The sequence below is a fragment of the Rothia uropygioeca genome, from assembly GCF_004136585.1.
Lineage (GTDB): Bacteria > Actinomycetota > Actinomycetes > Actinomycetales > Micrococcaceae > Rothia.
In genome coordinates this window covers 576,716-634,386 of sequence record NZ_NOIR01000001.1, presented here as the reverse complement: position 1 = coordinate 634,386, position 57,671 = coordinate 576,716, and the positions used below count along the sequence as shown (strand labels likewise).

Below are 57,671 nucleotides of genomic sequence, written 5' to 3'. Positions count from 1 at the left end.
TACGCTGTTAAGGCTGTTCGACGGCGATATTCGTTTAACACGAATGAAGCCGTGTTCACCTGGAGACGTGCCAGAGCGGCCGAATGGACTTCACTGCTAATGAAGGGTCGGGGTTAAACTCGACCGGGGGTTCAAATCCCCCCGTCTCCGCCACGCACCCCCGGGGGTCCTTGGAACACCAAGGACCCCGGGGGTTTTCTTTGTCCCCAGGGCCTTTGACTCGACAACGAAAGGTCCCAAGTCTCTGGCGCTCTTTTTGGCCCGTTTCCCGAGCAACTGACATGCACTCGAGGGATGAGGCGAGGCTCATGGGCCACCAGAAGGTGTATCGATACCTCCAGGACAACCGTGAGGCCCGAAAACCAAGGCCGGTACTCGGATCATCTCGATACGCCGCACCCACGGAAACGCCACGGGAGGCCGTCCGGCTATGGACCGGACACACCATAATGATTCGGTGAAAGCCGTCGCGACAGAATCCCATTTTCGTCAATGATTACCGCTGCTGAAGCGATTCCCAGAGCGCCAATACGGTAACGACGACCAAGGGCAAGCAGGCAATACAATTGAGCCACCGATGCTGTTCAACAATTGCAACGAACTCGCGGATAAAAGCGCTCGGAATAAAATAACGAGCTGTCGGAGAGCCAACCACGGCGGCTTTAATTCCGGCCCGACGAGTCAAACTCGCGGCTCGCAAGACATGATAGTTATTGGTCACCACCACACAATCCTGCATCCGCCCCGCATTGGAAATGATCGATGTCGAAAACCGGATGTTCTCCCACGTGTTGCGCGACTTCTCCTCGGGGTACACATCAGCCGGATCAGCGCCGTGCTCAACCAGGTACTCAGCCATCGCTTGCCCCTCCGGCCGCGACTCGTCGCCGCCCTGCCCACCAGACGGCACTAAAATCGGGCGTGCATCTCGGTCTGCACCCAGACGATAGATCTCAAGCGCCCGATCCAGGCGGCTACGCAGCAACGGAGGAACGGCCCCATTGATCAGCCCTGAACCGAGCACAATGATTGCAGAAGGATACAGCTTTCGAGACATTCGACCATACACAACCGAGTAGACCGCAAAAGAGACAAAAGCAACACTGAAGTATGTAGCCAAAAGAGCGATTAAGACGCCCAGAGCAACGGCATAAATACTCAGAGGATAAGGGATCCGGCTCCACCCGAATAATACCCAGAGGAGTATGGGAAGACCCAGCAGGAGCAAACCTGCAAACAGCGAAAGCAGGTTGCCCAGTCGCCTTCCCTCGTATCTCAGCATAACGACGCCGTTTGCAATCAAGGCAATCGACAGAATCACTAAAGCAATCGGCGTCACGACAAACATCGCGACGACGACCGGCCACGCAACCGACTCGTTTCTCGCCAACAAGGTCAGCCCAAGCAGGAGGCAGACGCCAACCCCAATGGTCAGGAAAACCCCATTGCGTATCATCCGAGGGTCTCGACGCCGCCCCCATGCATAGAGGAGGAAGAAAAAACACGCCAGGGCAGAATGAGTCACTTCAATTTCCATGCACCAATTCTCACATGGTTCTCATTAGTGTATCGACCGCCGCCCCCAGGCCGTTACACAAATTGCATAAAACTATCGGCCGAGTCACCAGGAAACCGCCACGAGGAAATGAAGGGTTCACATTTGGGGGAGCAGCTTCTCCACGAAGTGATAGCCCCCTCGAAGCATAAGCCTCATCCCGAGCGTGATGCCCGCAGATTCCTGGGATGCCATGATTCAGGGGACGAGTGTTTCTTGATGCTCATTGCTTCGACGCGGCAACGACATGGCGACGCCGAATTCCGGTCCCGCTCTGGGTCGGAAGAATGAAAGCCCTTGGGCCGCGAAGAACGGCGACTCAAGGGCTTTCATCGCCGCTCGGACGTCATGCAACGAACTCAGCCGGAGACGTGGCTAATCGTCTCGTTGCTACCGGCGGATTGGTCCTTCGCCGGTCGGGACGGCATAAGCTTCAGGCCAACCGTGGCCCCGACGATCCCGACAATGCAGAGGATTTTGAGAGCAGAAACCGATTCGGCCCCGGTCAGCATGCCGTAGACCACGGTAAGGGCGGCACCGATTCCGGTCCAAATGGCGTACGCGGTGCTGATAGGGATGCTCTTGACGGCCCAGCCAAGACCGCCCATGCTTCCGATGAGGGCGATCACGAAGAGGATTGTTGCTGGGTAAGAGGTAAATCCGTGTGATTCTCCCAGGGCTGTTGCCCACACGGCTTCGAGCACCGCGCTGACAAGTAATATGATCCAGGCCATGTTTAGCTCGCCACCTTCAGCCCGACGAGGGAAATAATGAGCAGGCCGAGCAATGAGAGACGACCAAAAGTCGCTCGTTCCTGCCGGGTCACGAAACCCCAGATCAGGGTCAAGGTAGCGCCAATGCCGACCCAAACGGCGTAGGCCGTGCCCACGGGAATGGATTTCATGGCGAATGCGAGGCCTGCGAGGCTCACAACCATGGCGACAACAAAGAGAAGGGCCGGCTTCCAACGTCGCAACCCGTGCGATGCGGACAGCGCCGCAGCCCAAACCATCTCCAGCGCGCCGGAGACGATCAAAACGAACCATGCCACGACAGTTCTCCTCCTTCGAGTCAGTCTTGTCGTGGTGCGGGTACTGCTCCCTCGTCCGCAGGCCTGGGTGGAGACCTCACGTGGAAGATATCAACGTTCGATGAATGTGCGCAATATGGCGTCCGCCCCATCGAGCGCGGCCCACGGTTTCTGCGAGCTCAGCACAGCGAGGCCAGCGGGCGGAAAATTCGACGAGACGCCCATCATGGCTTCGTAGTCCGAGTCCCGGGAGGCCAAGGACAGTACCGCATCCTGCACAGCCGGATAATGAGCAATGACCAAGAGAGAGCGCACCGTATCCGGGGTCCGGCCGATGGCCGCGAGCAGCTCCTGAGTCGGCGCGTTGTATAAGCGATCCTCAAGGCTCGCCGTCGGTGCCTTGTCCCCCAGCTCGTCGCATATCCACGTGCACGTCTGACGCGTTCGCAACGCGGACGAAGTGATGATCATCTCGGGCACGACGCCGTTCTCGACCATCCACCGACCGACCCGCGGAGCATCGGCATGCCCGTTCGCTGTGAGCGGGCGATCGAAGTCGCTCGTTCCCCAGGGCATATCCGCCTCGGCATGACGCATGATCATCAGGGTCTTGGCTTGGGAATGGGGATCGATCAGCGAACTCATGGGGCAAGTCTACAAACTGGTGCACAGGATCGACGTCGACCTCGCTCGTGCACATGCCTGGGCGCAAAAAACCGGGCGGGGCCCAAAGGCCTCGCGCGGAATCACAATAACTGGATGGTCAGATGGAGTACTCCGGTGCGGCCCACACGACGACCTCGGGATGCTCGTAGAAGCGATAGCCCTGCCCACGAACCGTGCGGACCGTATTGGAGAGCCGCCCCAGCTTTGAACGCAGTCGCCTGATGTGAACGTCGATCGTGCGTTCGTTCGGAGTCTCGTCCGCATCACGCCACAAGGATTCGAGAAGCTCCTCGCGACCAGCTGTGCGGCTCGAGTTCTCGACCAAGTAGTTCAAGAGCTCGAATTCCTTGTACGTCAGGTTCAGCACCTCGCCGTCCAGGAAAACCTCCCGGCGGGACAAGTCAATGAGCACACCGGCGGGCTGACTCGGCTTGGTCTCCGCCGCGGGCACATGACCATTCTGCACCCCTTCAGCCTGGCTCTTGGGAGCGGTGGGGTCGCCCAACGCATCCCGAACCACATCGAGGTCGGAACCCTCAGCGCCCGCGGGGGCGATCGCGACGGCGGCATATGACTCGGCCTGCGGGACCAAGGTCTGCGCGTAAGCGCGGATATCCTGGACCATGCGGACCAGGGAGGTGCCGTTCTGGGCCGCTACGTCTTCATTGAGTCCGACGTACAGCACGAACCCACGAGCCTCGTTGTCGGCCGTCACGGGTCGGATGGATGTGCCGTTTTCGGCCTCGTGGCTCGGCACGGAGGGGTTCATCGCACGCAAGGACCGGTAGTCAGTAGGTTCGCCGATGGCTCCGCGGCCGGTCATACCTCCGGGCCGCATCGGAGTAGCGCCGTTCGCACGATTGCGCTGGGAAATGTGCACGTATCCGGGTGCGCCTGACATTAGATCGCCGTCCTTCTACAATTCGGACCTCGCACGGCATGAGCCGTTGGAATGATTGATGACGGTCGCGGTGATGCCCACGACCTACGGACCGACACCGACCGAAGAGACCCGAGCGGATTTCCCCAATGGAGTGATCAGACCTTTGACTCCATGCTCCACCCGTTCTCAACTTCCCGCAAGTAACAATCGGTTGAACCGTCCGAACTGTGAGACAATATGTCTCAAATATGCATTGCAACGTTCGAGTTATGCATACTGCATTTTGCTTCCCATCACGATGTGACCCCCTTGGTCGTCGCAGGATAACCCGCAAACCTGGGCAGACATGAGTCCCCAGAAGCTGGAATTCACGAAAAATATGAATTGTCAAGGGCTCGGTTGCGCATATTTTTCTCGCCCCGCATCTTCCCCAGGTTTTGCCCAGGAACAAGCGGATTTGTCTTGACAAAACTGGCGAGTACGCAACTCGCCTCTTCGGTATGTCGCCCACTCGCCGCGCGAGACGGTTTCATGATGCGAACCTCCGCACGTGCATCCACACACAGCCAGCTCCTCCGGAGCCAACACCACGGACCGCACTTGAGGGAGGTGAACTTTACCGGGAAAGTTATGGCGCGTGGTATTTGTCACAGGGGCCGATTCGGCCCTCAGTCAACGACGCCATACAGCCGGTCCCCGGCATCACCCAACCCCGGCACGATGTACGACTTCTCGTTCAGTCGCTCATCCTGCGCGGCCAGGAACAGATCGATATTGTCCAACTCCCCAACGCCCTCGCCCAAGGCTTCAATACCCTCGGGCGCAGCCAGGATACAGAGACACGTAATGTGATCGGCTCCCCGCTCGCGCAAGAATTTGATGGACTCGATCAAAGTTCCACCGGTCGCGAGCATCGGGTCGAGAACATAAACCTGGCGTCCCGTGAGGTCATCCGGCAGGCGCTCGGCGTAGGTCACAATATCTAGAGTCTCCTCGTGGCGAGCCATACCGAGAAAGCCGACTTCCGCCGTCGGGATCAATCGCGTCATTCCGTCCAGCATTCCCAAGCCGGCGCGGAGAATGGGGACGACGAGGGGTCGCGGTCGTGAAATAACGACACCCTGCGCTTCGGAGACTGGAGTCTGAACCGTTTTGGGCTCCACGCGAATATTGCGCGTGGCCTCGTACGCCAGAAGAGTGACGAGTTCATCGACCAGCTGACGGAACTGCGGGGACGAGGTTTCTCGGTCCCTCAATACGGTGATCTTATGGCTGACCAAGGGGTGGTCCAGAATCTTGACTCGCATGGGTCCAAACTACAGCAGACAATGGATGCATGAAGCACTTTTCGAATCTCCACAACGCGTGGATGGGGCTCGCACTGGCCGAAGCGAGGGCGACTCGCACCAGCGGCGATGTACCCATAGGTGCCGTGGTCATGGATTCCGCAGGAAACGTCGTGGGCAGGGGCCGAAATCGACGTGAGGCCGACGCCGACCCCGTCGCTCATGCGGAAGTGCTCGCCATCCGCGAGGCAGCGGCCCAGGCGGGACGATGGCGCCTGGACGACTGCACGCTCGTCGTCACGTTGGAACCATGTCCGATGTGCGCAGGCGCGATTCTCCTCTCCCGGATCCCCCGGCTGGTCATGGGCGCTTGGGACGACAAAGCCGGGGCCGTCGGGTCCGTCTTCGACATTCTCCGCGAGCGCCGACTCAACCACTGGGTCGAGGTCTTTCCAGACGTCAGGGCCGAGGAATGTGCCCAGGTCCTGCAAGATTTCTTCTCGGAAAAGCGCCTCCCCTAAGACCTCTGGCAACGCCTCGGCAACCGGAGCACCCCAAGTGCATAGGGTCACTTTATTTTAAGGCGTTTTCACTAGAACTGACCGGTCAGTACAACTAGCATGGGAAACGTCAACACGTAGCCCTCCACCCGCCGACCGACGACCAAGTGCGACGACCAAGTGTCCAAGCCCTGTGAGGCTGGCTTCTCATGGGGCTATCCGCATCACCATCGCACCACACGAGGAGTTACACCCGTGCTCGAAGTCGAGGCCATTCAGGCAAAGGGTCGCCACGCTCCATTGGTGGAACCGACCTCATTCACCGTGGAAATCGGAGAATTGATCCTGGTTCAGGCGAACAGCCAGTTGCAGCGCTCCGCATTGTCCCTGGCGCTCACAGGGCGAATGCGCCCAGATGCGGGGAGTGTCTCTTGGGACGGAAGCGACTCCCGAAAAACGCTCCGCCGCAGTTCCTCGTTGATCGACTCCCCGGCCATCAACGAGATGGAAAATCATATGCGCGTGCGCGACTATGTGGCCGAAATGCTTTCCTACATGCCCCATAAGTTGCTCCATCGCCCAAACGCGGCACGTTGGCTCCACGAGAATGACCTCGAGGACCTGGACAACCTATGGGAGGAGCAGCTGACCGGCGATCAGAGAATCAGGCTCATGGTCGCCTTGGCGCGTCATGACCAACAGGCCGATCTTCTCGTGTTCGACACCCCGTCTCGCCACGCCAACCATTCGTACACGTGGCTTCCCAGTCTTCACCGGTTGGCCCGGGACGAGAACCACCGGCGGGCCGTCGTCGCGGTAGTGCCGCACATCAGCGACTCATGGCACGGACTTCGTGCAACGCTCGGCGAGACCACGAGCGAACCGTACATCCCGTCGGGACTGAGCCTTGATGAACTCTTCACCCCACAGATCTCCCAGGAGGAGCACGCGTGACTTCCCTTCGCCTCGCACTCACTGAGCTCAAGCGCATGACCGGAGGGGTCTTCCCCAAGTTGGTCATGGTTGCGCTCGCATGCATCCCGCTGCTCTATGGCGGCATTTACCTGTACTCCAACTGGGACCCGTACGGAAAGGTTGACCACGTCAGCGGCGCCATCGCCATGGAAGACTCCGGAGCCCAGGGGCCGGACGGCGCGTCGGTCAACACCGGCCAGTCCGTCGCGGACAAGCTCCATGACTCCAAGGACTTCGACTGGCACGACGTTTCCTCTCGAGACGAAGCCGTCAAGCAGGTCGAGAAAGGCGACACCGACTTCGCGATCGTGATCCCGAAGGACTTCTCGCAACGCCTCCTGTCGACCTCCGAGTTCAAGCCCAGCGCGGACGGAACCCCGGGGAAAGTGGACCCTGAGAAAGCCGGCCTCGAGTTCGTCACCAATGACGCAAACAACTATCTGCTGACCAATATTGTGACCAAGGCCGGCACCACGATTCGCGACCAGGTAGCTCAGGAAGTCGGCGACGAGACCGCCCAACAGATGCTGGCGAGCTTCACTGATATCCATGGTCAGCTTTCCGACGCGACCGACGGTTCGAAGAAACTTTCCGACGGAGCGGTGAATCTTTCTTCGGCGGTCGATCAGCTCAAGGAGGGCACCTCGTCGCTTGCCAATGGCGCAGTGCAGCTCAATGACGGCTCGCATTCCCTGCTCGACGGCGAGAACCAACTGGTCGACGGCAATGCTCAGGCCGTCGACGGAGCCAAGCAGCTCGACAGCGGCGCCCAACAGCTCAACGGGGGCGCAACGACTCTGGCGGACGGCACGTCCCAGTTGGCCGATGGTTCCTCGCAGCTCAAGGACGGAACGTCGTCGCTTTCTTCCGGCTCATCCCAGCTTGCCGAGGGCACGTCCAAGCTCTCGGACGGCGCCGGCCAACTCTCACAAGGTGTCACGACACTCAACCAGAAGGTTCAGCAGTCCGGAGTCAACGACATCGGGAACGACCTGACCGCGATGTGCAAGGACCTCTCCGAAGTCAACACCTCCGATCCTTCCGGCCGCCTTGGTGAGGACGTATCCAATTCCGTGGTCTCAGAGGTCGGCGCGGCCACCTCGGAACAGGTCCAGCAACTCGTTGACCAGGGTGTGCTGGATCAGGATCAGGCGAAAAAGGTCGTGGATTCGGTCTCCGGTGAGCAGACCAAGTCGCGTGTTTCCAAGGCGACGACCGACCAGCTCAACTCGGTGGAGAACACCGACGCAGGTGCCTCACTGCAGAAACTGCGCGATTCAAGTTGCGCCTCGGACGGATCTTCATTGGTGGCCGGGAAGATTTCCGAGCTCACCACAGGAATCTCGCAGTTGAATGACGGGGCTTCCGGAGTCGCGAACGGTGCGAAGAGCGCCAATGATGCCGCGCAGAAATTGGCTGGTGGCGCGTCGACCCTGGACCAGAAGACCGGTGAACTCGCTTCAGGGGCTTCCCAAGTCAACGACGGGGCACAACAGCTCAAGGACGGAACGGGCACGCTCGCCGGCTCGACCGGAACTTTGGTCGGCGGCTCGCAACAGCTGTACGACAACCAGGTCAAAGCCCGTGACGGAGCCCAGCAGCTTGCCGACGGCACCAGTGAGGCAGTGAATGGATCAACCCAGCTCGACGACGGTGCCGGGCAACTCCAGAACGGCTCGTCAGAGTTGTCCAAAGGTTCCCAAGATCTGACGAATGGCCTCAAAAACGGTACCGATCAGGTCCCCAACCTGAACAAGGACGAACAGTCCTCCCTGGCTTCGGTCATGTCCGATCCGGTCTCCGATGATCACAGCTCCTTGGCCAGCGCCCGCAACTACGGTGAAGGTATGGGACCGTTCTTCATCGTGCTGGCCCTGTGGATCGGCATCCTGATGGCCGGTCAGTTCCTCCGAGCCAATAACGACCGGGCTTTGGCCTCCAATACCTCGAGTTTCAGGGTCGCCCTCGGTTCCTGGGTTCCGTTCGCGGTGGTTGGCCTGGCCCAAACGGTGGTTCTGTTCGCCGTCGTGAAGTTCGGTCTCGGCTTCCAGATGGAACACCCTTGGCTCGTATTCTGGTTCCTGTTGCTCACCTCGACTGCCTTCAGCGCGTTGGGACAGGGGCTGATCTCACTGCTCGGCGCTCCGGGCAAGCTTTTGGTTCTGATTCTCTTGATCGTGCAACTGGTCACTTCCGGAGGCATGATGCCGTACGAGACCCTGCCCGAGTCCTTGAAATGGTTGCACCACGGATTGCCGATGGGTTACGCGATCACTGGGGTCCGCCGCCTCGCCTACGGGGTCAATGAAGGCTCTGTTCCCTCCTTGGTGTTGATCCTCGTGGTCTATTTGGTGGTCGGCTTGCTCATCGGACTCCTCGGATCGGTCAAGGACCGCACATGGACCCTCAAGAAGCTGAACCCGGAGGTAGAACTGTGACGAACGTTGAGAGCCAGAACCTCGGAGAGAATCCGGGGCCGATCAGACGTCGCCCGGGCCGTACCAACCGAACCCAGCTCAAGCTCTTCGAAGCAGCGATGGTGATCATGAGCGAAAAGGGTCCCACCGCGACGACGGTCGAGGAGGTCGCCGCAAAGGCCGGGGTATCGAAAGGGACCGTGTACTACAACTTCGGTTCCAAGAAGTCGATGGTCGACGGTTTGTTGCGGTACGGCGTCAAGTTGGTCCTGGAGACCATCGAGGACGCAGGCGAAGGAATCGCCGATCCCCGGGACCGGATCGCTCGAGGAGTCATCGCTTCGCTGCGCTTCTTGGAGGGACAACCCGGCTTCGCGCGCCTCGCCGTCGCGGAGATGTGGCGGCCTCATGGGGGAACATCGGAAGTCCTGGCGGAACAGCGCTCTGTGATCATCGACCGGGTCACGGATCTGGTGGACGACCTGGACGAGAGCTACGAGACCGCGGAACATCCAGATAGTCGGTCGATTGCCGTAGCCCTCTTCGGTTCAACCTTCATGCTGGCCATGGACCGGGAGATGAATCTGTCGGTGCGGACCACCCAGGACGCAGCCCGTGCGGCGCTGAAGATCGTCGACGGATATATCGTCGGGCGAAGGTCGGACGTGACGAAGACGATACCGTGATGCCCGATGGCACGGCCCCTCAAGTTGAGTCGGCATCGATGAGCCGGTAAAGTGACCGAAGTTGGTGACGTGTCCGAGCGGCCGAAGGTGCGACACTCGAAATGTCGTGTACGGTAACCCCGTACCGAGGGTTCAAATCCCTCCGTCACCGCTCAGTAAGAAGCCCTCACATCCTTGTGTTTACCGCAGGATGTGAGGGCTTCTTGAGTTCTCCGGCAGGTCGCCTGCTTCGGGCCGAAACGTGCATCGGGCTGGTCCTGCTATCCAGAAATGCACGTTTCAGCATGATTCGCGATCGGCTGGCCAGCGTTTCAGACACTCACGGCCGCGCCGCGGGCTCGGCCACGAAGGCCCGCGAGCGCCCAGCAGACGAAGAATCCGGCAACCATCGTAAGAACTATGGTTCCACCGGCGGGAAGATTGATCGACCAGGACATGTACAGCCCGGTCGTGGCGCAGACCGTCCCGAACACGGGGGCGAGGACGAGCATGGAACCGAGTCGCTGGCATAGTAGGCGCGTCGCCGCCGCAGGGATCACGATGAGTGCCAGAACCAGCACGTTGCCGATAGTCTGCAACGAGATGACAACGCTCACGGTCACCACCACGGACAAGAGGATATCCAGCCCCAGAACCGGAAGCCCCGACGCCCGGGCAGTTTCCTTGTCCACGCTGACCGTCACGATCTCCTTGTGAAAGAGCGCCAGGACCAGCAGTAGTCCGGCACCGGCCAGTGTCCCCATCATGACGTCATGGTCGGAGACCCCGACGATAGAGCCGAACAGGAAGTCTTCGACTGAGCCGGAGTAGCCCGGTGCCCGCGAGATGACCACAATGCCCAGGGCAAAGGCACCGGCGAAAAGAATGCCGATGACCGAATCTTCCTTCAGCCGTCGGTTCTGGCTGAAGACGGCGACGAGCACCGCGGTCAGCACACCGGCGACCAGCCCTCCGAGTGCCATGTTCCCGCCGACGACGAAAGCTACCGCGAGTCCGGGAAACACTGAATGGGCCACGGCGTCACCAATGAAGACCATCCCTCGCATCACGACATGGCACCCGACGACGCCGCACACGATCGAGGAGATCACAACGGCCGCCAAAGCCCTCGACAAGAACGTCAGATTCGGGTTGAAGAGGTCACTCGCGAACTCCCACGGGGTAATCATGAGTGTTCCTCCTGAACGTCGGAACGAGTGATTCCACACGACGCCAGGGGACGACCGCGCAACCATGTATTGAGGGAGGCGGCGTCGAGCTCCGACGCCGGAGCATCCACGTCGATGTGCCCCCTCAGCCCGCAGATCCGTGAGCAATCGGTCAGGGCCCCCAGAACATCGTGGGTGCTCATGACGATACCGAGCCCGTCCCTGGCGAGCGCGGTGTACAGCTGGCTGAGCTTGTCCTGGGTCGGGGCGTCGACTCCGGTGAAGGGCTCGTCGAGCAGCAGGAACCGGGGATCGGTCGCGAGCGTCCGTGCGAGGAGCACCCGCTGCCTCTGTCCTCCTGAGAGCTCGCCGATGGAACGACGACGCAGATCGACCAGACCCGTCCGATCCAGGGCTTCATGGACCGCAGCCCAGTCCGCGATTTTCGGTCGACGGAACCACCCGATCCTGCGGGTTCTTCCGATCATCACGGCGTCTTCTACCGTCAGCGGGTAGTCCCACGCGAAGTGGTGCTTCTGCGGCACATAGCCCAATGCGGCACGGGCACGGGCTGGCGCATGGCCCGCGACGGTGATCTTCCCGGCCACCGGTGATACCAACCCCAGTATTGTTCGAAGCAGGGTGGTCTTTCCGGTTCCGTTGGGGCCGATCAGCGCAACGAATTCCCCGGCTCCGACCTCCCAGTCCAGTGAATCGATGACCACACGCCCGCCCAGTGAGACGGTGAGACCGGAGATTTCCAGACGGTTAACGGTCATGGACGCTCCCCGCGTGCCGTCGCCGGTTCAGCGATGCCTTCTTGGCCCGCCGCCCCCTGCCGACCCACAACAGCAGCACGCCTGCCCCGACGAGGATGACGAGGACCAAGACAATCACAGGTGCCGAGAGGGCCTGCGCCTCGTTCTTCGCATCCTCATCGTGGCGGTCCACGTTCTCCGGCGGGCTCGGATCGCCCAGCAGGCCGGCCTTGTCGAACACCTGATTCGGGTCGGTCGAATCGCCGATCGCGAACTGCAGCCGCTGAGTATCGGATACCTCCGTCCCGTCGGAGAGCTTGCCGTGGACCCTGACCGTTACGAAGTACGTTCCGGGTTCGGTGAAAACCCAATTGGCATGGGTGTGTGTGTTGGACGGCACCCAGATGTCCTGAGGTTCCTCCTTGTCGGAATCCCACAGAACCTGGGGGCCTGAAAAATTGCCGTTCTCGAGGTAAAGGTTGAACCGGCCCGGACCTTCCACGCCCTCGAAAGTCAGGGTGGCCCCCGTCCCCAGACGATTCTGTACCTCCGGGTCCTGAGTGTTCCAACCTGGCCAGACGACGCCCTGGGCCTCGGTCTGGGGCACCACGTAAACGTCCTGCCCCGCTGGCACCCCCACGAAGTCGTAGTGGGGGTCGTCCGGGGTAGGCAGCCGAGCCGCGTCCCCGGCGCGGAGCACGACGTCGCTCGGCCGCCGCCATACGGGCTCACGATTGTGGTCGTCGTGGATCATAAGCGCCCACGCGCCGTCCACGAACTTCGGCCCCATATCAACGTGTCCGTGATCGATGACGATCCGCTCGTGTCCGACCTTTTCCTCGGTGGACAGTTTCTGTTCGAGTGCCTTGTCTTCGACGGACTGATTGGCTCTCGCGGAAGGGGTGTCCGACGGATCAGGCAAGGCCAGAGCCTGGCCCAACCCGACCGGGCCGAACGAAAGTGCCAAGGCAAGCACCTGTATCGCGATCTTGTGGTGTTTTCTCATATTCTCTGTGTTCAACGGTTCAGTAGGGAGACTCCCCCGGGTCTCTCAGGGTTCGAGGCACCGGGAAATCGTGGTGGCGTTGGCCCGCATCATGTCTTCGTAGTGAGGCGCCTGCTTGTCCAAAGTGTCCGAATAGAGCTCGCAGACCTCGACGTCGTGCTCACGGGAAACCTGTTGCAGAACATTTCCGCGGCCTATAGTTCCCTTGTCCACGAACACAGCCGGAATGTGCAGGTCTGTGATGGCGCGGGACAAGCGCCGCCGTTGTTGCAAACCGGGTTCGGTGCCGGGGGCCGGTGCCACAAACCCTTCAACTTTCAATCCGTAGGTATCGGCCAGGTAGCCGTAGCCGTCGTGGGTCGTGATCAGGCTGCGGCGTTGCTTCGGGATCGCGTCATAGATCGTGCGGAGTTCCCGGTCCAAACCATCAAGATTCCGCAACAGGTCGCGCGTGTTGGCCTCGAAGAGACTGGCCCGCGAAGGGGCAGCGGCGATCATCTGGTCCCGGATCACCTCGGCGGCGGCCTTCGTATTGGGCACCGAATGCCAGAAGTGAGGGTCGATCTCACCGTGAACGTGTTCGCCGAGGACGGCCTGGGCCAGCAGATAGACCTGCTCGCCCGGGCGACCCAGAAAACGGTACTGGGCGCCTGAGGGCAGCTCCTGCAAGGCCTTGGCCGGAACGGCGATCACGGTTTCGGCCGGGTCGTATTCCTTGGCCCCGTGGTCGGTCTCCGCACGGAGCACCATGCGGCTCTTGGTGAGATCCACGGTGACGTCCACATGGCCGCCGTCGAGTATATGGGCATGCGGCCCGATACTCTCGGCGGCTTCATGCGCGTCCGTGCCCACCGCGAAATACACGGTGGACGGAGGAACATCAACGCCAGGGGCCTGGGCACGGATTTCGACCTCGTGCAGACCGGATTCGGTGAAGCCCCAGGACAGGTGGGTGTGGGCATCCGGAGGCAAGTCGATCGATCCCAAGTCGCCGGTGATGTTACCGTCGGAACGCCGGCGGGCGCCGTCGGCCTCCGAGTCAGCGACCTTCGTGACACGACCGAACGTCCCCGAAACGAACGCAGCCGTATGTCCGCCGCCCTTGATGCGGTCGGTTCGGAACGTCACGCAAGACTCGTCGCTTCTTCCGGCAGAATCCTGCCGCCCGCCTTCTGATCTGAGCCCCAGCCACACTGTGTCCAGGGAGAGGTCCTCCGTCATCGGACGCAGACTCCCCCCGTACTTCTCGATCCTCTCGGCGACGGGGATGGCTCCTTTCGAGCCGTCCGAGAGGTTCGATTGCACCGTGCTACGCAATTTCTGTTGTTCGAGCAACATCCCGTTGGTGAGGGCCAGATCCGCGTACGCAATGTCACGGATGTCCCTCAAACCGGGTTCGTAGGAGTGGGGGTCCGCTCCCGCCGGAACCAGCGATGTCGCACGGGCCTCGCTTCCGCCGATCCTCTGGGCCAGGTCGGCCAGAATGGGTGTCGTCGCGACCACACGCAAAGGCTCGTTACCCGCGGGCGAGGTTCCGGCCGCATTCGGAACCACCGAACATCCGCTCAGCACCCCGCCCGTCACCAGGATCAGAACCGCCACGACTGCGCGAATGCGACCGGTCACGCCCGCCGACGTCCGCCGCGCAGCCCCCACACGATGAGACCGCCGCTGAGTAGCAGCGTCACGCCGTAGAGCGCGTTGACGAGCATGGCGTCTTCAACCGGCCCTGTTTCGGCAAGTTGTCCCGTGCCGGAGGCGGCTTGCTGCGCACCGTTGGTGGAGGCGCTGGCGGCGTTCGTCCCGGAGGTACCGGTGGTTCCGGCTCCGCCCTCCGACGGGCTGCTGTCCGTTCCACCGGTACCCTGCTGGTGGTTGCCGGGATCATGGCCCGCAGCTTTGTTGCCGCTGACTTTGTCGTCACCGGTCCAGCACTCGTCGGGGTAAGCACCGGCACCGGGATTCTTGTGCGCGTCGGTGACGGCAGCCTCGCCGACCGCGAAACGCAGTTTGCTTGTGGAAGTCTTCTGCTCACCGTTCTTGAGCTTCGCGGTGAAGGTCACGGTCGCGGTGTAGGCCCCCGGCTTTGTGAAGACCCAGTTGCCGTGCTGGTGGGTATTGAGGGGGACCTTGTACGCGTTCTGCCCCTTGGTCGAGAACACCGGCGTTGCACCGTTGCCGAAGTTCCCGGTCAAGAAGACGCTCAGATCCCCTGGACCATCGACCGAATCCAGCGACATCGTCACGTCCTCGGCCCCTTGATCGACCAGTGCCGCGTCCTGAGTGTTCCATCCCAACCAGGGCACGTTCGCTTCCTGGCTGGCTCCGATGAGGTAGACCTCCGAGCCTTGTTGTGCAATGTCCTCCATACCCCCCGGCATCTTTTTCTTCGCGGCATCTCCTAGAGCGAATACCAGGTTTTGGCCGGTCTTCCACTGTGCCGGATGGCTCCGGTCATCTTTGACCGCGCTTTTGAGAGTCCCGTCCATCAGCCGGGCCCCGAAATCGAAGTGGCCTTCATGGACGACTTCGACTTCCGGAGCCTGGTTCGACGAGCAGACCTCGGGGCGGTCCGCGGCGATGGCCGATTGCACGGCCAGCGGTTGCGAGACGAGGCCTGCCGCGAGCGCGAGCGAAGTCAGTGAGGTGGCCGCCATGCGACGTCCCCAACGCCGGTTTTGGTGACTGTCATGTACTGAAGATGTGCGATTCATCGAGGTCCTTTCCATGCGACGGGCGACACCGCGGCAGAGAACAGCATGTCGAAATGTTGGCTACTTTATAGTACATAATTAATAAAAATCATTCGCATCTTGAGTTATGGTCGTGCCACTCCCCTTGCGCCACATCGGGTTCGCCGCGGAGAACAAGCGACCGGGCGCGATCTTCCGCCATTTCATCGCAGTCACCCACCTTCTGAGAAAGGACGCCAATGCCCACAGTCAGGAGCCGCTTCTCGGGTCCACGATCGACTCCTCCGCCCTCATCAATGAAAGAATCGACTCGAACGTCTCGCACTGCAAAACCATGGCGTCGAGGAACACAATGGGTCACGGCCTGTTTCGCAGTCCTCGCCCTGGCGCTCGGATCGACGCCCGCGTGGGCGGGTCCCGACGACGGACGCACCGTCACCACCAGGGCGCACGTGGATGCCCCCAAGACGTACTGGAAGAACGGTCATTTCACGCTCTTCAACGAGTACAGGGGACAGGAACTGCCGTTGGAATCGACCGTCGCATGGGTTGGCAAAGGCTGGAACCGCTCCGGAAAGAATCAATACCAGTTCACGGTTCCGGACAGCCCGAACCTCGACTTCCTGAAAGGGGCCGGCAAGACCTGGTACATGGCGCCCGGTCTGCCGATCAACAACCACGACCCCATTTGGATGGGCTTCGGTGCGGACACCGACATCCCAGTGGAGAAATTCCGCGACAAATCGTTCTTCCTCGATCTACTCTCGGTCGATGGGCCGGGCCGCGTCGAAATGCTCAAGTACACGGCCGACAATTACCCTCAAGACGTCGTCCGTTTGCTGAGCTCATCCGACGAAGGGTGGCACTTCCAACGCCTCGTGCCCGGCAGACACACTCACAACGAAACCCTCTACTCCAGACCGGGTCGCTACGAGCTGACCTACCGGACCGTGGCCCGTGGTACGGACGGAAGTACCATCCAGTCCAAGCCGACCACCATGGTGGTCCAGGTCGGCGGGCGGAAACCGTTGGAGGGTGCCACCGCTCCTCTCAAGGAGAGTTTCGACAAAGCCTCGGACGCGGGGTTGGACACCGCAAATTATCGATTGGCCGTTTCTCCCCACGCGGGCGAGAAGAATGACGGCGACGAGAAACTCAGCACAATATCCTTCGAGGCCGGAAAACCGGTCGAGGGCACCCTGACACTTTACAATCAGGGCTACTTCCTGACCGACCTGCCTGTGGAGAACGGCAAGGCATCCTGGGATGAGCTCATGGGTTTCGAGGATTCGTCCCTCCAGGGCATCTTCGTTCCCAAAGACGGTTCCGCGCCGCGTTGGATCAGCCCCGAATTGAAGTACGCCCCCGGCAAGCAGGCCCACGTCTCTTCCGATCAGGGCCACGGTGACTGGCCCGACAAGCACCCTGACCCGGCAAATACCGCATCGCCGACCAAACGCCACACCCCCGAGCGCACCGACTACACGATCGAGTTGACCCCGGTCGAGGAATATGGGCACACCAAGGTCACGGTCCGGTTCAAGGACCCGAAGTTCCGCGGTGTGGTCACCGGCGGGATCTACGACAACGCCGACTCTAAGCATCCGACGTCGACCTTTGAAACTCAGGTCACGGATGGCGTCGGGACCGCGTTCTACGAGACCGATTTCATCGAAGAATCCAGCGTTTTCCGAAGCACCGTCACACCCCACCCGGATATGAACGCCTTCGCCGATGCACGGCTGCTCGAGGGCCCTGTCACCAAGGACAAACCGCAGTCGATCACCGGGTCCCTGACGCTCGACCAGTCCTCCGACACGGATTCCCCGCAACCTGAGCCTTCGGCATCCGCGCCCCCAACCGTCGCACCCGGACCTTATCCTTCGGACCGGCCGGGCGATCCCAAACCGAAAGAGCCCTCGAACGACGACAAATGCGTGGATCCCGACCTCGATCGACGTCTGGCCTTGGACGACGGACACGTTGACATCGTCGGAAAGGGATCGAGCAACGGGCTTTCGATTGCCCTGAGCGACGAGACGGGCCAACACAGCAAAGGCACGGTTGAACGCAACCTGAATGACGTCAAATTCATGGTCTCGAACCATGCCCGCCACAAGAGGAACGGCAGCGCGATGAAGGACCCGGCACTGGATTTCATCGGCCCCGAAGGTTCGGAATTCTATGGTCTGTCCCAGACGCAGAGCCCGGGAATCATCTGGCCCGGGTACAACACCCAAGGCATCGATTTTCCGACCTTCGACCAGAACGGCGTGAACCTGACCATCAAGCCCACCCAGATGCCGAAGGACGCACACTTCGGAATGTTCTCGGACGGAAATCTGGGAGGCAAGGTCAACGTGATGCTCGACTCCACGAAGAACAAGACCGACATCAACATCACCTACGGAACACATGCCCACGCAAACTGGGTCTTTACCAAACCGGGTGTCTATTCCTTTGATGTCTCCTACTCCGGGAAGAGCAGGGGCGGCACGTCAGTCCGCTCGGATACGCAGAACCTGCGGGTTGTCGTCGGGAATCCCACGGGTGATCAGTGCGGTACCGGATCGACCGGTACCGGGGCCGGATCTGGTTATGACCATAAAACGGACAATACCCATGGGAAGGACGCCGAGGGTCAGCCCGATTCCGACCACTCCGGTAGCCACACCGATCATCATGGGGGCGCTTCCTCCGGGGATGGCGGTAAGAGCAATCTGGGGACCAACGGTGACGGTATGCACAATGGCGGCTCCGACAGCGAGGGCTCAGGAAACAGCGGTTCCGGCAGCGGCACTCGCGTTTCCGGCTCCGTGGTCAGTCCGGGGCCGCAGACATCGCTTGGGCGTGCCGCCGGAATTCCGCTAACCACGGCAAATACGTCGGATCCCGCGATGCACGCTGGGAGCAGCCACGTCTTCGATTCCGAATCCGGCACGTCGCTTCCCGAGGGCCACGGAGAATCGGAGGATCACGGGATCGCCAACGGGCACCTCTTCGGCTCGAGGCCGCCACACGGCCCTTCGGCCCAGGCCGGAGGTTCGTTGGCCAAGACAGGCACATCGATCAATATCCCCCGAGCCGTCACGATCTGCACCCTGCTGCTCGGCTCGACACTCGTCGCAGTGACGGCGTACCGACGACGCCAGAACGCTCGGACGGATGCCGAGACCTGATCCTTCGGCCGGCTCCTCGCCAGAGGGGCCGGCCTTTTCGATCGCCCGCGGAATCTCCATCCCTTTTTGAGGGCACACGATCTCCAAGAGATCGGTAGACTCACGTGTGCAGACAGACGCGCTAGTCGGCCCGCAGGCAAGAGCGAGCCGTGGAGGATCAATGTCCGAATTGGCATCGCCCGACATCAGAAACATCAACGCCGAACAAGTGTTGGCTCATCTGCCGATGAGAGCCGCGGTGGACGCCCTGAAGCAAGCGCTTCTCCAGGGTTATGATCCGGCACAGGCGCACCCCCGCACTTCGGCGAAGCTACTCCACGGCGAATTCTTGATGATGCCCGGTGAGTTCGGCGACTACGCCGGCATCAAGATCCTGACTGTAGGGCCGGAGAACCCCAGTAATGGAATTCCTCTGATTCAGGGCAATTACATGCTCTTCGATTCGGAGTCTCTGACCCCGCTGGCAGTGATCGACGGCGTGGCATTGACCGCAATTCGCACCCCTGCCGTCTCGGCGCTGGGCATCGAAATGTTGGCCGCTCCCGGTGCAAGCCGGCTCGTGGTGTTCGGGACGGGACCTCAGGCCGAATATCACGTTCGGGCGGCCGCGGCGGTTCGGGAAATCTCCAGCGTCAAGGTCGTCGGAAGGAGCGCCAACAAGACGGGGCGCCTCGTGGAAACGCTGATAGCTGAGGGCTTCAATGCCAAGGCGGGCACCGCGGAGGATGTCGCCCAGGCCGACATTATCGCTTGTTGCACGAGCGCCAAAGAACCGCTTTTCGATGGTGAAACCGTGCAGGATGGCGCAGTCGTCGTCGCAATGGGCTCGCACACACCGGATGCGCGAGAGACAGACGATGCTCTGGCCCGACGCGCTGCATTCTACGTCGAGGACGTGGAAACGGCGTTGCGGGAAGCGGGGGACGCCGTCATCGCGATCGAACGGCACCTCATCCGCCGTGGAGATCTGCACGACCTTTCCTCGCTCGTACTCGACGGGAAACGCGATCCGTCTCGACCCGCGTTGTTCAAGACCGTCGGAATGGGATGGCAGGACCTCGTCACCGCGAAGGCCCTGTTCGAGAATCTCCCGGGCTAGGTTCACCGTTTTGTGTCGCGGTATCCGAGAGGCACACTGACTCGGTGAGCATCTTCGACCTCGAAACCATGAGCGCCACCCTGCCTGCCGCGGGGCTCTTGCCCTCGCTGGGCACCTCGAGCAACGCCCGAGGAACAATCCGGGCCGTGGTCGAAGCGCCACCGGGTACGGGCAAGACGACTCTGGTTCCGCCGTACATGGCCAATTGGATCCACGAGCAGGCCGTCCGTGGCGAGGTCCCAGAACGAGTCGTGGTGACCCAGCCGCGGCGCATAGCAGCCCGTTCCGCCGCTCATCGCCTGGCGCAGCTGTCGAAGAGCAGCATCGGCGAACACGTTGGTTACACGGTCCGAGGCGAACGCAAAGTCTCCGCCTCAACACGCGTGGAATTCGTGACGACGGGCGTGCTCCTCAGACGACTCATCCACGATCCCGCATTGGCCAATGTCTCCTGTGTGATCCTCGACGAGGTCCACGAGCGTCATCTCGACTCCGATTTGGCCTTCGGCATGCTCAGACAACTGGCTGAGCTCCGTGACGATCTCTCGCTGATCGCGATGTCCGCAACGCTGGACGCCGCACAGTGGGCCAAGCTTTTGGGCGATGACGGCGCCCCCGTTCCGATCGCGTCCGTGGCGAGCACCGCATTCCCGCTCACTGAGTTATGGGCGCCTCCCCCTGCAACGACCTTCGACGCACGCGGCGTGACACCCGATTTTCTGCGACACGTGGCCGCGACGGTCGAACGTCATCGGATCGACGTCGACGGTGACGTTCTGGTTTTCTTGCCGGGTGCCCGAGAGATCGACCGCGTGGCCGGGGACCTCAGGAATCGTTTGGGCCGTGACGCCGAGGTGCTGACGCTCATGGGCAGGACTCTTCCTCGTGAGCAGGACCGCATCTTGAAAGGTTCATTGGGTGGGCCGCAACGCATTGTGCTGTCCACAAATGTCGCCGAATCGGCCGTGACGGTTCCCGGGGTCCGGCTCGTCGTCGACGCCGGGCTGGACCGGCAGCAACGACTCGACGCTATGCGCGGAATGAGCGGCCTGGTGACCGTCGGTGCCTCGAAAGCGGCGATGGCCCAGCGTGCGGGCCGTGCCGCCCGCGAGGGCCCGGGCGTCGTCGTGCGGTGCCTGAGCTCCGCAGATTTCGCGGCACGACCTGCAACGACGCCACCCGAGATTGTCACGAGCGATCTGACCGCCGCGACGCTCGACCTCGCGTGCTGGGGTGCCCCGGGCGGAGCCGGGCTCAGGCTGCCGGATCCGCTTCCGGAACGCGCCCATACGAACGCGCGTGAGGTCCTGCACGCTCTCGGCGCCATCGACGACGGCGAGCGCGCGACCGAACTGGGCCGCAAACTCGCGAGCGTGCCCGCGGACCCACGGTTGGCGCGCGCACTGTTCGACGGTGCGCCGTTGGTCGGTTCGCGCTCCGCCGCAGAAATCGTGGGTGCCCTAGGATCGGATCATCGCGCACCGGGCTCCGACATTTGGCGTCTCATCTGCGCTCTGAGACGTGAAGGGGACGCGACATGGCGGCACGAGGTGCGGCGCCTCGAGAACGAGGTTGCAACCGCACCAGATTCGACTCCAGCGACCGAATCCGACGCCGCTTTGGTCACGGCGCTGGCCTTCCCGGACCGGATCGCTCGCCTGAGAGCGGCGGGAAGCGACGACTATCTCATGGCCTCGGGAACGGGAGCGTCACTTCCTCATGGTTCGTCTCTCAGGGGACAGGAATGGCTCGCGGTCGCGGAGGTCGGACTGGCCAACGGGCACCCGCTCATCAGGGCCGCTTCCGTTCTGGACTTCGACGCTGCCCAGCTGGCGGGCGCTGAGCTCCTCCAAGAGGGTGAAATAGCGGTCTTTGATCCCACCGGGGGCGCTCACAAGGTCACCTCTCGTCGGGTCAAAGCGCTCGGGTCCATCGAGTTGTCCTCGACGCCGTGCAAACCATCACAAGAAGCCGGACGCGCGGCGGTCGCAAAGGCATTGGCCAAGCATGGGCTGCGGGAAGTTCTGAAGCCCAAAGATTCCTTCGATTCGCTTCGGGCCCGGATGGGCCTTCTGCATGCAGTCTTCGGTGCGCCGTGGCCGGATGTCAGGCTCGAGATGCTCTCGCACCGGGCCGAAGAGTGGCTGGGAAACCGACTCGACGTCATCGCTTCCGGCGGATCGCCCCACAACATCGATGTGGCTTCTGCCCTGCGGGGTTTGATGCCGTGGCCGGAGGCCGCGCACTTCGACGAGTTGGTCCCGGAACGCATTCTGGTCCCCAGCGGCTCACACGTGCGGCTCCAATGGCCCGAGCCGGAGGAGCATGACCGTGGGCAGACCGTCCCGCCCGTCCTTGCCGTGAAATTACAAGAATGTTTTGGATGGGCAACCGGTCCCTCGGTCTGCGACGGCCGCGTACCGGTGACGCTGCATTTGCTCTCCCCCGCACGCCGGCCGCTGGCAGTCACCCAGGATCTCACCAATTTTTGGGAACGAGTATATCCACAAGTCCGGGCGGAGAACCGTGGCAGATACATCAAACACCCGTGGCCGGAGGATCCGTGGAACGCACCGGCCACGGCGAAGACCAAGAACGCCTCGCGGAAAAGATAGTTCCGCGCTCCGGTCGGCTGAATGCGCCTTCTCATGGTGTGTCCTCGCGCTGACCCTCGGATTCGGCTCTCACCCCTGCAATGCGAGGGCAAACGGTAGGACTCCGCTCGCACCCGCGCGGCGAACCTCCCTAGCGGCGATGGTCATAGTCCAGCGGGAATCGATGAGGTCATCGACTAGGAGGACCGGACCATTCTGATCGCGGATCCGATCCGCAAGTTCTGGCCCCACGTGGAACCTGCCCCATATGGCCGCAACGGAGAATGCGCTGTTGCCGCCTCCTTGTCCGGATGATGTGGCGGCATCAGGTGCGAGATCGAGCTCCCCCAGGTACGGAAGCCTGCCGGCCTCAGCCAGGCCACGCGCCAGCGATCCGGTCAGACGGGGTCTGGTGGTCGACGGGATGGAGACGACTCCGGCTGGGCGGACGGACCAGTCCCACTCGGCCAAGACCGCGACGCATGCCTTGCCCAAATCTGCGGGAACCTCGGTGTCGATCGGGGCTCCTCTTTCGTCACGCACAAATACCTCACGCAGGCGGTTGCCCCAACCGAGGTCGGTGAGCCGCGCCAAGGCTCGCCCTCTGTGAAACCGCTCGTCCTCGGGGATTTTGCCTTTGTGATCGATTCCGAGTTTGGGCAACCCGCTGGGCCACTGAGCCCGAGGTTCGACCGGAACGCCCACGCGGATCAGGCCGTGCTTGGCTCGACGGGATGCCTCTTCGTCCACATTCTCGGGGTACCAGGGACCGGCGCAGACATCGCATCGTCCACAAGGGCGTGCGGTCCGGTCGTCAAGCTGATCGGCCAGGAACTGCATGCGGCACATCCGTCCGGCCTCGTAGTCCAGCATGGCGTCTTGTTCCCGGCGCCGAGCCTCGGCAATGCGCTCGTACCGTTCAGCATCGTAGCTCCACGGCCTTCCCGTTGCTGTCCACCCTCCCTGCGTCCGCTCGACGGCGTCCTCTACCGCGAGGACTTTCAGCAAGAGTTCCAACGAGGTCCGCTTGACGTTGACCGCCGATTCCAGGGCCGCGACGGACAGGGCGCCCGAGGATTTTCCCAAGGCATCCAGAATGGCCTCCGCATTCTCCCGCGTGGGCATGGACGCGGTGGCGAAGTACTTCCAGATCTCCGGGTCCTCCCGCCCGGGCAGCAGGAGGACGTCCGCACTGTCGGTCGCGCGACCTGCGCGGCCAACTTGCTGATAATAGGCGACCGGGGATGAAGGCGCACCGAGGTGAACCACGAACCCCAGATCCGGTTTATCAAAGCCCATTCCCAGCGCACTGGTAGCGACGAGGGTCTTGACCTTATTGGCCTTGAGCTCTTCCTCGGCCGCTTCGCGCTCGACCGTATCCGTACGTCCGGTGTAGGCCCTGACGTGGTAACCGGACTCGCTCAGGATCCGGGCGGTGTCTTCTGCTGCGGAAACGGTCAGTGCGTAAACGATTCCGCTGCCGGGCAAATCTTTCAAGTGCTCGATCAGCCAGGCGATACGCGATGCGTTGTCCGGCAGAGTCAGCACGCCCAGACGCAGGCTTTCTCGGGACAGCGGCCCCCTGAGAGTGAAGACGCCATCCGCTGGCTTGGTTGATCCGGCCGGCGACTGCGTGGTCACTGCGTTCTCCCCAGGTCCTAGGGGATGTTCGGTTTCCCGGGACCCGAGAGGCCGTGGGGCGTTGACATCCAACTGCTCCTGTACATCCGTTACCACTCGCTCATTGGCCGTGGCCGTGGTCGCCAAGACCGGCACCGACTGAGGCAAGCCGCCGATCACATCCTTGATTCTCCGGTAATCGGGGCGGAAATCGTGCCCCCAGTCCGAGATGCAATGTGCCTCGTCGATCACCAGAAGGGAGCACGTATTCATCAATGTGGGCATCCACTCGTCACGGAACCGGGGGTTATTCAAACGCTCCGGACTGACCAGCAGGACATCGAGTTCGCCTGCTCGAATATGGTCACGGATCTCGTTCCATTCGGTGGCGTTGGCCGAATTCACTGCGGCCGCCCGCACACCGGCTCGTTCGGCGGCCGAGACTTGGTCTCTCATCAAGGCGAGCAAGGGGGAGATGATGAGCGCCGGGCCCCCGCCGAGTTCCCTCATGAGCAATGACGAGATGAAGTAAACGGCAGATTTGCCCCAGCCGGTGCGCTGAACCACGAGAGCTCGTGCACGATCCTGCACGAGAGCGCGGATGGATTCGAACTGACCTGGGTGGAAATTAGCTTCCTCGTTTCCGGTCAAGGCACGAAGATGCTGCCGAGCGCGATCGTAAAGTTCTGAGGCGGAAGGTGCAACGGTCATGCATCCAGTCTGGCAGGTCCGAGAACCCTCCCGAACGCGCCTGTGGACAAGCCCCCGCCCCAGGAGCTTCACGAACCGGCCCACAGTCGGCACACAGGTTCCCTACAGTAGACTGAAGCCTGCGTTCCCCTCGATTCGATACAAGGTAGCTTCATGTCAGCCATTGCGGACCTCAGCATTCAGATGCCCCAGCACCTCCACGCGCTGAGTGCACTGCCGACCCCGAGTCTCGGTCTTCTGGGGTTCAACCTCGAAGATGTTCTGGCCAATGCGGGCCCCTGGGTTCTGGGACTCGTGAGTCTGATCATCTTCATCGAATCAGGGGTGCTCTTCCCATTCTTGCCGGGCGACTCTCTCCTTTTCACAACCGGCCTTCTTCACGAGCAGCTCGGATTGAATCTCTGGATTCTGTTGGTCTGCGTGAGCATCGCAGCGATCCTGGGCGACCAGGTCGGGTACATGCTCGGCCACTACTTCGGACGCAAGATATTCTCCCAGCACGGGAAAATTCTCAATTACGAGAATCTGGATCGCGCGCACAACTTCTTCAACCGTTACGGCGGCAAAGCCCTGGTCTTGGCGCGATTCGTGCCGATCGTGCGCACCTTCGTTCCTTTGACCGCGGGAATGGCCAAATATCGCTATGCCGACTTCGCCAAGTGGAATATCTCGGGTGCGTTGCTCTGGTGCTTCTTGCTGACTTTCGCGGGAGTCTGGCTGGGAAACGTCACGTGGATCCGCGACAACGTCGACATGATCGTCATCGTCCTGGTTCTCGTTTCCGTCATTCCCATCGCGATCGAGGTCATGCGCGAACGTAAGAAAGCCCAGCGTCGCGAGGCTTCATCGAGCAACGACACCAACGGCAATTCCGAGGCCTAGGCCTCTTCCCGCGCACGGCCTCCGACGTTGAGGACGAGACCCCGGAGCCGATAGCCGGCAATCACAGAGTCCCATTCGACCACCGGCTCCTGCACGATCTCGGGATCGAGGGCCAAGAGCCGGATCAGCAGAGCGTCCGTCTCCCGAATGGCCAAATTCTCACCCGGGCATTTGTGCGAACCGGCTCCGAAACTCATTCCGGCGGCCTTGGCCCCGCCCGTGCCTCGGTCGGGGTCTATCGCGAACGGGCATTCGCCGGCCAGTTCCGGATCGACGTTGACCGCTCGGACGTCGATGTCCACGAGGTCACCGTTCGCAAAACCCTCGGGCGCCTCTTCCTCGGAAACAACCCTGCGGTAGAGATGGCCCACAACAGGTTCGAGACGAATGATCTCTCGCAGCATTCGTTCTCGCTCCGGCCGGTTGGCTGCAACGTAGCGGCCCCGCAGTTCTGGGTCGCGCAGCATATGCCAACAGGCCATCACCATGAACTCGCGGGTCGTGACCATTCCAGCGGTCCCGTAGGTCATGGACTCGACCAGGATGTCGAAGCGGCTGGCTCCGGAGCTCATGAGATGGCCCATCACGTCGGGCTGAGGATTGCGCCGGTGCTGTGAGATAGCCGGCGCAACGTCCCAGATGTACAGGGCGGCGACCGCGCGCAGCCCCCGGACCGCTGCCAGCGCCCAGTCCCGACGACGCCGCCCCAGGTCAGGGAGGGAATAGTCCGCGGGCGGTTGGCGGAAGAACAATTCAAGCCTCCGTGCGAGCCCGCGTGTTGACGAAGCCGTGAGGCCAACGATCTCCGCCGCGACGGCGACCGAGTAATGGAGGCTGACGTCATCGAGGCGGAACGTTCCGCGGCTCACCAACGCGTCAATCGCAGCTGAAGCTTTTGCGTCGATGTCCGCGGTGTAGCGCTTGTCGATCGTCGCGGGGGCGAAGAATCGTGCCAATTCGCGGCGTTGTTGGTCGTGCAGTTCCCCGTCCGAGATGAGGAGCGGACGTCTGCGAAACAGTCGATCCGGAATCCGTTCGGCGGTGAAGCCCGCTTGAAGTGATGCGCGCCCGGCCCGCAGGAATCCACGGGCCGCATCATAGGACCCGACCACCACGCGATATTTCTCGCGCCGTAGCCCATGTACCGGGCACCGCGGCTCGTCTGCAGGCCTGGCCCACCTCTGGTTCTCGTCCGCCCTGGAGGCATCACGTTCCGAAAACGTCATGAAACCCTCGAGGCGCTGTACCTGGTCATGTCGGTGAGGGTCGCGACGAGGGCGCTCGGAGCCCCGGAGGAGGCGATACGTTTCTCCAGAGAACACGCGGCGTCGTGGATCAACTGCTCAACGCGATCACGGGCTCCGGAGGCCAGCAAAGCCTCACGGATCGTCTCCGCGTCCTCGGGACGCAGGTCGGGATTGCCGAAATACGGCTCGGCCGCGCTCCACGCCTCATGTGATCGAGCGAAAGCAACCAGAAGTGTCTGCTTGCCTTCCCTCAGATCCGACATCACGGATTTGCCGGTTCTCGACTCGTTGCCGAAAACACCCAGAAGATCGTCCCGCAACTGATAAATGGACCCCAGGTCCCCGCCGATTCGTGCGAGCGACTCGGTGAGCCGCGGATCAGCCCCGGCGAGAACCGCACCGACCCGAAGGGGCAGTTCGAAGGAATAGACCGCGGTCTTGTCCTTCATCATCCCGAGAATGCTGGAAGTAGACGGCGTTCGAGCCGCCATGGTGAGCCACACGTCAGCGTGTTCTCCCCCGGCACTGCGAAGAATGGCCTCGTCGTACATATCCAAGGTCAACAAGCGCCGCTCTTCGGGCACATCGAGGCGCGAGAGAAGGCCTTGAGCGAGAGACAAAAGGATGTCACCGGCCAGGATCGCGGAGGCCTTGCCCCAGGTTTCCGCTTCCTGAGCGGAGCTTCCCCGTGCGGAGGCGTCAGCGTGGAATCGACCATAGATATTCGGCGCCCCACGTCGGAACAAGTCCCCGTCGATGACGTCGTCGTGCGCAAGAAGCGCGAGATGGAGAAGCTCCGAGGCGCAGGCGGCTTCCACGGCTTCCCCAGTATCCTCTCCGCCCAAGTCGTGGAATGCGCGGAGGAGCAGGAGGGGGCGTACTTTCTTGCCGTTGAGCGCCATGGCTTCCATGCAGTCAAAGAGGTCCTTGAAGGGACCCGTCATCGAGGGCACCTTCCGGGCGGCGGCCGTGAGAACTTCTTTGAGGCGCCGGTCGACGGCCTCGAGGTCCCCGTCGTTCACGGGGATCCCACTTTTTTGCCTTTGGCCTGAGCCGGTGGTCGGTGACGCTGAGTTCATTGTTCTTCCGTGTGGTTCATGGTTCAGGATTATGTCCGGTCCCCGTTGGGGGCACGGATCGTGCGCCGCACGGCTATGCGTCACCTCCCCGAGAGCGTGGCCTGCCTCGGGTCACGAGACGACGTGCTCGTCGGCCGGAATCCAGTAGTTTTCTCAGTGTCCGCGGATAAGCGTGCCGGGAAGCCAACGGCGGGGTCCACAGCTCGTGTCCCTGAACCGCCCAACCTTCCAGGAGGGCATTCGCCGCTTGCCACCCCGTGGTCGCGGCCCGCTCCATTAGAGCGACGGGATATTCGCACCGAATCGTGTCTCCCGCCAGCACGAGGGACGGATGTGGAGTCCGAACTTCTGGGCGGTCCTCCCAGGGCTCGAGGCCGACCAACGGACAGTCGTTCTCGATGAGGAGCACATCGTCCATGATCGAAGCGGTGCGCGTCTCCGGGTAGACCCGTGAGAGCTCGTCCCGGAGCCTGCGCTGAAGAGATGGCTCGTCCACGGGCTCGTCAAGCGCATATGCGTGTAGCTCGACGACGCTGCCACCGTGTTCTTCGGACCAGCGCGCCGCTCCTGTCTCGAAGCGTTCAAGGACGCTCACGTTATCCAGCGGCCCGAACCCGGTCGTTCCGAGGAACGCGGGACGATTCGACCCGACCGGCCGGTCCAGCCATAACCTCCACACGGCAAAGGGCGGCGCCTGTCGAATACCGCGCATCCGATCGAACCATTGAGGGGCATCGATCCCCGTGGTCTCCGTGCCCAAGCGACGCGTCGCGGCAGGGCCTGCCGCGAGCACGACGGCGTCGTAGTCCTCGCTCGTACCGTCGCCCATCAGAGCCCTCGCCCCCTGGGACTTCATGTCCAAGGATTCGACGCTGGTCCCGCGCCATTGAACGCCCAGCCCGGACAAATAATCCCGCAGTGGTGACCAGAGTGCCGTATCGAAATCGTCGGAAGCCGTGTCGAAAAGCAGCCCTTCGGATGATCCCAGGAAATAGGTGTGGAACATGGCCAGCATTTCCCCCGCCGCGAATTCCGTGGGCTTGGCGAAGAAACTGCGCGCAAAGACTTCTAGGGCAAGATGACGGGCTCGCTCAGGAAAGCCCAGGCGGTCCAGGAAATCCTGGGCGCTCTGGCCATCATGTTGACGGTAGGTTTCCGGGAAATCGACGTCCAGAAGTGACAGAGCGGCGTCCAGATCCACCCCGAGCAGATCTCGGGCGCGAAAGCTCGGACTCTGCACCACGAATCCGATGAAACTCCAGGGAGGAGTGCGGGGGATCTTCGCGAAGGAATCGGCCAGTCCGTCCGAGGAACGCAGAGGGTAGTCGGGAACGGCACGCAACGGACTCGGGCTCTTGGACGGTATCCGTTCCAAGAGGGAACGCAAGTTGTAGTACTGCCGGAAGAACGCGTGGAAGCCCCGGCTCATGGTGACCGTGCCCGAGGCCCCCTCGACAGTCCACGACCTCACGCGACCGCCGAGCTGGGGCTGCGGCTCGGCCACAGTGACGTGGATGCCTCTTTCGGCCAAGCCCGTCGCGGCGGACAAGCCGGCTATCCCTCCGCCTATGACCAGGACATGCCGCTCGGCGTCGGGACCCAGGGTTCCGGGGGTCGCCTCAATTCGTTGTGCGTGCTTATCGCGAATGGTGGGGGTCATGTGCCGCTTCCTCTTCTCGTGAGCCTGGGCGTGCTGAGCGAGATGAGCCGCTCCGAGAGGTCCATAGCATCAGGGTCAATGTGATGACGGCGAATCCGAAACCGAAATCCTCGATCGGAATGTCGAACGGCCAGCGAATCCCCAAGAATTCGTCCGGTGCATACCGCACGATCGGATTCGACAGACGGGTCAGGAAACCATCCATCGGGATCTGGAAAGAAACCATCACGATGATCGAGAGCCAGTACTTCACGGTGCGGAAGATGCCCGTTCTGAGCCAAAACAGCTCAAGAGCGATGACGACCAACATCGTCAGAACGGTTCCGATGGTGTATTCAAGCACGGTCGCCGCCACCTTTCCGGCGGGCTATCAGCCGACGGATGAGTTCAAGGACTCTCCCGATCGCTTCAAAGGTGAGAATCGCACAAATGGGAATGGCAACGAAGAAGGCAACTTCCTCAAGCGGCAGGGCACCCAAGAGGTCGATTCCCAATGTCTGCACAGGGTCATAGGTCCAATACCCCCGGGCGACTGCCACGGCGTCCCAGATGGAAAAGATGATGACGACCGGAAGCAACGAGAGGATCAATCGAAGCGGACTTCGGTAGACCTTGAGTCGGAAAACGAATTCCAAGGGAAACGTGAGCGCGAGGCACAGCACCAGGACGACGACGTAAGTCCACTCGGCCATTAGGCGCGTCCGTCAAGTTCTTCGCATGACGACGACGCGACAAGCTCCCCCTCGAACCGGCTGGCGTCAAACATAACAACACCGTACCAAATAGCTCCTAGTCAGAAGCCTGTTTTTCGATCCTTCACGATTTCGGGACGAGAATAGGCGTCGGGAGTCCTCCGCATCGCAACAAACACCAGCGGTGACCTCATTCACTCACCAAGGTATCAGCAGGGAACAATGAGAACGAGTGAAAGGAGGGGTCACACGTCGGATAATGCGGCAAGACGCCACCAAGCGCTGTGCGTTTGCCCCGGCTCAATGACCGTCAGGTCTTGGCCCGAGCGAAAAGCGTCGGCCGGCGCCGTCATAGGCTCGACCGCGACGGCCCGCCGCCCCGGCTCTCCCGTGGCCTGATCGTCGGTGTACACCTGAATCCAGTTGACCTCGGGCCCGCATTCCAGAACCACGCCGCCGCCATTCGGCGACGTGAGTTCGCAGGCCGTCCGTCCATCCTCGTTGCGCCCCAGCCCGCCGAGGGCTACGTCGTAGGAGAAATCGTCCAGGCGCCGACCCGACCGGAAATCGAAGTGGGTGTTGTCCACCGGGTAGGTTCCGAGGGGCAGCAACCTGTCCATATCGGCATCGATATATACCGATGCGGGAACTTTCAGGCTCCAGTCATTCAGTGCACCGGATTTCTGGCCGTCAGAACCATCGGCGACAAGGTAAGGGTGCCCGGCGACCGCGTACGGGACGGATTGGTCGCCGAGATTGGTCGCAGATACCCGCCATTCGAGTCCATTGGACGTCAAGGAGTAGACCGCCTTGAGCCTCAGTTCGAAGGGATAACCGGGTTGGGGAACCAGATCCAGTCCCAGAAACACCTCCGCCGCGGTATGGGACAGAATCTCCCACCGTTCCCAGAGGACAAGTCCGTGAGCAGCATTATTGCGCTCGGGCTCGGTCAGGGGCAGGTGATGGGACGTGCCAGCGAATTCATAACGTCCATCTTGAATGCGATTGGGCCACGGAGCCAGGATCGCCCCGCTGCACCCCGGACGCAGGCCCTCGGGCGGTGTCGATCTGACCAGGTGTCCCCTCGGACCCCGCAACGAGGCGAGACTCGCCCCGACCACGGCGATCTCCGCCGAGTAGCCCCCGGCGGAGATCGCACAACGCTTTCCTTGCGGTCCGGACACTAGCCCAGCTTCCCTTCGCCTTCCGCCTTTTTGACCTCGACGTATTCGGCGCTGGCCACGATGTCTTCTGCGGGCACCGGCGCGAGCCGGTCCCACAGGAAGAACAGGCCCGAGACCACAAGCATCGAGATACCGGTCCACAGATTGATATGGATACCGCCCGTCTTGGCCGCATCGGCAACCGGATCCGCGATCCCCATGATCGTCACCAGGATGCCGTAGATCAGGAACAAGCCACCGATGATGCGGCGAAGGTCCGTGCGACGGGTTGAGCGGATCAGGTCCTTCTTTTCCGCCTCGCTCAGCTGCACGAGGCCCGGAGTCTCCTCTGAGTTCTCATTCATTTTGATTCTCCTCGTCAGTGCGAATTCTTACAGGAAGGGCAGATAGAGCAGGACGCATAGGACCAAGGCTACGGTGCCCAGCAAGGCAGGCGACCGGTACCACGCAGCATCGCCGGCGACGACATCGGATTTCACGTCAATGGATCCGACACCGTAGACGAGCCCCTTGAGTTCCTCGATGGGCTTGGCTCGGGTGAAGAATGTGACAATCACCGAGACCACAATGACGGCCACGAAAGAGTAGATCGCTCCGTACATGGTTTCCGCCGTCGCCGAGCCGAAGAGCGACTCGTCATTCAGATACGCGATCCAGACGATCGTCGGCGCAACGATTCCCGCAAGGTAGCCCCACAGGCCGGCTGCCGGCGACATCCGCTTCCACAAGAGGCCCAGGATGAAGACCGCGAACAGCGGCGCGTTGAAGAACGAGAACAACGTTTGCATGTACGTCATGATGTTCCCGAACTGAGCGGCAAGGAACGCGGTTCCGATTCCGACGATGACGCCGATGACCGTGACCCAACGTCCGACGGAGAGGTAGTAGTGATCGGGCATCTTCGGCTTGATGTATTCCTGCCAGATGTCATAGGTGAACACGGTATTGAAGCTGGACACGTTGGCCGCCATACCGGCCATGAACGAGGCCATGAGCCCCGTAACGGCCACACCGAGGACGCCGGAGGGCAGGTACATCTGAATCAGCTTGGGGATCGCCTCGTTGTACGTCAGACTTCCGTCAGCGAACTGATTGCCAACCGTTGCCGCGGCGATCAGGCCGGGAACCACCACGATGAACGGGATGAAGAGCTTCGGGAATGCACCGATCAGGGGCGTACGCCGTGCTGCTGACATGTTCTTGGCCGAAAACGCTCGCTGAACCTCGGTGAAGTTGGTGGTCCAGTAACCGAAGCCGAGAACGAAACCGAGCCCGAGGACGATAGCGAGCCAGTTGGCTCCGATGGGATTGGTGACGTCACCGATTCCGGTTCCCTGCCAAGCCGACAAGTGAAGGCGACTCACACCCTCGGTGTTCATGAGAGCTTCTTTCAAACCGGACCAGCCATGCACCCGGTGCAGTCCGACGATGGTCAACGGGACCAAACCCGCGATGATCACGAAGAACTGCATGACCTCGTTGTAGATCGCACCGGACAAGCCGCCGAGGGTGATGTACAGGAGTACGAAACCGGCGGAGATGATGATCGCGACCCACTGGGGCCAGCCCAGCATCGCTTCGATGATGATCGCCATCGCGTAGAGGTTAATTCCGGCGATCAGAACGTTGGATATCGCAAAAGCAATGGAATTGACTACGTGCGCGGGCTTTCCGAAGCGTCGCAGCATGAATTGCGGAACCGACCGGACCTTGGACCCGTAGTAGAACGGCATCATAACCAGGCCGAGGAATACCATGGCCGGCACGGCACCGACGATGTAATAGTGCAACGTCGCCATGCCGATCTCCGCGCCGTTGGCCGCCATGCCCAGAATCTCGGTAGCTCCGAGGTTTGCGGAGACGAAGGCGAGGCCGGTAATCCACGCTGGCATCGATCTTCCCGAAAGGAAGAAGTCCATACTGGTCTTGACCTTGCGCTTAGCCGCGATGCCGATCCCGAGGACCGTCGCGAAGTAGAGGAAAAGCATCAGGTAGTCGACCCATGAGAGGGACAACCGGATGCCGGAACTGGCGTCTGCAAGCATCATCGCTTGCCTCCTGGAGTGCTCGGGAGCGCACAAAAATGTGCACTGCTGTTCAGAAATGTTGATTTCTGGAGCTTAGCCTACACGCGAGTGTGATGCTGTCAACTATTGACGGAGGGAAACCCCAAGAATCCAACAAAACGACCGTGTTCCTTTTTGTTCGTTTTGTGCCATACTGTTGCTGATCCACAGTCCCGTCGTGTCAGCGGAAGGGTGACGATGCTCGCCGAACAACGCAAGAAGCGCATAGTCCAAGAGGTCCAGAAAAACGGCGCGGTTCACGTGCAGGACCTCGCCAAACTGCTGGATGTGTCCCCCATGACGGTCCGGAGGGATCTCGCTGAACTGGACGACCAGGGCTTCCTGACCAGAATTCACGGCGGAGCCGAATCCACGGCCTCAACCCTCGAACCCGCGTATGCAGAGAAAATGACCTTGAACGCCGAGGCCAAATCCGCAATCGCCCGAACGGCGGCCGACATGGTCGGCTCGAATCAATCCATAGGGTTCTCCGCCGGAACGACGTGCACACGGCTTGCCCAAGAAATCACGGGGAGGCACGACCTCGCGAATCTGACGGTGGTGACCAACTCATTGCCGGTAGCAGACGAATTCTTCAAGGCCCAGGACGTCCAGGAAGCGGACGGCAGAAAACATTCGACCCCGCACCAAGTGCTTCTGACAGGTGGAGAACGCACCCCCTCGGACGCGCTCGTGGGTCCGCTGGCCGACGCGACGCTGGGGTATCTGCACGTGGACACCCTCTTCATCGGAGCACATGGCGTCGGGCGCTCCGGGCTGACGACTCCGAACCTCGCGGAGGCCCGCACCAACAAGGTCCTGGTCCATTCGGCTCGCACCGTCGTCGCGGTATTCGATCACACCAAGTGGGGCATCACCGGCCTCGCGGGATTCGCCGACTGGCCTGAGGTCGACGTCGTGGTGACCAGCCCGGACCTGCCGGAGGACGCGCTGGAATTCTTGGAAGAAAAAATTGACAAGGTGGTCATTGCATCATGACGGAGAACGCCCTACCCCGCGTCACGCGGGGGGAACTCGCCGACGGTCGGGAAATCATCTTCTTCGATGACTCGGAACCCTATATTTCAGGGACCAGAACTCGATCGATTCACGATCCGCGTCCCCTCGAGCCTCGCCAGGTTCCTCCGCGCGAGTCGGCAAGCATTCGCATGGACCCCCTCACCGGTGAACACGTTGCACTGGCCGCCCACCGCATGAACCGCACGTTCCTGCCACCGGCGGACGAAGATCCGCTCGCGCCCGCCGGACAGGGAACCGTCCCGTCCGAGGTTCCTGAGCCGGAGTACGACGTCGTCGTGTTCGAGAATCGGTTTCCTTCACTGCAGGGCCCCTTCGAGCAGTACCGTGACGAACCCTTGTTCCAGGAGACCTCCCCCGCGGGACGGTGTGAAGTCGTCTGCTTCACTTCCCATCAGGAAGGCTCCTTCGCCGATCTGGGACACCAACGCGCTCGCACGGTAATCGAAGCATGGGCGCACCGCACGCGCGACCTGTCCGCGATCGAGGGCGTGGTTCAGGTCGTTCCGTTCGAGAACCGAGGCGAAGAGATCGGGGTGACCCTGCACCACCCGCACGGTCAGATCTATGCCTATTCCTATTTGCCTCCGCATACGGCGGCCGTTCAGAGGCAGGCCCACGAATGGCGTCAGTCCACGGGCGGTGACCTGATCGGCGACGTATTGGCCGCAGAGCTCGAGGAGAAGGCCCGGGTCATCTCGGAGACGGAGCATTGGGTTGCTTATGTTCCCTTCGCAGCCAAGTGGCCGGTCGAATTCATGGTGGTTCCCCGTCGCCCGGCGAAGGACTTCACGGAATTGACCGGACAGGAGAAGGACGAACTCGCGGACCTCTATTTGGATCTCTTGGGTCGACTCAACCGCTTCTTCGAAGGCATCGAACAACTTCCATATATTTCGGCCTGGCATCAGGTTCCCGTGGCCGGAGGGGATGACATTTCCCGCATGTGGCTGCATGTGTTCTCGTTGCTCAGGTCTCCTGGAAAGTTGAAATACCTGGCCGGCTCTGAGTCTGCGATGGCCGCGTGGATCAGTGACACAACCCCCGAACGCATTGCCCTCCGATTGCAGGAAGTTGCCCAGTGAACACGCTCGCATGGAATTCGGCTCCGGACCGCAAGCAACAGATCGAGGGCGTGCGTGCTCTCTTCACCGAGGCTTACGAGGCGCAGCCATGGGCTGTCTTCTCGGCCCCCGGAAGGGTCAATCTGATCGGAGAGCACGTGGACTACAACGGCGGAACGGTGGTTCCGCTCGCGCTGCCCCACCGCACGTATGTTGCCGTGTCCCCTCGTCAGGACCACCTGGTCCGAGCCGTCTCGGCGGAGGAGCCCGGTGACTCTTTGGTCATCGATCTCGACGAGGTCGGCCCCGGACGGTTGAACAGTTGGCTGGCCTACGTGGCCGGGGTCCCCTGGGCCATGGTCGAGGAATCTCTTGCCGGGGGCCCTGATGGCAAGGATATTACGGGCGCGGACCTCGCTATCCGGTCCTCCGTGCCCGTGGGTGCGGGTTTGTCCTCGTCGGCCGCGCTGGAGTGCTCGGTGGCCTTGGCCTTTGACGCGTTGGCCTCCGAGGCCGATGAGTCCAGGGCCTTGCTCGCGGATTCGGAGGAGGGCAGGGCTCGGCTCGCCACGGCTTGTATCCGCGCTGAGAATGAGATCGCGGGAGCCAGCACGGGCGGCATGGACCAGTCCATTTCCCTTCGGGCCCGTCAAGGCTCCGTCCTGACCATTGATTGCCGCGATTTTTCATCGAGTCCCCTCAAGATCGATGTGGCTCAGGCCGGTCTCTCACTGCTGGTGATCGACACTCAGGCGCCGCACCGTCTGGTCGATGGCCAGTATGCCAAACGGAGAAAAGGGTGCGAGGCCGCGGCCGAAGCTCTCGACGTTCCAACACTTCGCGATGCGCTCGGCGAACGTCCAAGCCAGGAAGACGTCGATCGTCGTCTGAAGGAATGGGATGCGATAGCCGCGGAGGGATCGATCAGCTTCCCGGAAGGGCATGATGATTCGTCGATGCGGGGCCTGGTCAGGCACATCTGGACCGAAATTCTCCGCGTGGACCGATGCGTCAGGCTCTTCGACGGCTCCGCCCCTCAGGCCGGGGACGAGGCATGGGCGTCGCTGGGCGATATCCTGAATGGTTCCCACGACTCGTTGCGGGACGACTACCGCGTCAGTTGTGCCGAACTGGACGTCGCGGTCGACGCTGCCCGGACCGCGGGCGCGTTGGGCGCCCGGATGACGGGTGGCGGTTTCGGCGGCTCAGCGATCGCGTTGGTCCGAAACGATGACGTCCAAGCCGTGGCCTCGTCGGTTGCCGAGGCGTTCGAAAAGTCCCGGTTCCGTTCTCCAGTCTTCCTCGAGGCTGTTCCCTCGCCCGCGGCGCGGCGGGATCTCTAACCCGTTCGTAGGCCGGGTCAGGAATCATCAGGCACTTCGGGCAACGGTCCCGGCGTGGTGTCGTGGCGCAATCTTTTGATCACGTTCTCTGCCGAGATCAGACACATGGGCAATCCCACGCCCGGAGCCGTCGTCGACCCGGCATAATAGAGGCCCTTGACCTTGCGGGAAGCATTCGATCCGCGCAGGAAAGCAGATTGTCCCAGGGTGTGAGCAAGTCCCAGTGCGTTGCCCCGCCAGGCATTGTATTCGTGTTCGAAGTCGCCGGGACCGGCCGTGTGGCGGATGACGATCCTGCCGGCGAGGTCGGGAATCCCCGCTCTTCGTCCAATCAACCCGATCACCGCGTCCACGATAGTTTCCAGGGATTCGTCCCCGGAAACGATGCCGTCCGCGATAGCCGGAACCGGAATGAGGACGAAGAGGTTCTCCTTCCCCTCCGGCGCGACCGAGGGATCGGTCGCCGACGGACGACACACGTAGATCGACTCGGAATACCGACCCTCGGGAGCATCCGAGCCGTCCCCCCGTCCTTTGCTCGGTCGAAAGATCGCCCGGAAATCCGGGTCCCAGTCCTGGCTGAAGACCAGAGTGTGGTGGGCCAGTTCGGGCAACTCGCCCTCGACCCCGAGATAGGCCAGAACGCATCCGATGCCCGGGTTCCTGTGCTTCCAGACAGCTTCGGGATAAGAGCGCAGTCCCCGAGGCAACAGGGCAGTCTCGGTATGGTGCAGATCTGCGGCGGAGACGACCACGTCCGTTGAAACCGTTTCCAGGGAGCCGTCCGGGCTCCGGTACCGGGTACCGCAGACCTGGCCTTTCGCGCCCCTTGACCGGCCCAAGGGCCCCGTGTCGATGGCTAGCACTTCGGAGCCAGTCCGAATCTCGACGCCGGCCTCTTCGGCCAAACGCACCAAGGAGTCGACGAACGTGCCGAAGCCGCCCTGCGGATACATCACGCCCTGGACCAGGTCGGTATGACTCATGAGCCCGTACATCGCGGGCGTTTTCCTGGGCTGGTTCGAGAGGAAAACCGCGGGATAATTCAGGATCTGGCGAAGTCGGGAATCCTCGAATCGCCGCGAGACGGCGCCTTCCATCGAGCCCAGGAGCAGCTTGATCAGGCGAGGAACCTTCCGAAGAATCTCCGGAGTCAGCACGGATCGAGGGGAGGAAAAAGTGGTGTACAGAAAGTTCGCTACCGCGAGGCGATACGTATCCGCCGCCTCGGCGAGGTAGCGACGGAGCTTCTCGCCGGCCCCCGGCTCGATGCGTTCGAAGAGCTCGGCGGCGGCATCCTCCCCCGAGACCACGTCCAACGGCTCGTGGGCACCCGAGTACACGCGGTACGCGGGATCGTTGAGAGGAACCAGGTTCAACTCACGTTCAGTCGAAGTGCCGATCAGCCGGTAGAAATGCTCGAAGGCATCCGGCATCAGGTACCAGGAAGGCCCTCGGTCCCATCGAAAGCCGCCTTCGGCCAACGTTCCGGCGCGGCCGCCGACCTCGGGGTTCTTCTCCAGGACGGTAACGGAGTAGCCCTCTCGTGAGAGCAGGATCGCCGTCGCCAGTCCCGCGACACCGGCACCGATGACCACGGCCCGAGCCGACGCACTGGGGCCCTCTTGACCTCTCCGAGGTTCAGTCATCGTTTTTCCTTCACAGGTGAGATCCCATCCACCGGACCGGGTCGGAACGATGTGAACTTCGCGGTACGGGCGCCCACGACCGCTTGGACCAGGATCTTTGCCTTCACGGCGTCGGGGACCCGTACGCGTTGATGCCGCAAGAGCGCAAGGGGAGTCCTTTCGAGACGACGGACGAGTTCACCGAAGAGCAAGTAGGCCGCCGTCACGCCAGTCCGGGACGATGCGGGAAGAGCCGGTAGAGACCTTCGGGCAATGCTGAGATCGCGCCGGATATCGGCGAGGGCTTCGTCTTTATCTCCTTCGGTTTCCAGGCCCAGATAGTCACGCCCGAGCTCTTCCTGATCCTCCGCGAGGTCCCTCAGAAAATTGATTTTCTGGAAGGCAGCCCCCAGATGCCGGGCACCGTCGACAAGGACCTTATGGTCCGGACCTTGCTTGGACCGTTCGGCCAAGAAGATATCCAGGCACATGAGCCCAATGACCTCAGCCGAACCGTAAATGTATTCGTCGAGCTCGCGGCCGGCGTACGAGCTCGTATCCGTATCGGCGCGCATGGACCTGAAGAATGCACGGATGTGTTTCTCCTGGATCGCGCACGTGCGGACAGTATCGCTGAAGGCGTGCACCACGGGGTTGGAGGAGAACCCAGTATCGATGGTCTGCATGATGTCGGCTTCGAAACGATTGAGTTCTCCGGATATCTGCTCGATGCTGAGGCCGGCTTCGGCCGCAGGTCCGTCAACGATCTCATCGGCCAGACGAACTACGGCGTAAAGATCCCGAACCCGAGATTTCACGGGTTCCCTGAGAAGACGCGTGGCGTTGCCGAAGGACGTCGAATAGCGGCCGATCACCCCGGTCGATACGGCATGGCAGGTCGCTGAGTATCTGCTGAGGTCACCCATGGTCAATTCCTTCCATACAACGGCGCGGCCGCCGCCCCGAGGTCGATTGGATGTCTGGGAGCATTGCTCACGACCCCATGAGTGGAGGCAAGACAACCAGCATGCCCAGGCTCCAGACCAGGTGGAGGGCTATGGGCGAGAACAAACGGCGCGTCGAGCGGGCCTCGAAGTAGGTCGCCCCGCCGATGATCACCGCGGCGAATACCAGGAGGGGCACGCCCATCGCGATCGTGACCGCGGTGTAGAGACCGACCGAGCACACGGCGACGACGCTCGGGCGGCCCGTGATATTGCGCGGAACCACATCTCGGAAAAACAGCTCTTCGGCAACACCGTTGACCGCCGTTGTCAGGACCGTCAGCCACAACGCACCTTGCCGAACGTTCTCGAGGAGGGAAACGACCGGATCGGCCAAAACCGGGAAAGGTCGGACCACCAATGCTCCGAGGGCGAAGACTGCCAGGAAAATGAGACCTAGGACTGCGCCTCGGGCAAGATCTCTGCCCCACGCGGTTCGGGAGAAACTTTCTCGACCGCGTCCTTCGAACCACCAAGCGAGGACGTATACCGCCGCGGTGAAGAAAGTCGCGACGTAGAAGAGCACCGATCCCCTGTCCGCAGTTGACGCAGTCAGGAGTCCACCAGCGCCCACAAGGGCAGGAACCAGGACGACGAGCACTCGCGGGATCACCGATACGGATGCAGTGGGCATATGCATCAGTATTCCACGGCTGGCTAGGAGAAACAGTTTAGACTCAGGGTGAACCACGAAAGGAGAGCATATGACTGTCGAACACCATGAGACCCGACTCGGTCTGGTCACGGGCGCGACGGGATATGTCGGAAGCAATGTCGTGACCGAGCTGCTGGACCGGGGATGGGCAATTAGGACTCTTTCCCGAAGCCGGGACAAAGCTTTGTCCATGCCATGGGGTGAACGGATTGTGCCCGAGGGCACGAGCGCCCGGGCGGGGCAGGTGGAAGTTGTGCAGGGCGATGCGTCCGCGGCGGAAGACGTGAAACGCGCCCTCTCCGGTGCGCACACGGCCTGGTACCTCCTGCATTCGATGTCCTCCGGCGATGACTTCATGCGTGACGAGAAGCAGATGGCCGAGACCTTCGGTGCGGCAGCCCGCGCGGCGGGCATCCGACGGATCGTCTTCCTCGGCGGACTTCATCCCGACGACGAGGAGCTCTCGGAGCATCTGGCTTCTCGCGTGGCAGTGGGCGAGATTCTCATGGATTCGGGAGTCCCGACGGCGGCTTTGCAGGCGGGAGTAGTTCTGGGCGCGCAGTCCTCGTCATTTCAGATGCTTCGTCATCTGTCGGAACGTCTGCCGGGGGCGATTGGCCCCGCGTGGATCCAACACGAGATCACTCCGATCTCCGTCCGGGATGCGGTGTTCTATTTGGCGAGCGCTGCCGATCTGCCCGAAGACATGAACCGGACCTTTGACATAGGCGGACCGGACACTTTGCCGTATATCGACATGATGAAACGCTACGCCAGAACCTGGGGCAAGATCCCGCGTGTGGTGATCACCGCCCCCGTAACCACTCCCCAGCTCGCCTCGTACTGGATTTCTCTGGTCACGACGGTCGACCATTCTTTGATCAGCCCGTTGATATCGAGTCTTCTGCACGACACCGTTCTCAAGGAGCGTGACCTCGAGACAATGGTCGGCAGACCTCCCGGAGGGAACCAGTCCTTCGAAGACGCGATTCATGATGCTCTCGACCGCCCGCAAACACGCCGGTGGACCAAGGTTTTCACGGGGGTGTCCCTGGCAGTCGGCGCGTGCGCCGTCCTCGGCTCGACCCTCACCGACCCGAAGAACTCTTGGTACAAGACTCTGGAGCTGCCTTCGTGGCAACCGCCGGCTGTGATTTTCCCCTGGGTCTGGACCACTTTGTACGCGGATATTGCGGCAATCAATGCGCTGACCATTGCAGACCTCCTGGAGAACGACGATCGCCCCGGGGCCCGTCGGCATGCTGCGGCGCTGGGCGTGAATCTTGCGCTCAATGCCGGCTGGCCGGGAATGTTCTTTCGGAGCAAGAAGCCTGCGTTCTCGACGGTGTGGGCCGCCGCCCTCACGGCAAGCTCAATCGACCTGGTGCGGCGCGCACACCGCTCGTCTCCCGAACGGGGCGTCCTCCTGGCTCCTTATGCGGCGTGGTCCGGTTTTGCCACGGTCCTCAACGGCGCGATCGCCCGACTGAACCGACCAAATAAGCACTAAGTGCGGCAATGGGCCCCTGGCACTCGCCAGGGGCCCATTGCAGTCTTTCCTGACGACTGCACGTCAGCTGGGGCGTTACCGTTCCGACGTACGGTGTTGATCACGATGAAACAGCGTGCCGCGCTCGAGAATCAGGGTCCAGATCACTATCACGGCCCATATTCCGGCGACCCATGGGGCGAAGAAAGAAAATTTCGGGACCAGAACCGTCGAGCCGATAATGATCACTGCCGCAGCCGCGCTCGTGGCCAGCAACAAGACAAGTACGAGCTGTTTATGGCCTCTTTGATACTCTGACTGATTCATGTCCAACTCCCCTGAGAGATATGGCGTATTCACTAGTCACCATACACTTTTATGTGTCGTGCAACACAGGGGCGTCTTCTTGAGCGAGTATTTTCCAGCCCGACCCAGAGGGCTCTAGTCGCCCTCGTAGGCACAGATCGCGTCAACCTTTGCCGCCGAGGAGGAATTCGGGTCGAATTCCAGCCCCAACCATTCTTTGACGAGGGTGCGTGCCAGCTCGAGTCCGACGACGCGCTCTCCCATGCACAGAACCTGAGCGTTATTGGACAGCACGGATCTCTGGACCGAGTAGATGTCGTGAGCCGTGACGGCACGAATTCCCTTGACCTTGTTCGCGGAAATTGCAACCCCGAGGCCGGTTCCGCAGATGAGCAAGGCCCGATCCGCCTCACCCGCGACAATTTTCTCGCCGGCCGCGGTGGCCACGTTGGGGTAGTACGTCTCGTCATCCGTACCGGTCACACCGACGTCAATCACTTCCTCGACCCGCTCGTCAGCCTCGAGATCGGCTTTGAGAGCCTCTTTGTAGTTGAATCCTGCGTTGTCTCCACCGACGACGATTTTCAGGCCCATGGTGTTCTCCTTTCGTTACCGGGCATAACCCGCGTTCCCTCATGATTATTTCTACAGGTTCACTCTCGGATGCGCGCTGGACGAGCTTGCCGAATGATCCACCATACCGAGGAGGATTACGCCGCAAGGAGTTTTCGCCTCAAGACTGGCTAGTATCGATGAGGCAATAAACCGGAAGGACCCCCACCCATGACCGAATATCCCGCCTTCGCCCGACCTCTCGAAATCCGTTGGTCCGATCAAGACCTCATGGGTCATGTCAATAATGCGCGCGTGCTGACCCTTATCGAGGAAGCCCGCGTCATGTGGCTGCGATCGCTCAACGGATGGGACCGCGACGTCAACCCCACCGTCGTCGTCCGCACCGAAATCAATTACCGTCGTCCAGTCCATTACGGGCCCGAACTCGTGATCGAACTTGGCATCGGTCACGTGGGCGGCACCTCCTACACCGTGACGTTCCGCGGGATCCAGGAGAACGCCGTGGTCTTCGACGGGCTGAACGTATTGGTTGGCGTGGATCCTGAGAACCTCACCCCGCGCACGCTCGGCGGCCAAGAGCGGGAACTTCTCGGTCGATACGGAACTTTTGACCCCGAGGACCCGACCAACCTCTCGGCGGCTCCGGTGAGTCACTGACGGACGAGGTCGGCGCCGCGATGGCCCGCACGTCCAATTGTGTCCTGGATCACTGAAGCGTAGGGTTTTGCTACGGAAACCAGGCGGCAACGATGCCCACGACAACAGTGACGAGGACCCCATGCTCGAAGGACTCCCTGCCACCACAGGCGACAATTATCCCCTCAACATGATTTCGCTCTTGCGCTACGCCGCAACCACCTTCCCCCAGAATGAGGTGGTGTACCGGGATTTGAACGGCTCGTGGAACAGAACGAATTACCGTCGTGAATTCGCTCGAGTCGGCAAGATGGCCGGAGCACTCTCCCGTGTGGGGATCGGCCCTGGAGACATGGTCGGAGTGCTGGACTGGAATTCCCAGCGTCACTTCGAGCTCTACTTCGCGGTTCCCGGATTGGCCGCCACCATGCTGCAGCTCAACCTACGTCTCGCCTCGGAGGATCTGGGATACGTGATCGAACACTCGGGCGCCTCCTGGGTCTGCGTTGACGAATCGCTCTTGCCCGTCGCTGAGGCCCACCGCGATGCAGCGGGCATCAAGGGGTGGATCGTCATGTCGGACCGACCCAGCGATCAGGTGGAGACCACGTTGCCCAACCCGGTTTTCCTGGAAGACCTGATGAGGGACGAACCGGAAGACTACCCCTTTGAGTGGATTGCGGAGCAAACGGCCGCTTACGCCGGGTACACGACCGGCACCACGGGCCGACCCAAAGGCATCCTCTATTCGCACCGGTCCATGTACCTGCACTCGCTCGCCGTGGTTTCTTCCCAAGCGGTTGACTACAACGCGACCATAATGCTGGTGACACCCATGTTCCACGTGATGTGCTGGGGTTTCCCTCAGGCCGCGGTCGCAGCTGCGGCCAAGGTCGTTCTTCCGGGACGATGGCAGGCGCAGGACATTGCCGTTCTCGCGCAAGCCCTCAGCGATGAGCACGTCACACTCGCCAATGGGGCACCCTCGATCCTCACCCCGATGCTGGAGTACTACCGTTCACTGCCTGAGCCTCCGGATCTCACCGGCCTGAGCATAGTGTGCGGTGCCAGCGAGCCTCCCCTGTCGCTGATGCAAGGTTTCAAGGAACTGACCGGCGGGGAGATCATCCACGCTTACGGAGCTTCCGAAACCTCGCCATTGGTCACGACCAACGGGGACCTGCCGCCTGCCCTCTCCGACCTGTCCGACGAGGACGGATGGGACATCAGGCGCTATCAGGGTGTACCGATGCTGGGCGTCGAGATCAAGATCGAGGCCCTCGACGGTCAGCCCCAGCCGCACGACGGCGAATCGGCCGGAGAGCTATTGATCCGGGGGCCTTGGATTGCGACGTCGTACTACAATCGCCCGGATTCGGCGGACAACTTCGAGGACGGTTGGTGGCGTTCTGGAGACGTCGGTGTCATCAACGAAAACGGGTATCTCAAGTTGACGGACCGGCTCAAAGACGTGATCAAGTCAGGCGGCGAATGGATTTCTTCCATCGATATGGAGAATTCGATTCTGGACAATCCGAGGGTCGCGGAAGCCGCGGTGATCGGCGTTCCCGACCCCAAGTGGCAGGAGCGACCCGTGGCTTATGTCGTTCCCAAAGAGGGACAGACCGTCACGGAAGACAGCGTCATCGATCTGTTGTCCCAGCGGTTCGCCAAGTGGCAACTGCCGGAAAAAGTCATCGTTTCCTCTCAGCTGCCCCGCACGTCGGTGGGCAAGCTCAACAAGCGTCAGATGCGCGCGGATTACACATCCAACCAAGCCAACTGAGGCTTTTCTGCCCTGACTCCGAGTTCTTTAAGACTTGTTCCACAGCTGGATCACAGTCTCGAACTCTAGAGTCGAAAGTACCTCAAAGGTGCGAGTGATTGACGGAGAGCGGCCCCCGGATTTATTCCGGGGGCCGCTCTTCTTAATAACCGTTGTGGTCCGCTCACCAGTTGGCCCCGCGGGTGCCGTCGGCGCCGATGCGGCCACGCAGCGATGACGCTACAGGGTATCTGCTCTGGACTGCGAGACGGCTCCGGTACGCACCTCGGCGTCGGCGACGGATTCGCCGCCCAGCGGCACGCCCTTCTTCGCCCCACCGGTCAGATCCACTATCACGCCGACGATCGCCGCCACGAAGGTCGGCACGAACCAGCCGAGGTCCTGCGAGTGTCCTGGGGACCACCCGATCAGCGGCGAGATGACCGAGGCGCCCACATTGAGGGATTCCAACGTCATGAGTGCCGCCCAGATGCTGGCGATGGTCAGTGCGAAGACGAACGTCCACTGGAGACGACGCCGAATCAGCGGCTCGATCAAGGTCAACAGGATCAAAGTGATAGCCGGAGGGTACAACAACCCAACGATCGGGGCGGCAATTGCCAAGACCGTCTCGAGCCCGGTGGTCGATACCGCAAAAGAGATGAGGCAGAAGATGACAAGCCACGCCCGGTAGGACACGCTGGGCACGAGCTTGTTGAAGAATTCGGAGGTTGCCCCCAGAAGGCCGACCGCCGTCGACAAGCATGCTAGCACCACGATCAGCCCGAAAACGATTCCTCCCGGCATGCCCATGGTCTGATTGGCCGCGGCGGCAAGGAGTGCGGCACCGTCGGAATATTCTGCTCCATGAGGAATGAAATTACCGATGTATCCGAGGCCCAAATAGATCACCGCAAGGAAGATGCCGGCCACGATCGCGGACAGTCCGACGCCGCGCACCAATTTCGGGCCGGTCGGCAAGCCTTTGTACCGGAGAGCGGAGACGACGAGAATGCCGAACGCAAGGGCCGCAATCGAGTCCATGGTCAGATACCCGTTGACGAAGCCCGTGGCCGCGGGATGTGACGCGTAGTCGTCGACGGCGGACCCGGTCTGGTGATCGATCGTGAAAATACCCAGGACGATCAACAGGACCAGCAGGAGCAACAGCGCCGGGGTGAGGTACTTGCCGAGTTTGTCCGCCAAACCGTTGGGATTCAGCGACATCAGGAACGCGACGATGAAGAACGCCGCGGAGAATCCAGCGGCGGCCCACGTGGAATGCCATCCGAATATCGGCGTTGCCGCCGAAGAAAAGCTTACGGTCGCGGTCCTGGGCAAGGCGTAGAACGCTCCAATGGACAGATACGCCAGAATCGGGAAGACCAACCCGAAGATTCGACCTCCTCGTCGCGCGAGGTCCTGGACGTCATTGCCGGTGATGGCCACGGCGATGACCGCGAGGACGGGGAGCAGGACCCCCGTACTGATGAATCCCAGGATTGCGGGCAAGAAGTTCTCTCCGGATTCGACCCCCGTGATGGGAGGAATAATGAGGTTGCCTGCCCCGAAAAACATGGAGAAAAGCATCATCGCTGCGATGACGATGACGACCCCATTCCGGCTCTTGTGCGGCGCTTTCTGTGCCATGTGCGGCGTGGTTTCCTTTGTGCGATCGATTGGTCGGTCAGGGAGGGCGTGTCCGCCCTCAGGCTCAGGTGACAGGTTACTCTGTGTTGCCGCGAATCCTCGAGGAGGCCCAAGACCCGTCTCACGTCTTGAATTCGAAGGTCGGCACGGTGCATCGACTTCCGAAACGAGGTCGGGACTAGGCTGAAAGTTGATGCATCTCAGCTAAGGGAGGAAGAGATCATGACCCGGATCGCAGTAGCAGGAGCCACGGGATCCATCGGACGGCTCATCGTGGAAGCAGCCGAGCAGAATGATGTGGAGGTTGTCCCCCTGAGCCGGTCTCACGGCGTCGATTTGTTGTCGGCAGAGGGCCTCGCGGGGAAGCTCGAAGGCGTCACCGCGGTGATTGACGCCTCTCAAGTAGGGGACCCGACGACGCAGGACCCGGTGACCCCTATCCTGGCCGCAGCACGGAATCTGATCGAGGCGTGCCGGTCCTCTAGCGTGGGACGCCTCGTGATGCTGTCGATCAATGGTGTTCAGGATGAGGGACTGCGGCAGTTTCCGTTCTACGACGCCCGCGCGCGGCAGGAGGAGGCTGTCGCTGAATCCGGTCTGGTGCACACGATCGTGAGAAGCTCCCAGTGGTTCGAATTCGCCCTCAACCCAGCGGCCATCGTCGAGGAGGAAGACGCCGTGGTGGCCCAAAACTGGTACATCCAGCCCGCGGCGGCTCGCAGTGTAGCCCGATACTTGGTCCGAGCGGCACTCGGAGAACACGGCGAGGGCGTGGTCACGGTTTGCGGCCCTGACGCGCTTCGGCTCCCTGAGCTCACGGAAGCCGTACTGCGTCACCGTGGTGACAACCGACCGGTTAACGTTGAGGAACCACCGCTTCCAGGCCTGGGAGATGGGAAGCTGCTGGCCCCGGCGGACTCGGATATCGTTACCCCATCTCTCGACGAATGGCTTGCCGAGCAGCGATAGGACTGTTTGCGAACCCGTTCTGAGGTCTCTGGCAGAGTTTTGCCCGCCGGCGACAAGGCTCTTAGCAGTTCATGTTCAGTTCGGATCCCTATATTGGGGAGTGCCTCATAGGTGCGAGTGATTGACGAGAAACGGCCCCCGGTTTGAAACCGGGGGCCGTTTTTCGTGTGCTCGAAGCGGTGCCGTCTTGCACGGGTGCCCTAGCCGAACAGCCCGCCTCCGCGACGCCCGCCGCCTCGGCGAGAGGTACCGAACAGCCCCCGGACAAGCTCGCGCCCGACCTGGGAAGCGACATTCGTGCCGACCCGCATGATGGCGTCGTTGCGTTTGCGACGATCGCGGCCCTCGTCCTGTTGTGGCTCTTTCGTGGACTGTGCCCGGTCGGACTGATCGGCTTTTCCCGCGTCCGGTTCCTTCTCCCGCGGCTGCGCCGCTTGGTCCTTCTCATTGAGTTTCTCGAAAGCGGAATAGGAGTCGACGACCTTGGAGTACTTGGGGGCGAGCTCGCTGTTCTGCACCACTTCATCCACTTTTTCCGGTGAGGCTGGCGCCATTCGCGACTGCGGCGCGTACATACGCGTCCACGCCACGGGCGAGGGCGCTCCCGTATCGGTCATGACTGTCACGATCGCCTCGCCGATCCCTGCAGAAGTCAGCAGTGACTCGAGATCGTAGGCGGACTTGGGGAAAGTCGAGACCGTTGCTTTGAGTGCTTTGGCATCTTCCGGAGTGAATGCGCGCAACGCATGCTGAACCCTGTTGGCCAGCTGCCCCAAGACATCTCCCGGAACATCCTTGGGCGTCTGCGTGATGAAGAAAATGCCGACGCCTTTGGAGCGGATGAGCCGCACGGTCTGAGTGATGGATTCGAGGAACGCTTTGGAGGCTCCGTTGAAGAGTAGATGGGCCTCATCGAGAAAGAACACGAGCTTCGGTTTGTCGACGTCGCCGACTTCCGGCAGGTGTTCGAAGAGGTCCGCCAGCAACCACATGAGGAACGTGGAGAAAAGCTGAGGCTTGGACTGCAGGTTGGCCAATTCGAGCGCCGAGATGATCCCTCGGCCGTCTTGAGCCGTGCGGAGCAGCTCTTCCGTGTCGAACTGAGGTTCGCCGAAGAACTTGTCCATCCCGTCGGACTCAAGGCCCACGATCTTCCGAAGGATCACGCCTGCCGTTGCCTTGGACAATCCTCCCAGCTCTCCGAGTGCCTGCTTTCCCTCGTCAGAGGTCAGGAATTGAATCACTGCCCGGAGGTCGGCAAGGTTGTACAGCTCGAGTTCGTGTTGGTCCGCGTAGTGAAAGATCAGCTGAAGACTGGATTCCTGGGTTTCGTTGAGGTCCATCACGCGCGAGAGCAGGATTGGGCCGAAGGAATGAATCGTGGAACGAACAGGGACTCCCTTGCCGTCTCCGCCGAGTGAGTAGAACTCCGTGGGGTAAGACTGCGCCTCCCATTGCTGCCCGATGGCCGAGCTCCGACTTTTCAGCTTTTCACTGGAATCGCCAGGCTCCGCCAGACCTGACAGATCACCTTTGACGTCGGCCAAGAAAACTGGAACACCATTCGCAGAGAGTTGCTCGGCCATCGACTGAAGCGTTTTGGTCTTTCCGGTGCCGGTCGCCCCTGCCACCAACCCGTGACGGTTCATCATGGACAGGGGAAGGGCCACCGGAACATCCGGTTGCGGTTCGCCGCCGCTCATCGCCACACCGAGGCTTACGGTTTCTCCTGCGAATCTATATCCGTTCGCGATTTTTTCGAGCTGTTCGTCATTAGCCATGTCACATACGTTACCCATTCAGCGGGCCACTGGAGCGTCTCGGAAACAAATTGTGGATATCCAATTTGATGCTCTCCATCCACTCCGTCACTGATTGCTGACGAGGCACATCGCAAGTTCCCCGGAAGATAGGCTGGCTCCGGGAGGGGGCGACCTTGCTCCCCCGTCCGTAGCTTCGGGTCTTCAGCAGTCCACCCCGATCACCGTCAGGAGATAGCCATGAAAAACATGTCCGACGTATTCCTCGTGTGCCTCTGCGTATTCGGTATAGCTCTCGTCGCGGAGCTCATCATGTCCTACATAGGCGGAATCAGCCCATGGATCCTCGTGGTCATCGTCCTCCTCGCGATTCCTGCTTCCATCCTGCTGGTGAGGTGGAGAAACCGACGGGACGGCCCGCAGTGACGTACGCCTTTTAGGACATTTGTGGCTGACCGCTCTTCCCGTGCGCTCATCGGGCGCATAGCGTGAGCGCATCAGCCCGATCCGATGGCAGGACCGGCCCGCAAGCATGACGAGGAGTCCCCATGTCCCTGACCCTGAATCCCTATTTGACGTTCTCTGGTGACGCCCGTGCGGCTCTGAACTTCTATCACGAAGCCCTCGGTGGCGAACTGACGGTCGCCACATTCGCCGACTTCGAGGCCCCAGTCCCCGAGGACGCCGCCAACCTGGTCATGCACGGCCAATTGGTGACCCGAACCGGAATCACCATTCTCGCCTCGGACGGAGGGATCATGGACCAGGCGACTCCCGGACTGGGCAACCCGCAGGTCGAAGTGGCCCTCCTGGGCAGCGCATCGGAAGACGAGAACGCCGCTCGAGGCTGGTTCGAAGGCCTCTCCCAAGGCGGAGAAGTCACGATGCCCCTGGAAAAAGCCCCCTGGGGTGACGTATTCGGGTCCTTCACGGACCAATTCGGCATTCGTTGGATGATCAACTTGGAGGCGCCCAAGGGACAGTAGTTCGACACGGTCGAGAATCAGCCGAAGTCACCTTCCGCCCTGATGTACCCCCAGGTCATGCGGGAATTTAGTTAAGGTACTATTGACAAAAACTCATGGGCCCAGGTGCCCCTGGCCTTGAAAGTTCGCTATGACCGCTACCACCTCAACCACGGCATCCCGCACCGAACGGCTCGACCATTTGCCGCTGTCGCGAAAGCACCTGCGCCTCCTCGGCGGTTCAGGAATCGGTTGGGCGCTCGACGCCATGGACGTCGGACTCATTTCCTTCATCATGGCCGCACTCGCGGCGCATTGGGGGTTGAACGCTACCCAGACGTCGTGGCTGGGTTCCATCGGATTCGTCGGCATGGCGCTCGGAGCCGCACTCGGTGGCCTACTGGCCGACAAATTCGGCAGACGCAAGGTCTTCGCTCTGACACTGTTGGTCTACGGCTTGGCCACGGGAGCATCGGCCCTTTCGGCCGGATTGGGCACGTTATTGGCCTTGCGGTTTATCGTGGGCCTGGGTCTCGGAGCCGAGTTGCCGGTCGCCTCGACCCTCGTATCCGAATTCTCGCCGCGCTCGATCCGGGGCCGCATGGTCGTGATTCTCGAGGCATTTTGGGCCATCGGCTGGATTGCCGCAGCGTTGATCGGCACTTTCGTCGTCACAGCCTCGCCCGACGGGTGGAGGTGGGCCCTCGCCCTGGGATGCATCCCGGCGCTCTACGCATTGGCGGTCCGCTTCGGCTTCCCCGAGTCCGTGCGATTTTTGGAATCCAGGGGTCGACACCAAGAGGCCGAGACCATCGTCCGCTCCTTTGAGGAGGCCTCGGGACAGGACTGGCGTTCGGAATCGGAGCACTCTACCCAACCGGCCAGGACCGCAGAACCGAGCAAGTCTTCAGGGGCAGAGTCTGTCTGGTCCCCGCGCCTGCGTCAGAGAACCCTGGCCTTCTGGATCATTTGGTTTTGCATCAACCTGTCCTACTACGGAGCCTTCATTTGGATTCCGTCGCTTCTCCACGCCCAGGGATACACATTGGTCAAGTCTTTCAGCTTCACGCTGGTCATGACTCTCGCCCAGATCCCCGGCTATGCACTGTCGGCACTCCTGATCGAGAGATGGGGGCGGCGCTCAACCCTTGCAACCTTCCTGATTGGATCCGCAGGCGCCGCGGCCCTGTTCGGCGTCTCGACGAGCGACTGGTCCATCATCTTCACGGGATGCCTCCTATCCTTCTTCAATCTCGGAGCATGGGGCGCCTTGTATGCCATCGGTCCGGAGCTGTACCCCACGGCCATCCGCGGCACGGGAACCGGAGCCGCGGCGGGATTCGGACGCATCGCTTCCATCATTGCCCCACTCATCGCTCCCCCGATACTTCTCCTCGGTGGACCATTGGCCCTCTTCAGCCTCTTCGCGGCCGCGTTCCTCGCCGCCGCTTTCGCCGCGCTCGCCCTCCCCGAGCTGAGAGGTCGCGCTCTGGAGTAAGCCGTCGCACTCCGGGCAGCAAAGGTGGGGCGGCGTCGGGCCAAGATATACGACGCCACCCCACCCGGCCTCCGCGAAAGTCGGCTTCGTTGCTCAACGTTGAGACGAATGCCTGAGGACCTCGGAGGGACACCTCCCCGGAGGCTTCCCCGGCTTGTGGCCGAAGGCGAAGGAGCCAGCGCGCTGCCGCCGCGTCACGTATGGCCCGAACTCATGTGAGTGCGCGATGTGTCCTCAGAGGATACCGGCACTCTGGCACGTCCGTGACCAGGCCTTCCGACGTTGATATGCCGACCGCACGGGCCTATTCAAGCGGCACAGCCCCAGGTGAGGCGGCAGCTCCGGGCCGACCGCACCCCTCGTCGACCAACCATTGCACGAGTGACTAAAATCACTTCAAATTTTTGTTTCGGCGTGAGTATTTCTCGTTTCCCGACAGCCCCAAGGAGTACGTGCACTCGCTGACCCGCCGGCCATCTTGGCTCGCGGCAATAGATTCCAGGTGCATGCCTATCCGCTCGCACAGCGCACGGGATGCCGAGTTGGCCTCGTCGGCAACGGCAATGACGCGGTCGATCTCCCATCGCCGAGGCGCCTCGGCCAGGACAACACCAACCGCCTCGGTCGCATATCCCTGCGATCCGAAATCTGGATTGAACACGAATCCGAGTTCAGCCTCCCGAGGATCCTTCCCGCGGACCAGACCGACCTCACCCACGACGACGGCTGGACTCCGCAGCTCGACGAAGAGGACCAGCTCATCTCCCGACCTCATGAAATCGACGGATGAGTATGAGGCGATCTCCCGTCGCGTCTTCTGGCGCGTCCAGATTCCCCCGCGAAGGTACCGTGCCACATCAGGTCGAGAGCGGTAAGACAGCACGTCTTCAACGTCTTCTGCGCGGGGCAGTCGCAACCTGAGCCGGGAAGTTTCGATCATGGTCCGACTATAGGTCGAGCAGCAGAACCATAGAATTGCCGCATGACCATTACCGTGCGCCCCGCGACCGTGCGAGATGCACCCGGCATAGCCCAAGTGCATGTCGGATCTTGGCGGGAAACCTATCGTGGGTTGATGCCAGATGAAATCCTTGACGCCCCGGATCTGCTGAATCGTCGCCTTGAGATGTGGAAAGCCTCTCTCACGGAGGCTCGATGGCGCGAGCGCAGGATTTCGGTCGCCGAGCTCGAAGGCCGCATCGTGGGCGGAGCGATGGTGGGTTCGCCGAGAGACAACGACTCCAGCGGCGATGCCGTTCTCTATGTCCTTTACACATACAACGTGGTGCATGGAGCCGGGGCGGGGGCAAAACTGCTCTCAGCCGTGACGAGGCTCGACGAAGAAACCTCGCTGTGGGTGGCGGACCCGAACCCGCGGGCTCAAGCCTTCTACACCAAGCATGGTTTCGTGGCTGACGGAACACGGGTATTCGACGAGAGATTCCACATCAGCGAGATCAGAATGATCAGGACGCCACAGTCCGTGGCTCCCTGAACCGTGCCGAGATCCGGAATGCAAAAACCCCTGAACCTTTGACGAATCAAAAGCACAGGGGCTTGACTGGCGGAGGATGGGGGATTTGAACCCCCGAGGGCGTGAACCCAACACGCGTTCCAGGCGTGCGCCATAGGCCGCTAGGCGAATCCTCCAGGTGTTGCTCGATCCCGGCTAAACCGGAACCTCACGAAAGCGAACGGATTCGAGCTTACACAAGCGGGACCGACAGTGACAACTCGCTTTCCCCAAAGGTGGCACAGAACACGATCAGCTGGTGTGACAGGTGAACGGCGGCTGAGCTAAGCTATCGGAAGCCCCTCGCGTGGCGTCATCTTGAAAAACTCCCCCAGGACCGGAAGGTAGCAAGGGTATTCGGGCTCTGACGGGTGCGCGAGGGGTCTTCACATTAAAGCCCCACTACATCGGCATATCCCGCACCGTTCAAGGGTTACTGCAACGTACGCCAACCGGTTTCGTCCACAGGTCCGGCCTCACTGCTTAAACTGTCGGTCGGAACCAGTAGTGTTTCCTATGTGAGCACAGCCCTGTACCGCCGTTATCGACCCGAGACGTTCGAAGACGTCATCGGGCAAGAGCACGTGACCAACCCCCTCATGACAGCGTTGCAGAAGAATCGCGTGAACCACGCTTATCTCTTCTCCGGCCCTCGCGGATGCGGAAAAACCACCTCCGCGCGGATCCTCGCCCGCTGCCTCAACTGCGCCGAAGGCCCTACCGCACGTCCTTGTGGCAAATGCGAGTCCTGCGTCGATCTCGCTCGCGACGGCGCGGGGTCGCTGGACGTCATCGAGATGGACGCCGCATCCCACGGCGGCGTCGACCACGCCCGCGACCTTCGCGAACGAGCAACGTTCGCCCCTGTTCGAGATCGCTACAAGATCTTCATCATCGACGAGGCCCATATGGTCACTCGGGAGGGTTTCAACGCCCTGCTCAAGATCGTCGAAGAGCCCCCCGAGCACATCAAATTCATCTTTGCGACCACCGAACCGAATAAGGTCCTCGGAACCATTCGGTCACGCACGCACCACTACCCGTTCCGCCTCGTGGCTCCCGAAGTACTGCGGGGCTATCTCAACCACCTGTGCGACAAGGAAAGCATCCAGGTCGAACAGGGAGTTCTGCCCTTAGTCGTGCGAGCCGGTGGCGGATCAGTGCGGGATTCGCTGTCGGTCCTCGATCAGCTCATGGCCGGAGCCTCCGAAAGCGGAATCACGTATGACCTTGCCGTCGCCCTTCTCGGCTTCACCCACGCCGAATTGCTCGACGGGGTCGTGGATGCATTTGCGGCCGGAGACTCCCCTGCCGTATTCCACGCGGTGGACCGCGTTGTTCAGACCGGCCAGGATCCACGTCGTTTCGTCGAAGACCTCCTGGAGCGTTTCCGTGACCTGATCATCGTCAAGGCCGTTCCCGAATCCGCGGCACAGATTTTGCACGGCATGTCCGAGGATCAGATCGATCGAATGCGCGGCCAGGCCACTCAGCTGGGCGCCTCGGAGCTGTCCCGTGCGGCCGACATCGCCAATACCGCTCTGACGGAAATGACCGGGGCCACCAGCCCGCAACTGCACCTCGAACTTCTCTGCGCCAGAATCCTCCTTCCCACTGCGGACGACACGTCACGTGGCGTCAACGCGCGAGTGGACCGTCTCGAGCGGCGCATCAACTTCGGTTCCGTCGGAGCCGTACAGGCTCCCCTGCAGTCGGACCCGGCGGCGGCCACCACACCGGAGACCCCGGCCCAACATATTGCCGCCGAGGCTGTCAGCCAGGCCCCGGAGCCCACCGAAGAAGTCCCCGCATCCGGCGCGAGCGCACGTGAAGCGGCCCTGTCTTTGGCTCGCAAGAGCCGCGAGTCCGCAACGGAGGAAGCGGAATTGTCGGTCGAGCGAACCGCGGAAGAGCCTTCGGAGGACCACGCCGAGGCCGCTGAAGCACCACAACCGCGTCCGAACGACGAGACCGAGCAAGCACCACCCTCCCCGGCAGACCAAGAGCAGCCTGCCGCCGCCCCCGCACAGGAGACTTCCGCTCCCGACTCGGGCCAGGTGAACATGATCGAACGTTCATGGGCCGACGTCGTGGCCGCAGTCGGAAAGTACTCCAAGGTCGGCCAGGCCACTTTCCGCGAGTGCAGGCCAACACGCTTCGACAACGGCGTACTGTATGTGACCTCGAGCGGGCCGGGTATTCAGAGCCGCGTCGAACGCTTTGCCTCCGCGCTGAGCGGTGCACTCAAAGACACTTTGGGCCTTGAATGCGCCGTTTCACTCGACGACGGTCGCCCCGGCGGCGGGCCCGGCCGCGGCAGTTCCGAGCCCAACGGCAGCGGCCCCAGCGGTCAAGGCTCGTCCACCAGGGACCAGAATTCCCACGTTGCCCAAGGCCGCCGACCTGAGAATGCGCCGGCCCGGACCCCACAGGCTGCCGCAACCGAGGCGGACGACTGGCCCGGAGAAGAAGCTTGGAATCCAACCGCCCGTCAGGCGCAATCGAAGGACCACCCCGCCGCTGAGACCACCGGTTCCCCGCTCTCGTCGCGGGGAACCGTACAATCCCCGTCAACAGGAGCCGGCGATCCTTCCCCGATCATCCCGGAAGGCAGTCGAGGCGGGGAAGAAGCCTGGCAAAAACACGGCATTCCGCTCTCCCCTGATGAAGATTCCGATGAGCCTGAATGGTCCGAGGACTCCTCGGGTGAGTCCTTCACCGGCTGGAAAGTCGCTCCGATACCCAGCGATGAGGCCCCTCAGCCCGATGGTGGCAGACGAGAGGTATCGGCTTCGGAGACTGCTGGCTCAGCGGGCCCGGAATCCACGGAATCTTCGACCGTCCCAACGGGGAATTCTTCTACCCACCTGCACGTTGTCAAAGAAGACGAAGACACAAACCACAATGGTCAGCCTTCTAGGGACTCAGACTCTTTGGGCACGCAGCCGTCCGGGGAGAGCGAAGCCATCGCCGCCCCCGTGGAGGACGGGCCTCAGGGGTCTGACGCGAGTAGCGACGGGTCCGCCGAGGCCGAAGCGCGCGCGGGGCATCCATCGGCACCGGCGGCAGAAGAACGTCTATCGTCGCACGACTGGTCCGTAGCCGCGCGACAAGCCGGGGCTCCCGGAAAGGCTGTCGACGGCAGGGAGTGCGGTTGGCGTTATTCGGGCCCTGAGTCGGAGGAAAGCGCCAGCGAACATCCCTCCAAGTGGGGGCAGCGCATGCCGCATCTCACCGAAGTCGACGGCGGCGCACCAGAGCGCGGGACCCAAACGACTGCGACCACGAACCAGAATTCCCCTATCCCCGGCGGAGAGAAATCACGTCACCTGCACGCCGTGCGGGATGATGAAGAGGCTCAGCCGGGTAGGCCTCAAGGCCCGGCCTCAAGCCAGGCTGAGCAGACCGACTCAGGCGACGCACCCGGGGAGCAGTCCGCACCGTTCCGAGAACGGCACGCGGATGCCATTGAGGCGGGTTCCGGCAGCCCGTCGGGACCCGCGGTGGTTCGTGGCAGAAACGGCAATGTCCTCGTCGATCCGAACGCCCCAGAGCCTCCGGACGACGAATGGGACGGCTTCGTTCCCTCGCCTCACGATGAAGACATCGAGGACTCCTCAGTCTTCGGACAGGCAGCGATCGAAACCATCCTGGGTGGCCGTGTGCTCGAAGAACGGCCGCATCACCGGGGGTAAGTCCCCTGGTCAACAACACATTGGGTGGGTCGTGAAGACCCTCCGGAAGAGTGAGGATTCTTGTACCAAGGAGCAGTTCAGGACTTGATCGATGAACTTGGGCGTCTGCCCGGCGTCGGGCCCAAGTCCGCTCAGCGCATCGCCTTTTACATCCTCAATTCGCCCGCGGACGAGATGGAGAAACTTTCCGCGGCCATCACCACTGTCAAGGCCAAGGTTTCCTTCTGCGAAATCTGCGGCAACATTTCCGAGGCACCGAAATGCTCGATCTGTCGGGACGCCCGCCGGGACTCGTCGCTCATTTGCGTCGTCGAAGAGCCCAAGGATGTTTCCGCCATTGAACGAACTGGCAGCTTCACAGGTCGCTATCACGTCCTGGGAGGCTCGATTAACCCTATGCAGGGCATCGGGCCGGAGCGACTGCGCATTCGCGAACTCGTGACACGGCTGGCCGACGAGGAGGTCCAAGAGATCATTCTGGCCATGGACCCCAACCTCGAA

The 57,671-nt window shown here is 61.6% G+C and carries 49 protein-coding genes, 3 tRNA genes, 1 other RNA gene and 1 riboswitch (1 of these 54 cut by a window edge); of the genes, 24 read left to right on the top strand and 29 right to left on the bottom strand.

The window, feature by feature from the left end:
- Positions 1–61: 61 nt before the first annotated feature.
- A tRNA-Ser gene (locus EWR20_RS02770) sits at positions 62–153 on the top strand.
- Between the two features lie 343 nt (positions 154–496).
- On the opposite strand, the gene EWR20_RS02765 is transcribed toward EWR20_RS02770, so the two are convergent.
- The 6 genes from EWR20_RS02765 to upp all read right to left on the bottom strand — a co-directional run bounded on the left by EWR20_RS02765 (position 497) and on the right by upp (position 5,441).
- Entirely contained in the window at positions 497–1,537 is a 1,041-nt protein-coding gene (locus EWR20_RS02765) for a YdcF family protein (RefSeq protein WP_129358775.1), read from the bottom strand.
- 377 nt (positions 1,538–1,914) lie between these two features.
- Positions 1,915–2,289, bottom strand: a complete 375-nt coding sequence (locus EWR20_RS02760; RefSeq protein ID WP_129358773.1) for a DMT family transporter — start codon at positions 2,287–2,289, stop codon at positions 1,915–1,917.
- A 2-nt stretch (positions 2,290–2,291) separates the two neighbouring features.
- Entirely contained in the window at positions 2,292–2,606 is a 315-nt protein-coding gene (locus tag EWR20_RS02755; protein ID WP_129358771.1) for a DMT family transporter, read from the bottom strand.
- A gap of 14 nt (positions 2,607–2,620) precedes the next feature.
- A riboswitch (guanidine-III (ykkC-III) riboswitch) is annotated at positions 2,621–2,687 on the bottom strand.
- Between the two features lie 9 nt (positions 2,688–2,696).
- The gene (locus tag EWR20_RS02750; RefSeq protein ID WP_193553875.1) at positions 2,697–3,230 is read right to left on the bottom strand and encodes a SixA phosphatase family protein; all 534 of its coding nucleotides are present in this window, start codon (positions 3,228–3,230) and stop codon (positions 2,697–2,699) included.
- A 118-nt stretch (positions 3,231–3,348) separates the two neighbouring features.
- Positions 3,349–4,152 carry a winged helix-turn-helix domain-containing protein gene (locus EWR20_RS02745; RefSeq protein WP_129358769.1) on the bottom strand — a complete coding sequence of 268 codons (804 nt, stop codon included), beginning with the start codon at positions 4,150–4,152 and terminating at the stop codon, positions 3,349–3,351.
- A gap of 650 nt (positions 4,153–4,802) precedes the next feature.
- Positions 4,803–5,441 carry a uracil phosphoribosyltransferase gene (gene upp, locus EWR20_RS02740; protein ID WP_129358767.1) on the bottom strand — a complete coding sequence of 213 codons (639 nt, stop codon included), beginning with the start codon at positions 5,439–5,441 and terminating at the stop codon, positions 4,803–4,805.
- Between the two features lie 29 nt (positions 5,442–5,470).
- Here upp and tadA point away from each other — a divergent pair, with 29 nt between their 5' ends.
- The 5 genes from tadA to EWR20_RS02715 all read left to right on the top strand — a co-directional run bounded on the left by tadA (position 5,471) and on the right by EWR20_RS02715 (position 10,149).
- Positions 5,471–5,941: a tRNA adenosine(34) deaminase TadA gene (tadA, locus tag EWR20_RS02735; protein ID WP_129358765.1), complete on the top strand. Its 471-nt coding sequence runs from the start codon at positions 5,471–5,473 to the stop codon at positions 5,939–5,941.
- A gap of 234 nt (positions 5,942–6,175) precedes the next feature.
- A complete protein-coding gene (locus tag EWR20_RS02730) occupies positions 6,176–6,874 on the top strand; it encodes an ABC transporter ATP-binding protein (protein WP_129358763.1) in 699 nt (232 codons plus the stop codon).
- Positions 6,871–9,333: a YhgE/Pip domain-containing protein gene (locus EWR20_RS02725; protein ID WP_129358761.1), complete on the top strand. Its 2,463-nt coding sequence runs from the start codon at positions 6,871–6,873 to the stop codon at positions 9,331–9,333. Before EWR20_RS02730 ends, EWR20_RS02725 begins: the two co-directional genes overlap by 4 nt.
- Positions 9,330–9,998, top strand: a complete 669-nt coding sequence (locus EWR20_RS02720; protein ID WP_238147528.1) for a TetR/AcrR family transcriptional regulator — start codon at positions 9,330–9,332, stop codon at positions 9,996–9,998. The genes EWR20_RS02725 and EWR20_RS02720 overlap by 4 nt, the downstream gene beginning before the upstream one ends.
- Positions 9,999–10,061: 63 nt before the next feature.
- Positions 10,062–10,149: transfer RNA gene (locus EWR20_RS02715), tRNA-Ser, on the top strand.
- Between the two features lie 160 nt (positions 10,150–10,309).
- Here EWR20_RS02715 and EWR20_RS02710 read toward each other — a convergent pair.
- The 5 genes from EWR20_RS02710 to EWR20_RS02690 are packed head-to-tail and all read right to left on the bottom strand — an operon-like array spanning position 10,310 to position 15,567.
- Complete coding sequence (locus EWR20_RS02710) at positions 10,310–11,167, bottom strand: anchored repeat-type ABC transporter permease subunit (protein ID WP_129358757.1); 858 nt, start codon at positions 11,165–11,167, stop codon at positions 10,310–10,312.
- Complete coding sequence (locus EWR20_RS02705; protein WP_129358755.1) at positions 11,164–11,925, bottom strand: anchored repeat-type ABC transporter ATP-binding subunit; 762 nt, start codon at positions 11,923–11,925, stop codon at positions 11,164–11,166. Before EWR20_RS02705 ends, EWR20_RS02710 begins: the two co-directional genes overlap by 4 nt.
- On the bottom strand, positions 11,915–12,910 hold the full coding sequence (locus EWR20_RS02700) for a choice-of-anchor M domain-containing protein (protein WP_129358753.1): 996 nt from the start codon (positions 12,908–12,910) through the stop codon (positions 11,915–11,917). Before EWR20_RS02700 ends, EWR20_RS02705 begins: the two co-directional genes overlap by 11 nt.
- Positions 12,911–12,955: 45 nt before the next feature.
- Positions 12,956–14,536, bottom strand: a complete 1,581-nt coding sequence (locus EWR20_RS02695) for an anchored repeat ABC transporter, substrate-binding protein (RefSeq protein ID WP_238147527.1) — start codon at positions 14,534–14,536, stop codon at positions 12,956–12,958.
- On the bottom strand, positions 14,533–15,567 hold the full coding sequence (locus tag EWR20_RS02690; protein WP_165000935.1) for a TIGR03773 family transporter-associated surface protein: 1,035 nt from the start codon (positions 15,565–15,567) through the stop codon (positions 14,533–14,535). Before EWR20_RS02690 ends, EWR20_RS02695 begins: the two co-directional genes overlap by 4 nt.
- A gap of 332 nt (positions 15,568–15,899) precedes the next feature.
- Here EWR20_RS02690 and EWR20_RS02685 point away from each other — a divergent pair, with 332 nt between their 5' ends.
- From EWR20_RS02685 to hrpB, 3 genes are all read left to right on the top strand, one after another.
- Positions 15,900–18,782: a choice-of-anchor M domain-containing protein gene (locus EWR20_RS02685; protein WP_165000934.1), complete on the top strand. Its 2,883-nt coding sequence runs from the start codon at positions 15,900–15,902 to the stop codon at positions 18,780–18,782.
- Positions 18,783–18,942: 160 nt separating this feature from the next.
- Positions 18,943–19,881: an ornithine cyclodeaminase family protein gene (locus EWR20_RS02680; RefSeq protein ID WP_129358745.1), complete on the top strand. Its 939-nt coding sequence runs from the start codon at positions 18,943–18,945 to the stop codon at positions 19,879–19,881.
- Positions 19,882–19,925: 44 nt separating this feature from the next.
- Complete coding sequence (hrpB, locus tag EWR20_RS02675) at positions 19,926–22,496, top strand: ATP-dependent helicase HrpB (RefSeq protein ID WP_238147526.1); 2,571 nt, start codon at positions 19,926–19,928, stop codon at positions 22,494–22,496.
- A 69-nt stretch (positions 22,497–22,565) separates the two neighbouring features.
- On the opposite strand, the gene EWR20_RS02670 is transcribed toward hrpB, so the two are convergent.
- A complete protein-coding gene (locus EWR20_RS02670; protein WP_129358741.1) occupies positions 22,566–24,806 on the bottom strand; it encodes a RecQ family ATP-dependent DNA helicase in 2,241 nt (746 codons plus the stop codon).
- 153 nt (positions 24,807–24,959) lie between these two features.
- On the opposite strand from EWR20_RS02670, the gene EWR20_RS02665 reads away from it, so the two are divergent.
- Positions 24,960–25,688, top strand: coding sequence for a VTT domain-containing protein (locus EWR20_RS02665; protein WP_238147525.1), 729 nt, complete (start codon positions 24,960–24,962; stop codon positions 25,686–25,688).
- Here EWR20_RS02665 and EWR20_RS02660 read toward each other — a convergent pair.
- From EWR20_RS02660 to EWR20_RS02625, 8 genes are all read right to left on the bottom strand, one after another.
- Positions 25,685–26,914, bottom strand: a complete 1,230-nt coding sequence (locus EWR20_RS02660) for a cytochrome P450 (protein WP_129358739.1) — start codon at positions 26,912–26,914, stop codon at positions 25,685–25,687. The genes EWR20_RS02665 and EWR20_RS02660 overlap by 4 nt on opposite strands.
- Entirely contained in the window at positions 26,911–27,957 is a 1,047-nt protein-coding gene (locus tag EWR20_RS02655) for a polyprenyl synthetase family protein (RefSeq protein ID WP_165000933.1), read from the bottom strand. The genes EWR20_RS02660 and EWR20_RS02655 overlap by 4 nt, the downstream gene beginning before the upstream one ends.
- Before the next feature lie 130 nt (positions 27,958–28,087).
- The gene (locus EWR20_RS02650; protein WP_129358734.1) at positions 28,088–29,674 is read right to left on the bottom strand and encodes an FAD-dependent oxidoreductase; all 1,587 of its coding nucleotides are present in this window, start codon (positions 29,672–29,674) and stop codon (positions 28,088–28,090) included.
- Positions 29,652–30,017, bottom strand: a complete 366-nt coding sequence (locus EWR20_RS02645) for a lycopene cyclase domain-containing protein (RefSeq protein WP_129358732.1) — start codon at positions 30,015–30,017, stop codon at positions 29,652–29,654. The genes EWR20_RS02650 and EWR20_RS02645 overlap by 23 nt, the downstream gene beginning before the upstream one ends.
- Positions 30,010–30,366, bottom strand: coding sequence for a lycopene cyclase domain-containing protein (locus tag EWR20_RS02640; protein ID WP_129358730.1), 357 nt, complete (start codon positions 30,364–30,366; stop codon positions 30,010–30,012). Before EWR20_RS02640 ends, EWR20_RS02645 begins: the two co-directional genes overlap by 8 nt.
- A 245-nt stretch (positions 30,367–30,611) precedes the next feature.
- Entirely contained in the window at positions 30,612–31,550 is a 939-nt protein-coding gene (locus EWR20_RS02635; protein WP_165000932.1) for an aldose 1-epimerase family protein, read from the bottom strand.
- Positions 31,550–31,894 carry a hypothetical protein gene (locus EWR20_RS02630; protein WP_129358726.1) on the bottom strand — a complete coding sequence of 115 codons (345 nt, stop codon included), beginning with the start codon at positions 31,892–31,894 and terminating at the stop codon, positions 31,550–31,552. Before EWR20_RS02630 ends, EWR20_RS02635 begins: the two co-directional genes overlap by 1 nt.
- 27 nt (positions 31,895–31,921) lie before the next feature.
- Positions 31,922–33,598 carry a sodium:solute symporter family protein gene (locus EWR20_RS02625; protein ID WP_129358724.1) on the bottom strand — a complete coding sequence of 559 codons (1,677 nt, stop codon included), beginning with the start codon at positions 33,596–33,598 and terminating at the stop codon, positions 31,922–31,924.
- A gap of 216 nt (positions 33,599–33,814) precedes the next feature.
- Here EWR20_RS02625 and EWR20_RS02620 point away from each other — a divergent pair, with 216 nt between their 5' ends.
- The 3 genes from EWR20_RS02620 to galK are packed head-to-tail and all read left to right on the top strand — an operon-like array spanning position 33,815 to position 37,061.
- The gene (locus EWR20_RS02620; protein WP_129358722.1) at positions 33,815–34,615 is read left to right on the top strand and encodes a DeoR/GlpR family DNA-binding transcription regulator; all 801 of its coding nucleotides are present in this window, start codon (positions 33,815–33,817) and stop codon (positions 34,613–34,615) included.
- Positions 34,612–35,739 carry a galactose-1-phosphate uridylyltransferase gene (galT, locus tag EWR20_RS02615; protein WP_129358719.1) on the top strand — a complete coding sequence of 376 codons (1,128 nt, stop codon included), beginning with the start codon at positions 34,612–34,614 and terminating at the stop codon, positions 35,737–35,739. Before EWR20_RS02620 ends, galT begins: the two co-directional genes overlap by 4 nt.
- Positions 35,736–37,061, top strand: coding sequence for a galactokinase (galK, locus tag EWR20_RS02610; protein ID WP_129358717.1), 1,326 nt, complete (start codon positions 35,736–35,738; stop codon positions 37,059–37,061). The genes galT and galK overlap by 4 nt, the downstream gene beginning before the upstream one ends.
- Positions 37,062–37,078: 17 nt before the next feature.
- Here galK and crtI read toward each other — a convergent pair whose 3' ends face one another.
- The 3 genes from crtI to EWR20_RS02595 form a co-directional block, all read right to left on the bottom strand.
- The gene (gene crtI, locus EWR20_RS02605) at positions 37,079–38,710 is read right to left on the bottom strand and encodes a phytoene desaturase family protein (RefSeq protein WP_129358715.1); all 1,632 of its coding nucleotides are present in this window, start codon (positions 38,708–38,710) and stop codon (positions 37,079–37,081) included.
- Positions 38,707–39,615, bottom strand: coding sequence for a phytoene/squalene synthase family protein (locus EWR20_RS02600; protein ID WP_129358713.1), 909 nt, complete (start codon positions 39,613–39,615; stop codon positions 38,707–38,709). The genes crtI and EWR20_RS02600 overlap by 4 nt, the downstream gene beginning before the upstream one ends.
- A gap of 67 nt (positions 39,616–39,682) precedes the next feature.
- The gene (locus tag EWR20_RS02595; protein WP_165000931.1) at positions 39,683–40,327 is read right to left on the bottom strand and encodes a CPBP family intramembrane glutamic endopeptidase; all 645 of its coding nucleotides are present in this window, start codon (positions 40,325–40,327) and stop codon (positions 39,683–39,685) included.
- Positions 40,328–40,397: 70 nt separating this feature from the next.
- On the opposite strand from EWR20_RS02595, the gene EWR20_RS02590 reads away from it, so the two are divergent.
- Positions 40,398–41,858: a tryptophan-rich sensory protein gene (locus EWR20_RS02590; RefSeq protein WP_129358709.1), complete on the top strand. Its 1,461-nt coding sequence runs from the start codon at positions 40,398–40,400 to the stop codon at positions 41,856–41,858.
- Between the two features lie 75 nt (positions 41,859–41,933).
- Here EWR20_RS02590 and EWR20_RS02585 read toward each other — a convergent pair whose 3' ends face one another.
- Positions 41,934–42,164 (bottom strand): hypothetical protein, encoded by a 231-nt coding sequence (locus EWR20_RS02585; RefSeq protein WP_129358707.1) that lies wholly within the window; start codon positions 42,162–42,164, stop codon positions 41,934–41,936.
- 114 nt (positions 42,165–42,278) lie between these two features.
- On the bottom strand, positions 42,279–42,737 hold the full coding sequence (locus tag EWR20_RS02580; RefSeq protein WP_129358705.1) for a ribose-5-phosphate isomerase: 459 nt from the start codon (positions 42,735–42,737) through the stop codon (positions 42,279–42,281).
- A gap of 189 nt (positions 42,738–42,926) precedes the next feature.
- On the opposite strand from EWR20_RS02580, the gene EWR20_RS02575 reads away from it, so the two are divergent.
- Together EWR20_RS02575 and EWR20_RS02570 are read left to right on the top strand one after the other, a co-directional pair.
- Entirely contained in the window at positions 42,927–43,376 is a 450-nt protein-coding gene (locus tag EWR20_RS02575) for an acyl-CoA thioesterase (protein ID WP_129358703.1), read from the top strand.
- Between the two features lie 67 nt (positions 43,377–43,443).
- On the top strand, positions 43,444–45,141 hold the full coding sequence (locus tag EWR20_RS02570) for a long-chain-fatty-acid--CoA ligase (RefSeq protein ID WP_238147524.1): 1,698 nt from the start codon (positions 43,444–43,446) through the stop codon (positions 45,139–45,141).
- Between the two features lie 219 nt (positions 45,142–45,360).
- Here EWR20_RS02570 and brnQ read toward each other — a convergent pair whose 3' ends face one another.
- Positions 45,361–46,770 (bottom strand): branched-chain amino acid transport system II carrier protein, encoded by a 1,410-nt coding sequence (brnQ, locus tag EWR20_RS02565; protein ID WP_129358701.1) that lies wholly within the window; start codon positions 46,768–46,770, stop codon positions 45,361–45,363.
- A gap of 222 nt (positions 46,771–46,992) precedes the next feature.
- On the opposite strand from brnQ, the gene EWR20_RS02560 reads away from it, so the two are divergent.
- Positions 46,993–47,739 carry an SDR family oxidoreductase gene (locus EWR20_RS02560; RefSeq protein WP_129358699.1) on the top strand — a complete coding sequence of 249 codons (747 nt, stop codon included), beginning with the start codon at positions 46,993–46,995 and terminating at the stop codon, positions 47,737–47,739.
- Between the two features lie 200 nt (positions 47,740–47,939).
- Here the strand turns inward: EWR20_RS02560 and EWR20_RS02555 are convergent, their stop codons facing one another.
- Complete coding sequence (locus EWR20_RS02555; RefSeq protein ID WP_129358697.1) at positions 47,940–49,520, bottom strand: helicase HerA-like domain-containing protein; 1,581 nt, start codon at positions 49,518–49,520, stop codon at positions 47,940–47,942.
- Between the two features lie 219 nt (positions 49,521–49,739).
- Between EWR20_RS02555 and EWR20_RS02550 the strand changes: the two genes are divergently transcribed.
- The 3 genes from EWR20_RS02550 to EWR20_RS02540 all read left to right on the top strand — a co-directional run bounded on the left by EWR20_RS02550 (position 49,740) and on the right by EWR20_RS02540 (position 51,962).
- Positions 49,740–49,925: a hypothetical protein gene (locus EWR20_RS02550; protein ID WP_129358695.1), complete on the top strand. Its 186-nt coding sequence runs from the start codon at positions 49,740–49,742 to the stop codon at positions 49,923–49,925.
- 122 nt (positions 49,926–50,047) lie between these two features.
- Entirely contained in the window at positions 50,048–50,485 is a 438-nt protein-coding gene (locus tag EWR20_RS02545) for a VOC family protein (protein ID WP_129358693.1), read from the top strand.
- A 130-nt stretch (positions 50,486–50,615) separates the two neighbouring features.
- Complete coding sequence (locus EWR20_RS02540; RefSeq protein ID WP_129358690.1) at positions 50,616–51,962, top strand: MFS transporter; 1,347 nt, start codon at positions 50,616–50,618, stop codon at positions 51,960–51,962.
- A gap of 391 nt (positions 51,963–52,353) precedes the next feature.
- Here EWR20_RS02540 and EWR20_RS02535 read toward each other — a convergent pair whose 3' ends face one another.
- A complete protein-coding gene (locus EWR20_RS02535) occupies positions 52,354–52,902 on the bottom strand; it encodes a GNAT family N-acetyltransferase (protein ID WP_129358688.1) in 549 nt (182 codons plus the stop codon).
- Between the two features lie 42 nt (positions 52,903–52,944).
- Here EWR20_RS02535 and EWR20_RS02530 point away from each other — a divergent pair, with 42 nt between their 5' ends.
- Positions 52,945–53,457 (top strand): GNAT family N-acetyltransferase, encoded by a 513-nt coding sequence (locus EWR20_RS02530; protein ID WP_197964448.1) that lies wholly within the window; start codon positions 52,945–52,947, stop codon positions 53,455–53,457.
- A gap of 67 nt (positions 53,458–53,524) precedes the next feature.
- Here EWR20_RS02530 and EWR20_RS02525 read toward each other — a convergent pair.
- Positions 53,525–53,612, bottom strand: a tRNA-Ser gene (locus EWR20_RS02525).
- A 157-nt stretch (positions 53,613–53,769) separates the two neighbouring features.
- Between EWR20_RS02525 and ffs the strand changes: the two genes are divergently transcribed.
- The 3 genes from ffs to recR all read left to right on the top strand — a co-directional run.
- An RNA gene (gene ffs, locus EWR20_RS02520) (signal recognition particle sRNA small type) lies at positions 53,770–53,866 on the top strand.
- A 127-nt stretch (positions 53,867–53,993) separates the two neighbouring features.
- On the top strand, positions 53,994–57,170 hold the full coding sequence (locus EWR20_RS02515) for a DNA polymerase III subunit gamma and tau (RefSeq protein WP_129358686.1): 3,177 nt from the start codon (positions 53,994–53,996) through the stop codon (positions 57,168–57,170).
- A gap of 84 nt (positions 57,171–57,254) precedes the next feature.
- A protein-coding gene (gene recR / locus EWR20_RS02510; RefSeq protein WP_371811913.1) for a recombination mediator RecR crosses the window boundary here: on the top strand, positions 57,255–57,671 show its 5' portion. 375 nt of this gene lie beyond the right edge of the window; only the first 417 of its 792 coding nucleotides appear in the window; its start codon is at positions 57,255–57,257; its stop codon lies off the right edge, out of view.

Excerpts from the sequence above, each read along its gene's own strand:
- EWR20_RS02765 (WP_129358775.1), bottom strand. The coding sequence starts at position 1,537 with ATGGAAATTGAAGTGACTCATTCTGCCCTGGCGTGTTTTTTCTTCCTC.
- EWR20_RS02760 (WP_129358773.1), bottom strand. The coding sequence starts at position 2,289 with ATGGCCTGGATCATATTACTTGTCAGCGCGGTGCTCGAAGCCGTGTGG.
- EWR20_RS02750 (WP_193553875.1), bottom strand. The coding sequence starts at position 3,230 with ATGAGTTCGCTGATCGATCCCCATTCCCAAGCCAAGACCCTGATGATC.
- EWR20_RS02745 (WP_129358769.1), bottom strand. The coding sequence starts at position 4,152 with ATGTCAGGCGCACCCGGATACGTGCACATTTCCCAGCGCAATCGTGCG.
- upp (WP_129358767.1), bottom strand. The coding sequence starts at position 5,441 with ATGCGAGTCAAGATTCTGGACCACCCCTTGGTCAGCCATAAGATCACC.
- tadA (WP_129358765.1), top strand. The coding sequence starts at position 5,471 with ATGAAGCACTTTTCGAATCTCCACAACGCGTGGATGGGGCTCGCACTG.
- EWR20_RS02710 (WP_129358757.1), bottom strand. The coding sequence starts at position 11,167 with ATGATTACCCCGTGGGAGTTCGCGAGTGACCTCTTCAACCCGAATCTG.
- EWR20_RS02705 (WP_129358755.1), bottom strand. The coding sequence starts at position 11,925 with ATGACCGTTAACCGTCTGGAAATCTCCGGTCTCACCGTCTCACTGGGC.
- EWR20_RS02700 (WP_129358753.1), bottom strand. The coding sequence starts at position 12,910 with ATGAGAAAACACCACAAGATCGCGATACAGGTGCTTGCCTTGGCACTT.
- EWR20_RS02690 (WP_165000935.1), bottom strand. The coding sequence starts at position 15,567 with ATGGCGGCCACCTCACTGACTTCGCTCGCGCTCGCGGCAGGCCTCGTC.
- EWR20_RS02685 (WP_165000934.1), top strand. The coding sequence starts at position 15,900 with ATGAAAGAATCGACTCGAACGTCTCGCACTGCAAAACCATGGCGTCGA.
- EWR20_RS02680 (WP_129358745.1), top strand. The coding sequence starts at position 18,943 with ATGTCCGAATTGGCATCGCCCGACATCAGAAACATCAACGCCGAACAA.
- EWR20_RS02670 (WP_129358741.1), bottom strand. The coding sequence starts at position 24,806 with ATGACCGTTGCACCTTCCGCCTCAGAACTTTACGATCGCGCTCGGCAG.
- EWR20_RS02665 (WP_238147525.1), top strand. The coding sequence starts at position 24,960 with ATGTCAGCCATTGCGGACCTCAGCATTCAGATGCCCCAGCACCTCCAC.
- EWR20_RS02660 (WP_129358739.1), bottom strand. The coding sequence starts at position 26,914 with ATGACGTTTTCGGAACGTGATGCCTCCAGGGCGGACGAGAACCAGAGG.
- EWR20_RS02650 (WP_129358734.1), bottom strand. The coding sequence starts at position 29,674 with ATGACCCCCACCATTCGCGATAAGCACGCACAACGAATTGAGGCGACC.
- EWR20_RS02640 (WP_129358730.1), bottom strand. The coding sequence starts at position 30,366 with ATGGCCGAGTGGACTTACGTCGTCGTCCTGGTGCTGTGCCTCGCGCTC.
- EWR20_RS02630 (WP_129358726.1), bottom strand. The coding sequence starts at position 31,894 with ATGAATGAGAACTCAGAGGAGACTCCGGGCCTCGTGCAGCTGAGCGAG.
- EWR20_RS02625 (WP_129358724.1), bottom strand. The coding sequence starts at position 33,598 with ATGATGCTTGCAGACGCCAGTTCCGGCATCCGGTTGTCCCTCTCATGG.
- EWR20_RS02620 (WP_129358722.1), top strand. The coding sequence starts at position 33,815 with ATGCTCGCCGAACAACGCAAGAAGCGCATAGTCCAAGAGGTCCAGAAA.
- galT (WP_129358719.1), top strand. The coding sequence starts at position 34,612 with ATGACGGAGAACGCCCTACCCCGCGTCACGCGGGGGGAACTCGCCGAC.
- crtI (WP_129358715.1), bottom strand. The coding sequence starts at position 38,710 with ATGACTGAACCTCGGAGAGGTCAAGAGGGCCCCAGTGCGTCGGCTCGG.
- EWR20_RS02600 (WP_129358713.1), bottom strand. The coding sequence starts at position 39,615 with ATGGGTGACCTCAGCAGATACTCAGCGACCTGCCATGCCGTATCGACC.
- EWR20_RS02595 (WP_165000931.1), bottom strand. The coding sequence starts at position 40,327 with ATGCCCACTGCATCCGTATCGGTGATCCCGCGAGTGCTCGTCGTCCTG.
- EWR20_RS02590 (WP_129358709.1), top strand. The coding sequence starts at position 40,398 with ATGACTGTCGAACACCATGAGACCCGACTCGGTCTGGTCACGGGCGCG.
- EWR20_RS02585 (WP_129358707.1), bottom strand. The coding sequence starts at position 42,164 with ATGAATCAGTCAGAGTATCAAAGAGGCCATAAACAGCTCGTACTTGTC.
- EWR20_RS02580 (WP_129358705.1), bottom strand. The coding sequence starts at position 42,737 with ATGGGCCTGAAAATCGTCGTCGGTGGAGACAACGCAGGATTCAACTAC.
- EWR20_RS02575 (WP_129358703.1), top strand. The coding sequence starts at position 42,927 with ATGACCGAATATCCCGCCTTCGCCCGACCTCTCGAAATCCGTTGGTCC.
- brnQ (WP_129358701.1), bottom strand. The coding sequence starts at position 46,770 with ATGGCACAGAAAGCGCCGCACAAGAGCCGGAATGGGGTCGTCATCGTC.
- EWR20_RS02560 (WP_129358699.1), top strand. The coding sequence starts at position 46,993 with ATGACCCGGATCGCAGTAGCAGGAGCCACGGGATCCATCGGACGGCTC.
- EWR20_RS02555 (WP_129358697.1), bottom strand. The coding sequence starts at position 49,520 with ATGGCTAATGACGAACAGCTCGAAAAAATCGCGAACGGATATAGATTC.
- EWR20_RS02550 (WP_129358695.1), top strand. The coding sequence starts at position 49,740 with ATGAAAAACATGTCCGACGTATTCCTCGTGTGCCTCTGCGTATTCGGT.
- EWR20_RS02545 (WP_129358693.1), top strand. The coding sequence starts at position 50,048 with ATGTCCCTGACCCTGAATCCCTATTTGACGTTCTCTGGTGACGCCCGT.
- EWR20_RS02540 (WP_129358690.1), top strand. The coding sequence starts at position 50,616 with ATGACCGCTACCACCTCAACCACGGCATCCCGCACCGAACGGCTCGAC.
- EWR20_RS02535 (WP_129358688.1), bottom strand. The coding sequence starts at position 52,902 with ATGATCGAAACTTCCCGGCTCAGGTTGCGACTGCCCCGCGCAGAAGAC.
- EWR20_RS02530 (WP_197964448.1), top strand. The coding sequence starts at position 52,945 with ATGACCATTACCGTGCGCCCCGCGACCGTGCGAGATGCACCCGGCATA.